This is a genomic window from Flavobacterium erigeronis (assembly GCF_054075165.1).
The window spans coordinates 1-57,671 of record NZ_JBSKGP010000012.1 but is presented as its reverse complement, the minus strand read 5'-3'; the positions used below and the strand labels follow the sequence as shown (position 1 = coordinate 57,671).

46 protein-coding genes are annotated in these 57,671 nt (G+C 35.0%); 27 read left to right on the top strand and 19 right to left on the bottom strand.

Going from position 1 to position 57,671, the window contains the following annotated elements; translation table 11 throughout:
- Window positions 1–75 precede the first annotated feature (75 nt).
- From ACWA1F_RS21165 to ACWA1F_RS21145, 5 genes are all read left to right on the top strand, one after another.
- Entirely contained in the window at window positions 76–219 is a 144-nt protein-coding gene (locus tag ACWA1F_RS21165) for a hypothetical protein (RefSeq protein WP_456896678.1), read from the top strand.
- A gap of 29 nt (window positions 220–248) precedes the next feature.
- Window positions 249–416: a hypothetical protein gene (locus ACWA1F_RS21160; RefSeq protein ID WP_306156340.1), complete on the top strand. Its 168-nt coding sequence runs from the start codon at window positions 249–251 to the stop codon at window positions 414–416.
- A 44-nt stretch (window positions 417–460) separates the two neighbouring features.
- Complete coding sequence (locus ACWA1F_RS21155) at window positions 461–2,257, top strand: T9SS type A sorting domain-containing protein (RefSeq protein ID WP_456896676.1); 1,797 nt, start codon at window positions 461–463, stop codon at window positions 2,255–2,257.
- A gap of 37 nt (window positions 2,258–2,294) precedes the next feature.
- Window positions 2,295–3,791, top strand: a complete 1,497-nt coding sequence (locus ACWA1F_RS21150) for an autotransporter outer membrane beta-barrel domain-containing protein (protein WP_456896674.1) — start codon at window positions 2,295–2,297, stop codon at window positions 3,789–3,791.
- 212 nt (window positions 3,792–4,003) lie between these two features.
- Window positions 4,004–4,231: a hypothetical protein gene (locus ACWA1F_RS21145; protein ID WP_306156337.1), complete on the top strand. Its 228-nt coding sequence runs from the start codon at window positions 4,004–4,006 to the stop codon at window positions 4,229–4,231.
- A gap of 17 nt (window positions 4,232–4,248) precedes the next feature.
- Here ACWA1F_RS21145 and ACWA1F_RS21140 read toward each other — a convergent pair whose 3' ends face one another.
- Window positions 4,249–4,872 (bottom strand): hypothetical protein, encoded by a 624-nt coding sequence (locus ACWA1F_RS21140; protein WP_456896671.1) that lies wholly within the window; start codon window positions 4,870–4,872, stop codon window positions 4,249–4,251.
- Window positions 4,873–5,078: 206 nt separating this feature from the next.
- Window positions 5,079–5,450 carry a nuclear transport factor 2 family protein gene (locus tag ACWA1F_RS21135; RefSeq protein ID WP_456896669.1) on the bottom strand — a complete coding sequence of 124 codons (372 nt, stop codon included), beginning with the start codon at window positions 5,448–5,450 and terminating at the stop codon, window positions 5,079–5,081.
- A 434-nt stretch (window positions 5,451–5,884) separates the two neighbouring features.
- Between ACWA1F_RS21135 and ACWA1F_RS21130 the strand changes: the two genes are divergently transcribed.
- Window positions 5,885–6,868: an SDR family NAD(P)-dependent oxidoreductase gene (locus ACWA1F_RS21130; RefSeq protein ID WP_456896667.1), complete on the top strand. Its 984-nt coding sequence runs from the start codon at window positions 5,885–5,887 to the stop codon at window positions 6,866–6,868.
- A gap of 105 nt (window positions 6,869–6,973) precedes the next feature.
- Here the strand turns inward: ACWA1F_RS21130 and ACWA1F_RS21125 are convergent, their stop codons facing one another.
- The 5 genes from ACWA1F_RS21125 to ACWA1F_RS21105 all read right to left on the bottom strand — a co-directional run bounded on the left by ACWA1F_RS21125 (window position 6,974) and on the right by ACWA1F_RS21105 (window position 9,794).
- Complete coding sequence (locus ACWA1F_RS21125; protein WP_306156333.1) at window positions 6,974–7,471, bottom strand: PRC-barrel domain-containing protein; 498 nt, start codon at window positions 7,469–7,471, stop codon at window positions 6,974–6,976.
- Between the two features lie 77 nt (window positions 7,472–7,548).
- The gene (locus tag ACWA1F_RS21120) at window positions 7,549–7,719 is read right to left on the bottom strand and encodes a hypothetical protein (protein ID WP_456896665.1); all 171 of its coding nucleotides are present in this window, start codon (window positions 7,717–7,719) and stop codon (window positions 7,549–7,551) included.
- Between the two features lie 182 nt (window positions 7,720–7,901).
- Window positions 7,902–8,630 (bottom strand): hypothetical protein, encoded by a 729-nt coding sequence (locus ACWA1F_RS21115; RefSeq protein ID WP_456896664.1) that lies wholly within the window; start codon window positions 8,628–8,630, stop codon window positions 7,902–7,904.
- A gap of 27 nt (window positions 8,631–8,657) precedes the next feature.
- Window positions 8,658–9,143 carry a hypothetical protein gene (locus ACWA1F_RS21110; RefSeq protein WP_456896662.1) on the bottom strand — a complete coding sequence of 162 codons (486 nt, stop codon included), beginning with the start codon at window positions 9,141–9,143 and terminating at the stop codon, window positions 8,658–8,660.
- Between the two features lie 39 nt (window positions 9,144–9,182).
- The gene (locus tag ACWA1F_RS21105) at window positions 9,183–9,794 is read right to left on the bottom strand and encodes a hypothetical protein (protein ID WP_456896660.1); all 612 of its coding nucleotides are present in this window, start codon (window positions 9,792–9,794) and stop codon (window positions 9,183–9,185) included.
- Between the two features lie 214 nt (window positions 9,795–10,008).
- Here ACWA1F_RS21105 and ACWA1F_RS21100 point away from each other — a divergent pair, with 214 nt between their 5' ends.
- Window positions 10,009–12,006 (top strand): GAF domain-containing hybrid sensor histidine kinase/response regulator, encoded by a 1,998-nt coding sequence (locus ACWA1F_RS21100; RefSeq protein WP_456896658.1) that lies wholly within the window; start codon window positions 10,009–10,011, stop codon window positions 12,004–12,006.
- A gap of 16 nt (window positions 12,007–12,022) precedes the next feature.
- Here the strand turns inward: ACWA1F_RS21100 and ACWA1F_RS21095 are convergent, their stop codons facing one another.
- The 3 genes from ACWA1F_RS21095 to ACWA1F_RS21085 all read right to left on the bottom strand — a co-directional run bounded on the left by ACWA1F_RS21095 (window position 12,023) and on the right by ACWA1F_RS21085 (window position 16,898).
- Window positions 12,023–13,132, bottom strand: a complete 1,110-nt coding sequence (locus ACWA1F_RS21095) for a PepSY-associated TM helix domain-containing protein (protein ID WP_456896656.1) — start codon at window positions 13,130–13,132, stop codon at window positions 12,023–12,025.
- Window positions 13,133–13,188: 56 nt separating this feature from the next.
- The gene (locus ACWA1F_RS21090; RefSeq protein WP_456896654.1) at window positions 13,189–15,504 is read right to left on the bottom strand and encodes a TonB-dependent receptor; all 2,316 of its coding nucleotides are present in this window, start codon (window positions 15,502–15,504) and stop codon (window positions 13,189–13,191) included.
- A gap of 281 nt (window positions 15,505–15,785) precedes the next feature.
- Complete coding sequence (locus tag ACWA1F_RS21085) at window positions 15,786–16,898, bottom strand: Fe(II)-2OG oxygenase family protein (protein ID WP_456896652.1); 1,113 nt, start codon at window positions 16,896–16,898, stop codon at window positions 15,786–15,788.
- Window positions 16,899–17,170: 272 nt separating this feature from the next.
- Here ACWA1F_RS21085 and ACWA1F_RS21080 point away from each other — a divergent pair, with 272 nt between their 5' ends.
- The 11 genes from ACWA1F_RS21080 to ACWA1F_RS21030 all read left to right on the top strand — a co-directional run bounded on the left by ACWA1F_RS21080 (window position 17,171) and on the right by ACWA1F_RS21030 (window position 33,305).
- Window positions 17,171–17,806, top strand: a complete 636-nt coding sequence (locus ACWA1F_RS21080; RefSeq protein ID WP_456896650.1) for a nitroreductase family protein — start codon at window positions 17,171–17,173, stop codon at window positions 17,804–17,806.
- 24 nt (window positions 17,807–17,830) lie between these two features.
- Window positions 17,831–19,348 carry a pyridoxal phosphate-dependent decarboxylase family protein gene (locus ACWA1F_RS21075; protein ID WP_456896648.1) on the top strand — a complete coding sequence of 506 codons (1,518 nt, stop codon included), beginning with the start codon at window positions 17,831–17,833 and terminating at the stop codon, window positions 19,346–19,348.
- Window positions 19,329–21,785, top strand: a complete 2,457-nt coding sequence (locus ACWA1F_RS21070) for a GNAT family N-acetyltransferase (protein ID WP_456896646.1) — start codon at window positions 19,329–19,331, stop codon at window positions 21,783–21,785. Before ACWA1F_RS21075 ends, ACWA1F_RS21070 begins: the two co-directional genes overlap by 20 nt.
- A gap of 1 nt (window position 21,786) precedes the next feature.
- Complete coding sequence (locus ACWA1F_RS21065; RefSeq protein WP_456896644.1) at window positions 21,787–23,109, top strand: lysine N(6)-hydroxylase/L-ornithine N(5)-oxygenase family protein; 1,323 nt, start codon at window positions 21,787–21,789, stop codon at window positions 23,107–23,109.
- Window positions 23,110–23,119: 10 nt separating this feature from the next.
- The gene (locus ACWA1F_RS21060) at window positions 23,120–24,970 is read left to right on the top strand and encodes an IucA/IucC family protein (protein WP_456896642.1); all 1,851 of its coding nucleotides are present in this window, start codon (window positions 23,120–23,122) and stop codon (window positions 24,968–24,970) included.
- Entirely contained in the window at window positions 24,967–26,373 is a 1,407-nt protein-coding gene (locus ACWA1F_RS21055; RefSeq protein ID WP_456896640.1) for an MATE family efflux transporter, read from the top strand. The genes ACWA1F_RS21060 and ACWA1F_RS21055 overlap by 4 nt, the downstream gene beginning before the upstream one ends.
- A 413-nt stretch (window positions 26,374–26,786) precedes the next feature.
- Complete coding sequence (locus ACWA1F_RS21050; protein WP_306157419.1) at window positions 26,787–27,029, top strand: acyl carrier protein; 243 nt, start codon at window positions 26,787–26,789, stop codon at window positions 27,027–27,029.
- 17 nt (window positions 27,030–27,046) lie between these two features.
- Window positions 27,047–28,462 (top strand): AMP-binding protein, encoded by a 1,416-nt coding sequence (locus ACWA1F_RS21045; RefSeq protein ID WP_456896638.1) that lies wholly within the window; start codon window positions 27,047–27,049, stop codon window positions 28,460–28,462.
- 32 nt (window positions 28,463–28,494) lie between these two features.
- The gene (locus tag ACWA1F_RS21040) at window positions 28,495–29,586 is read left to right on the top strand and encodes a heparan-alpha-glucosaminide N-acetyltransferase domain-containing protein (protein ID WP_456896636.1); all 1,092 of its coding nucleotides are present in this window, start codon (window positions 28,495–28,497) and stop codon (window positions 29,584–29,586) included.
- 109 nt (window positions 29,587–29,695) lie between these two features.
- Window positions 29,696–32,062 (top strand): TonB-dependent receptor, encoded by a 2,367-nt coding sequence (locus tag ACWA1F_RS21035; protein ID WP_456896634.1) that lies wholly within the window; start codon window positions 29,696–29,698, stop codon window positions 32,060–32,062.
- Window positions 32,063–32,087: 25 nt separating this feature from the next.
- Complete coding sequence (locus ACWA1F_RS21030) at window positions 32,088–33,305, top strand: hypothetical protein (protein ID WP_456896632.1); 1,218 nt, start codon at window positions 32,088–32,090, stop codon at window positions 33,303–33,305.
- A 104-nt stretch (window positions 33,306–33,409) separates the two neighbouring features.
- On the opposite strand, the gene ACWA1F_RS21025 is transcribed toward ACWA1F_RS21030, so the two are convergent.
- Window positions 33,410–34,057, bottom strand: a complete 648-nt coding sequence (locus ACWA1F_RS21025) for an outer membrane beta-barrel protein (RefSeq protein WP_306156327.1) — start codon at window positions 34,055–34,057, stop codon at window positions 33,410–33,412.
- A 502-nt stretch (window positions 34,058–34,559) separates the two neighbouring features.
- On the opposite strand from ACWA1F_RS21025, the gene ACWA1F_RS21020 reads away from it, so the two are divergent.
- Complete coding sequence (locus tag ACWA1F_RS21020) at window positions 34,560–34,781, top strand: hypothetical protein (RefSeq protein ID WP_306156326.1); 222 nt, start codon at window positions 34,560–34,562, stop codon at window positions 34,779–34,781.
- Window positions 34,782–34,853: 72 nt separating this feature from the next.
- Complete coding sequence (locus tag ACWA1F_RS21015) at window positions 34,854–35,117, top strand: hypothetical protein (protein ID WP_456896629.1); 264 nt, start codon at window positions 34,854–34,856, stop codon at window positions 35,115–35,117.
- 117 nt (window positions 35,118–35,234) lie between these two features.
- Here the strand turns inward: ACWA1F_RS21015 and msrA are convergent, their stop codons facing one another.
- The 4 genes from msrA to mnmE form a co-directional block, all read right to left on the bottom strand.
- Window positions 35,235–35,726, bottom strand: a complete 492-nt coding sequence (gene msrA, locus ACWA1F_RS21010) for a peptide-methionine (S)-S-oxide reductase MsrA (RefSeq protein ID WP_306156324.1) — start codon at window positions 35,724–35,726, stop codon at window positions 35,235–35,237.
- A 152-nt stretch (window positions 35,727–35,878) separates the two neighbouring features.
- Window positions 35,879–36,565: a ribose-5-phosphate isomerase RpiA gene (gene rpiA, locus ACWA1F_RS21005; RefSeq protein WP_456896627.1), complete on the bottom strand. Its 687-nt coding sequence runs from the start codon at window positions 36,563–36,565 to the stop codon at window positions 35,879–35,881.
- Between the two features lie 159 nt (window positions 36,566–36,724).
- Entirely contained in the window at window positions 36,725–39,970 is a 3,246-nt protein-coding gene (locus ACWA1F_RS21000) for an AsmA family protein (protein ID WP_456896625.1), read from the bottom strand.
- Between the two features lie 204 nt (window positions 39,971–40,174).
- Window positions 40,175–41,575 carry a tRNA uridine-5-carboxymethylaminomethyl(34) synthesis GTPase MnmE gene (gene mnmE, locus ACWA1F_RS20995; protein WP_456896623.1) on the bottom strand — a complete coding sequence of 467 codons (1,401 nt, stop codon included), beginning with the start codon at window positions 41,573–41,575 and terminating at the stop codon, window positions 40,175–40,177.
- Window positions 41,576–41,755: 180 nt separating this feature from the next.
- Here mnmE and ACWA1F_RS20990 point away from each other — a divergent pair, with 180 nt between their 5' ends.
- Both ACWA1F_RS20990 and ACWA1F_RS20985 read left to right on the top strand, forming a co-directional pair.
- Entirely contained in the window at window positions 41,756–42,589 is an 834-nt protein-coding gene (locus tag ACWA1F_RS20990; RefSeq protein WP_306156320.1) for a universal stress protein, read from the top strand.
- 61 nt (window positions 42,590–42,650) lie between these two features.
- Window positions 42,651–44,423 carry a MutS-related protein gene (locus ACWA1F_RS20985; protein WP_456896621.1) on the top strand — a complete coding sequence of 591 codons (1,773 nt, stop codon included), beginning with the start codon at window positions 42,651–42,653 and terminating at the stop codon, window positions 44,421–44,423.
- 93 nt (window positions 44,424–44,516) lie between these two features.
- Here ACWA1F_RS20985 and ACWA1F_RS20980 read toward each other — a convergent pair whose 3' ends face one another.
- Window positions 44,517–46,121 carry a Na+/H+ antiporter gene (locus ACWA1F_RS20980; protein WP_456896619.1) on the bottom strand — a complete coding sequence of 535 codons (1,605 nt, stop codon included), beginning with the start codon at window positions 46,119–46,121 and terminating at the stop codon, window positions 44,517–44,519.
- Between the two features lie 137 nt (window positions 46,122–46,258).
- Window positions 46,259–48,076, bottom strand: coding sequence for a hypothetical protein (locus ACWA1F_RS20975; RefSeq protein WP_456896617.1), 1,818 nt, complete (start codon window positions 48,074–48,076; stop codon window positions 46,259–46,261).
- A gap of 338 nt (window positions 48,077–48,414) precedes the next feature.
- Here ACWA1F_RS20975 and ribB point away from each other — a divergent pair, with 338 nt between their 5' ends.
- Both ribB and ACWA1F_RS20965 read left to right on the top strand, forming a co-directional pair.
- Window positions 48,415–49,077 (top strand): 3,4-dihydroxy-2-butanone-4-phosphate synthase, encoded by a 663-nt coding sequence (gene ribB / locus ACWA1F_RS20970; RefSeq protein WP_456896615.1) that lies wholly within the window; start codon window positions 48,415–48,417, stop codon window positions 49,075–49,077.
- A 1-nt stretch (window position 49,078) separates the two neighbouring features.
- Window positions 49,079–49,651 carry a Crp/Fnr family transcriptional regulator gene (locus tag ACWA1F_RS20965; protein WP_456896613.1) on the top strand — a complete coding sequence of 191 codons (573 nt, stop codon included), beginning with the start codon at window positions 49,079–49,081 and terminating at the stop codon, window positions 49,649–49,651.
- A gap of 147 nt (window positions 49,652–49,798) precedes the next feature.
- Here ACWA1F_RS20965 and ACWA1F_RS20960 read toward each other — a convergent pair whose 3' ends face one another.
- Together ACWA1F_RS20960 and ACWA1F_RS20955 are read right to left on the bottom strand one after the other, a co-directional pair.
- On the bottom strand, window positions 49,799–51,496 hold the full coding sequence (locus tag ACWA1F_RS20960) for a ribonucleoside-diphosphate reductase subunit alpha (RefSeq protein WP_306156317.1): 1,698 nt from the start codon (window positions 51,494–51,496) through the stop codon (window positions 49,799–49,801).
- Between the two features lie 18 nt (window positions 51,497–51,514).
- On the bottom strand, window positions 51,515–52,489 hold the full coding sequence (locus ACWA1F_RS20955; RefSeq protein WP_456896611.1) for a ribonucleotide-diphosphate reductase subunit beta: 975 nt from the start codon (window positions 52,487–52,489) through the stop codon (window positions 51,515–51,517).
- 825 nt (window positions 52,490–53,314) lie between these two features.
- On the opposite strand from ACWA1F_RS20955, the gene ACWA1F_RS20950 reads away from it, so the two are divergent.
- The 3 genes from ACWA1F_RS20950 (at window position 53,315) to ACWA1F_RS20940 (ending at window position 57,608) form a co-directional block, all read left to right on the top strand.
- On the top strand, window positions 53,315–54,805 hold the full coding sequence (locus tag ACWA1F_RS20950; protein WP_456896609.1) for an ankyrin repeat domain-containing protein: 1,491 nt from the start codon (window positions 53,315–53,317) through the stop codon (window positions 54,803–54,805).
- 109 nt (window positions 54,806–54,914) lie between these two features.
- On the top strand, window positions 54,915–55,397 hold the full coding sequence (locus tag ACWA1F_RS20945) for a DUF2271 domain-containing protein (protein ID WP_456896607.1): 483 nt from the start codon (window positions 54,915–54,917) through the stop codon (window positions 55,395–55,397).
- A gap of 27 nt (window positions 55,398–55,424) precedes the next feature.
- Window positions 55,425–57,608, top strand: a complete 2,184-nt coding sequence (locus tag ACWA1F_RS20940; protein ID WP_456896605.1) for a PepSY domain-containing protein — start codon at window positions 55,425–55,427, stop codon at window positions 57,606–57,608.
- Window positions 57,609–57,671: the final 63 nt, after the last annotated feature.

The following is a 57,671-nucleotide window of genomic DNA, read 5'->3' as shown; positions in this document are numbered from 1 at the left end:
ACTCCAAGGAAGAATTATGTAAGTGAAATCTGATTCGATTTTTAACTTTGTCTTTTTCACTAAACCCCAAGACTTATGCTGAAAAATTCAATCTACCATCCTACTTTAATGGTTCTTCCATTTTCCGTTTTGAAAAGCTGTCCAGAATTCAGTAACAACCAGAAAAATAACGTCTTAATTATTGCTGGCGACATCAACGTAAATCCAGCAGCGTTATGAACATCAGAAAACTAACCTCCGTATTCTATTTGTTTTTCCTTTTTTCGACTGCGGTGTATGCACAGGGAGGAGGTCCGCCGCCGCCTGGTCTTCCTGATGATGATCCCGTTCTTCCGATTGATACACATTCTTCTAAGTTACTCGCTGCGGGTCTTATTCTCGGATTTGTTGTCGTGATTACGCGAAGAAAATTTTAATGCATCACATTACTTTAAAAACAGTTTAACTTATAGAAGATATTATGAAAAAACTATTTACGCTGTTTATTCTAACGCTCAGTATCAAAGGATTTCCTCAACTGCATCTGAGTACAAATTCCAGTATTTATGCTAAAAATCAAGTTCTATACGTCGGGCAAAACTTGAATTTAAATGCTAATTCCAATCTTTATTTAAGGAATGATGCCCAGCTGGTTCAGGGCGGAAACACTACTTCAGCCAACACTGGTCTTGGATCATTGTCCGTTTACCAAGAAGGAACATCTGACAATTTTGATTATAACTATTGGTGTTCTCCAGTCGGAACGCCTTCTAGCACTTCGGGAAATACCAGTTTTGGTATCGGTTTGCTCTCACGCCCAGACGGCCCAATCGCTTTTACTCCTGCTACGCTATTGCCTACGGGAAGTTATGACGGAACTGCTAGTCCGCTTGCTATAGCATCTCATTGGATTTATAAACTGATAAATGCCAATAATTATTCCCAATGGATTTCGGTTGGAACAGCTTCTACTATAGCTCCAGGCGAAGGTTTTACCATGAAGGGCACTTCAGGAACCGATATGCTCGATCCAGCTAGTATGGGAGTTCCTAATAATCCGGGCGGTGCTCAGCGTTACGATTTTAGGGGAAAACCAAACAACGGAAATATTACAGTCGCGCTCGGAGCTGGCAGTGCCACGCTGACTGGAAATCCTTATCCTTCGGTTCTGCATCTCAATGCCTTTTTGCGGGACCCTGACAATCTTGCCCTTACGGGAGGAACAGCTTATTTTTGGCAACAGGATCGTACCGTAAATTCGCATTACCTAAGCGCTTACCGCGGAGGTTATGGTTCTTATGCTGCTGTCAACACTACTGCTGAAGGGCTTTATGTTCCGCCAGCTTTTAATGCCTACAATCAGGATGGAACAGTCAATCCCGGTCCAGGAACTGGATCAGGAACAGTACAGCTTCGCCGATATGCTCAAATCGGACAAGGTTTCTTACTTAACGGAACTACTAATGGAAATGTCACTTTCAAAAATGCTCACCGCGTTTTTATCAGGGAAACAACAGGACTATCTCAGTTTGAAAAACAAGCACAGAAACAGCTTGAAACTGAAGAAACAGAAGAAGTTGAACCTCTTTCTTATTTTAGATTAAACACCATAATCAATAACCAGTTTACCAGACAACTTGCTCTTGCCTTTCTCGATGAGGCAACAGACGGACCTGATCTTGGAATAGACGCATTAAACATGACTTTAGACCTGCCCGATGACGTTAATTTCTGGATTGAAGACAAAGCTTATCTTATACAAGGTGTAAATTTTGATGCTTATAAAAAGATTCCTCTTTCTGTAAAAGCATCCAAAGCAAGCACTTTGAAATTTCACGTATCGGAAGCAGTTAATATTGATGCTTCACAATCTGTATATCTCTATGATAAATCTGATGATTCTTATCACGAAATCAGAAATGCATCTTATGAAATACTGGCTGCACCAGGCACTTACACAGACCGTTTTTTTATAGCGTTTACAGATCAGACTCTTGGAGTAGATGAAAATCTTGACGTGCAAAATTTTACAATCTATCAGGACAGCAAACGTAAGAATATCAAAGTTTCCAATCCGCAAACACTCACGGTGAAATCTTTCACTTTATTCGACATGTCAGGAAAAGCGGTGATTTCAAAAAAAGATTTAAATGTGGAGCCTTCTTATAATTTCCCAACTGATGGCTTGTCCGACGGAGTGTATATTGCCGAATTTCTGACAGATGAAAATCAGCGAATCACCAAAAAAGTAATAATCTCCAATAGCGGAAATAAATAAACTGCTGAAGCAAAATAATAAACTAAAAATAAAGCATATGTATACAAGATCTACTTTATCCTACCAGACGATTACCCTGCTGTTTTTTTTCTTACTATCGGCAGTATCACAAGCGCAAATCGGAATCGGAACTATTACTCCAGATGCTACTTCGATACTGGATATCACCTCAACAACACAAGGAATGCTGGCACCGCGAATGACTACAGCGCAACGCACGGCGATTACAACTCCTGCTGAAAGTCTGTTGGTTTTTGATACCACAGATAAGGCTTTTTATTTCTATAATACGCTTACGGCAACTTGGATAAAAATGGCTAACGAAAGTGCTCTTAAAAGAAATAATTACAAACTCGTAAAATCAGCAGCTGATCTGGCTCCTGAACTTGCAGCAGGTGGAGGAACTGCTTACCTTCTTACTAGTAACACTTTGTATGAAATCAACGGAACCATTACTCTTGCACGTCCAATTAATATAAACAATGCTTATGTCGCAGGTCTAGATGCTAACGAAGATATTTTATCCTATACAGGAGGAGCTGTTTTTCAGGGCAATACTGGAGGAAGTTTACGAAACGTTACTTTGAAAGGTGCAAGTGCCTTTGCCATTAATGGCCCTGGAGCCGCAACTGCGTCTTCATTTCTTGTGCAGAACGTTGTGGTTGACGGAATGACCACTAGTGTTGGCACAATATCAGGAATTGGGCTTTATTTTGGCAATATCATTCAGTTTGTCAATAATACAAATGGTATCACGTATTCCAATATCGGAAGCCTTTTGCTTAACAATCAAGCTTGGACGTCGAGCAATAATGGCACTTTTGAAACCTTCACGAACACTTTCGGATTAATTCAGAAAAACAGCGGTTTTAGCACTTTAAACGGTGCAGACGTCGCCATGGACGTAAGTAACGCTTCGCTAGTTGTTGGAACAGGAGTGCTTCTCGGTACAGTTTTCTCAGGCAGCACTACCAATGCGGGAGGATACATTAACCGTTACCCTGCAGCTTCCACATACACAGGATATAATTTTAGTACAGCGTGGACGGTTGATGCTCCAGGCATTCCAAGAGAAGGCGATGCTGATGCTACAGGTGATATTAATCTGGATGCTGCGGTGGGCGCTGGAGTGATCACAACATTCCCTACTGGTACTGGCACAGGAACTAGAATTAAATTAAACGGAACTACCACCTCAAATAATCTATTTCGTTTCTCTAAGGACGGTAATAACAGAATTACTTATAAAGGAAACAAGACTAGATACTTTCAAGTATCAGCTTCCGTTTCTTATCAAGGCTCTGGTACAGATATAACTTTGATTCTATATATCGCCAGAAACGGAGTAGTACTTACCGATACCAAAGTTTACGGAAAACCTTCTACTGGTTTCTTATCCACTGCTGGTATTCTCGCACTTCCAGTTGTAGGCACAGTCCAGCTAAAAACCAACGATTATATTGAAATCTGGGCAGAACGCTATGATGGATCAGGAAATATGTCAACGGTATCTTTAAACCTTAGCGCGAGATAAAATTTTAAAACAGTAAATTTACAAATGCAAAAAGCAGCTGATAAATCTATCAGCTGCTTTTACTTTTATTAATGGTTTTTAATCTGACAATATAATTTTATAACATCAGACTAAAGAACTGTAACATTTCAGCTTTATTTTAAAACTAAATTGTTGCACTATAACAAATTACAATTGAAACCATAAGATTGTCAACTTAAATTTATACTCCAATGAATGAAGCCATAGAACAATTTGAGTCGGAATTAAAAGCATTTTTGGAGTTCCGCTATAATTTATCGGCAGCGCAAGATAGTGCTGAAAGATTCAATGAAACCGAAAAGGCCGCTTTTGCTTTCGTCGATGATTATCTTTTGAAATCTTCTGAACTTATTGCAGGAGATGTGGAAGCTTCTGTTCAGCGTATCCTAAATGAGTTTATTGATTCAAGAATGGAATAAGCTTTTATAACTTTTTATTAGACATTCTCCACCAACTCTGCTAATTTAGCTTTTAAAACCTCTTGACTCTGATGACCGAAATAATGTCCTAAAATAGTAAAATTGTCATCAAAAATAATAAATGATGGCGTACCTCTAAGCTGATTAATCGTGAATGTTTCACCAATAAGAGGAATCTGAGCATAATGCGCTTTTATTTTTTGCTTTAAAATCTGCTGCTCTGTTTCAGAAAAAGAGGTAAAATCAGGAATCGAATTACACATTATATCATAAGATGGAGAATTGAAAAAATCTTCCGATTTGCTCATTCGATCAAAAGTTACTGGAAAATTTAAAGGCTCTGAATAATTGGAAACACCGTAATTTGAATTGTAATACTTTTTTGTCTCTCCCACCAGCGTACCATCAGCTAACAGTAATTTTAAGTTTTCTTCGTTATTAAACTGAAAATCTTCAAAAGCAGTAGCAACTCCAATAAAACCAGCTTTATCTGCAAACAAGCTGCTGATCTCATTCATTATGGGAATTCCGTATATAAAACAACCAGGGCAATTGACCTGAAAAACAAATGCTACATTAACTTTCTGCAATTTGAACTCTCCCTGAACTAAATCCTGAATATTAAGATGAAATTTTGACATCGCTATAATTATTTAGATATGATAAACATTCGATTAAATAAATCATTCATTGCATTTACACTGTAAAAGTATAAAGATATACGCTCTTCATAATGGTCCAGTTTTAACAATTAGATTTCTTTTCTGGCTTACAATCACATCATAATTTCCAATAAAAAAGCCTAAGAAATAGTTTTCTCAGGCTTCATTTTAGAATTTGATTTTCATTATTTCGACAGTTCCGTTTCTGTATGAAGTACACAGAGCCATTTGTTTTCTTTCTTAATCCACACCGAAGTGCAGGCACATTTTGAAGACTGTTCTCCTCCACCATCTTTTCCTAATTCTATTATATAAGCTGTTACGGCATTGTTTTCATCCAGTTGTTGCGAATGGAAATCAGAGAAATTTAAAACCTTTATTTTATCTCCTTCTCCCGACTCAAACATCTTTTTAAAATTGGCTTCATCAATGCTGTGCACGCCATTTTTTCCTGCTACAATGCAAGGAAAACTGGTGAGGTTTCTCACTGTTTCATACTCTTTATTTTCCATTCCTTGCCAATACTTTTTTTCTAATTCCATTATCTGCGTTTCCATATCATCATTTTTAAATTAAACAGTATAGTAAAGTTCAGATTTATATTACAATGCTCTTAGACTTTTAACACAGTTTTAAAATAGTTTAAAATTTAATAGATTCAGCATGAAAATTTAATAAGATTCCTAGTCGCTTGTGTAAGACAGAAACACCATAACAACTGTAATTTAGTTACTTACAAATAAAAGCCATGATAAAAAGAGAGAAAACAAATGACATTCTCTATTTTATTTTAATTTAAAAACATGCAACATGATTACACAGAATAATAAAAACATCGTTTCAAACACAAGGACATGTGATAAAAAATTCCAATCAAAAACTGTCTCATCGAGAACTAACGAAAAAATTGCATCTGAAGCAACTAAAGCTATACGGCTAAATCCATAGCTTTCTAAATTAAATCTTTAGTGCATATTAAAACAATAAAATTATGAAAGACTTTCAAACAAAGGACAATGGCCTTAAAGGAAAAAATGTTGTAATCACAGGAGCAAGCAGCGGTGTCGGTCTTGCAACTGCAGAAGCTTTTGCAAATGAAGGATGCAATGTTGTGCTCGTGGCTCGAGGTCAGAAAGGATTAGATGCTGCAACGGAAAACTGCCGAAGATATCCTATAAAAGCAATCAGCATTTCTGCAGATATGTCAAATGCTGAAGATGTTGAGAAGGTAGCTTTAGAAGCCCTTACTATAAATGGAAAAATTGATATTTGGGTCAATAATGCCGGAGTAATGGCCAGCGGAAAATTTGAAGAAATTCCGATGGAAATCCATCAGCAGGTTATTAAAACCAATCTTTTCGGATATATGCACGGTGCTTATAATGCAATCAAAATTTTCAAAAAACAAAATGAAGGCATTCTGATTAATAATGTATCGATTGGCGGATTTATGCCTGCCCCTTACAGTGCCGTTTATTCAGCAACGAAATACGGAATCAGAGGAATGATGGAATGCCTTCAGGGCGAAATATCCAATCATAAAAATATTCATATCAGCAATCTGTATCCGCAACTGCAGAATTCAACTGGCAATTTGCATTCCGCAAAGTATTCAGGTTTCGACATACAGATTCCTTTTATAGCTTCTGATCCGCGTGATACGGCTGCCGCAATCGTTAATCTGGCTAAAAATCCTAAAAAAGATCATTTTCCAGACCTAAAAGCAGCGACGCTTACCAAAACGTATAAAATGTTTCCTAAAACAGTAATGAATACAGCATCTGCGGCATTGAGGCTAAAAATGAAATTGAACCATAATAAAGAAGAGAATCCTGGAAATGTTCTGGAGAACTCGCAAGAACCGCTTCGCGTTTACGGAAATCCAAATTTAAATAAAACATCTCCTCTTGCTATAACTTTGTTTGCTGGAATAGCCGTCAGCACAGCATTACTTTTTCTAAATAAAAAGTTTTAACTAATTTCAATTACTTTTTTATAGAAACATAAAAAAATACCAGATGCTTCATTTCAAACATCTGGTATTTTTTTAAATATAACACTCTGAAAATTTCAAACCTTATTATCGGTTATCAAACTCTCTTCGGCTGTAAAAAGTATCGTCATTATCATAATTTTCATTAGGATAATAACTTCTTAATACTGCTCTTTCATAATCACGATCAAAACGCTGCTGTGTATTATAACGTCCTGTTCTTCTGAAAGTGTCGTATCCAATTCCGTTTGCCATCACGATTTTTGTATCCTTATTGATATTTACCGATCCGATTGGAATAATCAAATGACTGTCTCCGTCACGATACATAAACTCCCTACCGTTATCATTAGCTATAGTCTCATGAACCTCTTTACGGCTGTCATCCATTAGTGATTTATCTGCCTTTACATCAAGATACACGACACGCTGCATATCTTTATTCACCCAAAGGTTATCTATAGTCCCTATAGTTCGATTATCTGCGTCTACAATTTTCCAACCTCTCACATCTGGATAGTTCGAGGCAATCTTATAATCTGATAGTTCGTCCAGTCTGTATAAATTTCTGTCTTTATTTTCCATGTTAATTTCTTCTTTTATGAATTATATATTCTCACTGAGCGTTGACTGCAAAACATTATTTTGTTTGCGATACTAGTTTAATAGTTACTTGTACTGTCAACCGCTGTAGTGTTTTCGATCTCTGTTCTGTTCGGATCCTGTACATGATCTTCTCTTAAAAAGACATAATATACAAGCGCAGCAATTAGCAATACCGCAATAATCCAAGGCCATACTGGCTTCTTTTTCTCAATTTTAATTTCTGCCATAACTTAATTTTTATATGATTATTAAATTTCATATTAAAGTTACAAAGGCAGATGCAGGATAAAATATTAAATTTCAGGCAGATGTTATACAATTCCCAGTATGAAAAACTAGAAAAATTTTGTTCGAATGATCAAAAACAGAAAACTATTTTCAAAAAGAAGAAATCATTTTTTGAAGGCGGTTAATTGCAAAGCGCAAAATTTATCAGCAATCTATCTCCAGCTTTCCATTTTACTTTTCCTTTAAGAGATTCAAATGGCACATCTTCTCCCAAACAGTCTTTGTTTGATTTGATCTCTATTTCGTCTCCGTTTAGTTTCTCTACTGTAAAAACCTGACTGCTACTTTTAGGGTTTGCAATCAAGTTACAGCTTTTAAGTCGGATGTGTTGTTTTTTAATATAATCTTCCCAAGTCGAAAAATTATATTTAATGCCGTCTTTCTTTATTTTTCTTTTCTCTTTATTAATATAAATGATGAAATAATTGGGGTCTGCATTTATATCTTCGCAGTCAAAATCGAAAGCAGCAAAATCATAGATAGGAATAACTTTTCTGGCTATCACTTTTCCCGGCATTTTAAGCGTAAAGAAAGTCATATCTTCATTTAGTACAATTTCGCCAAAAGTGCTATCGTCTTCATTAAAAAAATCGAGCCTGTCGTTAATATCCATTGTAAAAGAAATTACACCTTTACCTCTCATAATATCTTCAGTATAAGATGCAAAGGTTTCTCCCTGCCAGACTAAAGATTCTTCTTTCGGGCAATCTTCAGCTCTTTGTGAATGTTTTAAAGTATCAGAAACACTCTCATTTATCGCGTCAGTTTCTTTCGTTTCTTCATTTGATTTTTCTTTACAGCTCACCATAAAAATTGCTAGTAAAGAGCAGATAAAATATATTTTTTTCATGTTTTAATTTCTAATTGGATTTGGTCATTACTTATAAAAATCAATAAATTTCTGTTTTTGTTCTTTCAAGTCATTAGAAGCAAAAAAAACTTCATCTACAAGAAGTTCCTTGTTTTCACTGCCACTGCTCTCTTCTATTCCTTTATAAGAAACCATAATTTTATTGTCTTTCTTCACAACAGTAATTTCATTTAATGGTTTTCCTTTAATTTTGTCATGCAGATTATCCATTTCAATGGTATTGAAATATTTATCCTGATACGACATATATATTTTATAACGCAATACATCATCATTGGCAACAGCATAAGAACTTCCATTATAAAAAGCCGTGGCTATTTTAGTCTCTTTGTCTCTAATCATTTCGATATTCACTTTGATATCTTTAAGTAAAGCGGAATCTCCTTTAACAATAAAATCTGGTTCTTGGTGTGAGCAGCTTGCAAACAAAATCAGCAACATTAAAGTACTGGCTTTTTTGATGACGGAGTTTAAATTGAATCGTATTTTCATATTTAAATCAATTGAGTTAACTTTAAATAGCTATAATTGCTACCATTGCGGCTGTTTTTCATTTTGCAGAGCCAATGGCTTAAATACATAATATTCTTTATAATAAGAAGGAAAATTGGAGTCAGCAAAAGTTCCTTTTCCGTGAGTTCCTGCTTTAACAATGATTAAACTGTCATTTTTAACATAGCCATATTTATAAGCAAACTGGCGCCGTTGAACTACTCTGCTCTCTATTACAATTCTGTCTCCACTAAACTTGTAATACGCTTGAAAAAGTGTTCTTTTCTGCTTAACGAAATCCTTACTTATTACATCAGTATAATCCTTTTCTGTTTTTATTTTAAAGGAAGAATCCAATGTCAGATTGCACTGTCCAGTCGGATAAAATTTATAGAAACGATGGTCTTCAGGCTGTTTGAGCTTGCCGCCATCTTCATCTGTCCAAATGGATTTCAACTCATAAACACCATCTGTTCTCAACGAAGTGGAGTTGTCAAGCTTAAAATTTTGATCGTAAAAAGTATAATCTGCTTTTTGATAAATCTCTTTTGCGCAAGAAGAAAATAAAATCAGAACAAATAGAACAACTCCGTAACAGCTGTCACAAAACAGCTTTTGGAATAAGCTAAAATTTATAATCTTGTTTTTCATTAAATCAGCTTTATTAATTAAATATATAAAAATGTTCATCCTTTTCCTATTTTTTTTCAATGAAATACCTCTTTACTAAATTTCAATAACTTATAATGTATTTTAAAATTCATAATTAGTATATAAGAAGCTGTAAATTATATAACAGCATCAAACAAGAATATAAAGAACTCATCGTCAACTATTTATATCTTTATGATTAATTTTCTATATTATGAATACTGCCCCACTACCAGTAATTCCTCATAATGAAGCTGAGCGTCTTGATGCCTTAAAGCGCTATAACATTCTGGACACACTTCCTGATAATGCCTTTGACGATGCTACAGCGCTTGTCTCGTATATTTGTGGAGTTCCTATTGCTTATATTTCTTTTATTGATGAGAGCCGCCAATGGTTCAAATCTGAAATTGGATTGGGCGTCTCTGAAGTCCCACGAGAGATTACTTTTTGCCGATATACGATCATGGATTCAGAACTGGTAGAAATTCCGGATACTCTGCTGAGTGAGCGTTTTAAAGATGATCCCAATGTAACAGGCGGCTTTAAGATTCGCTTTTATGCTGGAGTGCCTCTTACCACTCCTGATGGCTACCATATAGGAGTTTTGTGCGCGGCAGACCACATGCCCAAAAAACTAAATGAGAGCCAGCGAAATGCACTTAAAATCGTGGCTCGACATGTAATCAATACTTTGGAGCTCGGAACGAAGAATAATGAGCTTGCACGCCAGAAAAAAATAGCCGAGCAAGCAGTTGCTGCCAAAGAAAACTTTTTGGCCAACATGAGTCATGAAATCCGTACTCCGTTAAATGCCGTTATCGGTTTTACCGAACTGCTTTCTGGCACTAGACTGGACCAAGAACAGCGCAGCTTTGTGCAGGATGTACAAACCGCTGGAGAAAACCTGTTGCTAATTGTAAATGACATTTTGGATCTTTCTAAAATTGAATCTGGAGGTCTTACTTTAGAATTACAGCCATTTGATTTACCTAAAGCCCTAAGACATGTCTACGATTTGCTTAAAGTAAAGGTAACCGAAGGGGTCGAATTTAATCTGTACTTAGATGCAGATCTGCCAGTAATGATTGCTGGAGACCAAGGAAGGCTCAATCAGATACTCGTCAATTTAGCTGGGAACGCATTGAAATTTACAACTGAAGGCGAAGTGACCATTTCCGTAAAAAAAACGGGAGAAACCGCTGATAACTATCTGATTCGCTTCTCGGTGAAAGACACAGGAATTGGCATACCCGAAGAATATTTAGACACTATTTTTGAGCGTTTTACGCAAGCAGAAGAAAGTACGACCCGAAAATTTGGAGGTACAGGACTTGGACTCAGCATTGTAAAACAGCTTACAGAACTTCACGATTCGGAAATCGAGGTTAAAAGCCGCGAAGGCCGTGGATCGGAATTTTTCTTTACTATTGCCTATAAAAAAGCATCAAACGAGAACGTACAAGCAGAAATTAAACCTGTCAATGATCTTGGAAAACTTAGTATTCTGCTCTGCGAGGACAATCGTCTGAATCAAAAACTAGCTCAGAATGTAATTGAAGGTTTCGGATTTGAAATCGATACTGCCGAAAATGGCGATCAGGGTATTGAAATGCTTTCGAACAAAAAATATGATCTGGTGCTAATGGATTTACAGATGCCAGTACGCGACGGTTATCAGACAACAGAATTTATTCGTAGAGAAATGAACAATGCTATTCCGATCATCGCTATGACGGCACATTCTCTTGCTGGTGAACAAGATCGCTGTTTTAATGCGGGAATGGATGGTTATGTGCCGAAACCTTTTAAACAGTATGAACTTTTGGAGGCTATTAAAACGGTTATTAGAAAAGAACGCCGTCCGATGCGCCGCCCAAAAGCTGATTTATCACAAATAGAACAAACCGACCGCCAGAAACCAGGCTGGAAAAAAGAGGTTACTTCTCAATTCATAGAAAAAGCGCCTTCAGAACTCGAAGAACTCCAAAACGCTGTAAAGCGCGCTGACTATAATGCCGTACTCCAAACTGCAGAACAGCTACAGCTTTGGCTGCATCTTTTTCTTTTAGAAGGATTAAGCATGGATCTTAAAGCCATCGAAAGGGAAGCTATTGCCAGAAAGTTCACAGCTGCAACGGCAGATCATTTGGATATTATATACTGTAGCGTTCATGAAATAATTAAGGATCTTCAAAAAGAGAATTATTAATTGTAAACCAAACGATTTATTTACTCTTTTTCTTCCTCCCAAGCCAAATCAACAGCCCCGTAATGGGAAGTGTAAGAGCAAAAAGACAAACTAAGAATGCTAGAATTTTGGTTGGATAACCATAAATGCTTCCAGTATGAATTGGATAAATCAAACGTCTTACTTTATCTCCATTGCTAAAGGATTCATAAGGTCTCGTTTCTACAATTTCGCCTGTATATTTATCAAAATAAGCAAGACTGGAAATATTTGGTATTTCTTTTTCAAGATTCATTTTGATCACCAAAATACTATTTATAGTGTCCGATGGTATTCTGATTTGGGTGTCTCCTTTGTATTTAAAAACACTGTCTGTCTTAGAGAATATGCTTTGATAGAAAAATGTTTTATCACCTTCTGGATCAATTTTAGTTGGGTTTTCAACTTTCGCAGATTTTTTATTCGTTGTTCCGTCGGCCAATAAATAAACTCCGTCTTCAACCCAATCGTACGACCAGGTTAAACCCGTTAGCGAAATGATTAACAGAACCAAAAAAGTATAAAAACCAAAAGTGGAGTGAAAATCCCAGTTTACTCTTTTGAATGATGCTCCCCATTTTACCGTTAATCTTTGTTTTAGGTTTTTAATTTTCTTTGGCCACCATAAAAAAAGTCCCGACAAAAGCATAAAAACGAAAATAAGACAGCTAATTCCTGTGACAGCTTGTCCAAAATCGCCTAAAACCAAATGGCGGTGCAAATCAAGCACAATAGAAAAAAAACGTCTTTCTGCAGGAATAGAAGCTAGGACTTTACCAGTGTAGGGATCAATAGAAAAAAGCTGTTTTTTCTTGTCCAAATCAGTTGCGGAAATCAGTAAAGTTCTTTCTGGATCATAAAAAGAATGAACCCTATCAATTTTCTTAAGGTGAAAATCTTCTTTCACATCAGAAATAATTCCGTCTACTGGCATTTTTTCCTCGCCTATGCTAGCAACTTTATAAAATACGGGATTAAAAAACTCATCCAGTTCATCTTCAAAAACCAATATGCTTCCTGTAAGGGCAACTATAAAAACAATTAGCCCGGACGCAAGTCCGAGCCAAAGGTGCAATAAGCCAATATTCTTTTTAAGCGTTTTGTTCATTTATTATATTGTTTTCAAATAATACAAAGCTTCTAAAAATGATCTTTTTGAAATTCTTAAAATTTATAACGCAGGTTTAAACTTGTCGTCATACCGCTACCCATTACATAATCTGCATTTACAGCGCGATATTGACTTAAAGTTGAATAATAACTGTTGTTTAATAAGTTTTCAACTCCTAAGTTTACCGACCAGTTTTTATTAAATGCATAACTTCCGGCAAAATTAATCAAATTCACTGTCGAAATAGGCCCTTCACTATTATTGTATTTTCCATTCGCGTTTGGTTCAAAACGATCGCGACAGCCCGTATTTACCCAAGATAGTTGCAAAAACCAGTCAGAGCCAGGTTTGTAATTGATGAACGCCGTTGCTTTCGGAGGAGCAATACGAGATCCGTTTAAGTACACTTCGCTTCCGTCATCAAATTCTGCTTTTCCGTCTACATAAGAATAACTTCCTCCAACATTCAATTTATCAGAGAATCTGTAATCTAACGTTATTTCATATCCTTTAATTTCTTCAGGTTCGCGCTGTGCCACCAAACGGCCGTCAATTTCAATTAAATTAGCACCTAATTTTGAAGTGCTAATATAATAAGCTGCCGTTAAATTAAAATTGTAAAACTTACTAGAAAAACCAACTTCATAATTATTGGTAATAATTGGATCTGTAGCTAAACTTGCTATTGTGCTTTCTTCGGCACTTCTTAAAATCCTTCCCAATTCATTTATGGCAAATGCCTGAGAAAAACTTACGAATGGATTAAAAATTTCATACTTATTAAAACGAAGACCAGCATTAAACATCGTAGCATTATATGGAATTTTGCCTCCTTCTACAAAAATACTTCCTTGGTTTCCTGGTCCAGAAGCAATTGTATTATAATCATCAACACGAACTGTTGCATTTTCATAACGTAATCCTCCTTTAAAAATTAAGTTTTCTAAAACATCCACTTTTAATTGTGCATAAGGAGCAATGTTTAACATGTCCATTTTCGGGATATAAACACGTCCGTCTACTAAATCCTGAAAAGTAACATCATTTAAAACGTCAATACCATAAGTAATTTCAGTAGGCATTGAACCAATTTTAAAAGGCGTATTCAAGTTAATTCGCGTTCCATTTTTATTAGAATTAATCATGGTTTGGCCCGGACCGTACCAAGCTGTTCCAGACGGCACATAACGATTCATCGATTGAAAAGAATTCAAATAAGCAGACACATCCAATTGTGTGGTGTTAAATAAATTATTTTTCGAAAAAGTAAACATGAAGTTATGATTGAAAGGCGTTCCTGCACTTTTACCAGGCTCTGTACCTCTCACACCAATTGTCGGAGTCTGACCGTATACTCCCGTTTGGCTAATATATTTAGCATCTTGGGTACTGCTATAGAAATTGTAAACTACGTTAAAACTAGTATGCTCATCCATGTCATATCCTAATTTCACAAAAGCATTAGACTGGGATGAATTTGACAAACCATCTGTCTGTCCTAACGGTTTTCCGTCAGCATCTCTTTGAAGACCTGTGTAATCAAAAGCTCCTCCAATAACATAGCTAAACTTGTTTTTTCTACCATTAAAAAATTGCGATACACGGTAACCAAAAGTTTCTTTGCTATGAATCGGATTAAAAGTGGCTCCTACTGTAGTTATTCCTTGAAAACTGTCAACCAACGGACTTTTCTTGGTAATATAGTTGATGATACCTCCTCCAGAACCATTTCCGTAAATAGAAGTAGCTCCTTTAATAACCTCAATACGTTCGATTGCGTTGGCATCGACCACACGGATATCACGAGCTCCATTCATTAAAGGTGTCGATTGCGGAATTCCGTCAATTAAAACCAAAACTTGTCGCCCTCTTAAAGTTTGACCTGAGTTGGTTGCTTTATTTGTTGAAACACCAAGACCAGGAATAACATTTCCTAGAATAGACGATAAATTGGTATTAATACTGCTTTGAACCTGAATTTCTTTTTGGCTCATAATAGTGATCGAAGAAGGAACTGTAGCAATATTCTCTTGCTTTCTTCCCGCTGTAACCACCACTTCATGCAGTTCATTTTCGCTAACTAAAACAATAGAAATTTCATTTTTTTCATCCAGATTAGAAAAAACATAAGAAAGTGGCTGATATTCTGGAGAAGAAATTAAAACCGTTCTATCTTCTATATCTTGAACTGAGATCGAAACCTGACCAGCTTTATTGGTCGTTCCGATAATTTTATTGCCTGAAGAAACTGAGGCGTTTGAAATGAGACTTTTTGATTCGTTTTCAACCTTTAATCGAAGTGTTTGTGCTTGTAAATTGACGGCTAAAAAAAAGAAAATGATTAGGGTAATTGGGCGTTTAAAATTCATTTTTATGGTTTTGAAAAAAATATGCGGTATTTATTCTTATTTAGATTAATTCTTGACAAAAGTAAACATTCTAAATTGTTTCACAAATAATTAAGATTTTAAAGTGAATATCTTTCCTTTTGTTATAGCAAGTATGAAATTTTATTCGCTAGCGCGAGCGTCCCGCTCGTGACACGCAACGATGCACGAGCGCGACGCTCGCGCCAGCGGAGGAGTTTATACAAACAAAAAAAGAGACATCAAATATTATCTGATGCCTCTCTACAATTCGGTCTCCAAAATTAATCTTGACCAAAAACTTTTCCTAAATGTTCTTCCATAACAAAATATGGATCATCGGTATGCGTCATTGATCTTATATGAATTAAACTGGTTTTACTCATCATTCTGAGCATCTGCCTTCTTTCACACGGCACAATTTTACCATTTTCCTCTCTCTGTCCCGCTATAAAAGCACTTCTTCCGTGAGCACATAAATGATTATTGACAAATATCACATCACCTGAATCTGGTATATAATCGCTGTTTATGAGTTCTTTAGCTTCATTCCAGAATTCAGTTAAATTATAAAGCGCTTCTGGGGTTTGCCCTGCTTTTTCATTAAATATCTGCTCAGCCGCATCAAATCTGATAAAAGGAAGATCTTTATTTCCATATAAAACAGAAGCCAGCGGACCATTATTAGTTTCTTCATCATAATTGGCATCCTTCGGACATTGATAAATCGGATCAAAAAGTTTTTCCATTATCGAATTAACTTTTCCGTGTGAACGTACAGAGTAAAGTGTTGAAGGAACACGCTCTTCATTTCGCAGATAAAGAAAACTTAAAAAGTCGGCCTGATGAAGTAGAAACGCATCTTCGGTATGCACATACAAATTGGTTTTAGAACCTGATCCTGTTTGCGTTGCCGCCATTTTTTCGTCAGGAATAACCGCGTGAAGAATCCCTCCTCCTTTTCGCTGCGCATAATATTGAACAGGTTTTGAAGGAACTGCTCCGTGCAGCAAGGAACAAATAAAACCGTATTTATTGAGTTTAGAATAATCTGCACTCTGCCAGTTAGCTGGGGTAGGTCCCAGATGATCTTGGTCTACTTCTAGAAGACCTCTAAAAACAATAGCACCATATTGATCTGCTGAAAAATCTGTTCCAAAACGGCTTAAGATTCTGGCTATTCGTTCTGGCAAAAGCTGGAAAGAATGAAGATGAAGCGCCTCTATATAATCTGGATTTTCGTAGCTCTTAAATGCCTTCTCAAGCAAAGCGCCGACATTGGATAAAATATTTCTTTCCTGGGGCGTAACCTCCACTATTAGCGGGCTTGTAGGAATTTGATAAACATAATTTTCTTTTACTGGTATTTCATCTTCAATTAATGACTGTGATTTCATTTTATTAGTTTATTTAATAGTTAATAAAAATTGAGGCAAGCATAAAACACAAACTACTGAAATCAAACATTATACAAATAAAGCATCGTTCAAATACACTTTGAAAATGTACAGAATTTCGTATTTATTTTTTACTGTTTTATTTTTTTTATAAAGATTAATTTCTACATTTGCTTCTACTGTTTTTATTCATTCTAAATAAAATCTACTTACAAATATATTTGTTTTAAAATTTAAAAAAAGAATTTTCTTAAAAAATTTATTAAAAAAATATGAATAATACCACGAAACCCAATGAAATCAGTACCTCAGATTTTGTGCCCCGGAAAAAAAAGATTTCAAAGATCATTCGGACCAGACGAAGTATTTATGCAGATGAATTTGTAAAGCGAAATATACCGGAAGAACTATTAAATGAAATTTTGACAAACGCAACCTACGCTCCTACGCATAAAATGACGGAGCCATGGAGGTTTATTGTTTTTAAAGATCATTATTTGGAACAACTCGGATCTTTTCTGGCTGAATATTACAAAGATTTTTATTTTGAAAAGTTTTCTGCGGAAGAAGCTATTGAAAAGTACAATCTGCTAAAAAAATATCCTCTTAACTCGGCCTGTGTTATTGGAATCGTGATGGTTCTCAATCGCAAAATTAACCTTCCAGAATGGGAAGAAGTTGCCGCCGTATCCTCTGCTGTTCAAAACATGGCACTCACCTGCACTGCCCATAATATCGGGAGCTACTGGAGTACTTCTGCCGGTGCAATTGATTATGTAAATCAATTTGGTCTGGCTGAAAATGAAAAATCTCTGGGTTTAATGTATGTCGGGTATTATCCAGATGATCTTGAACCGTCCAAAAAAAAGAGAACGCCTATTTCTAGTAAAGTAACTTATTTCCAATAAACTCAATTCTAAAAATTAATCATTATGCAAAACCTATTAGACAATGCCCCAGATGTCTTAGTGAAAAATTCTATAGACCCATTTTATCAGGATATTTTTCATGAAAATTCAGGCGAAGAATATAACAATGCAATAGCCTTAGTGCAAAAACGTGTAGGCAGTTTTCTTGAAAATACTAAAATTCCGTTTAGCGGCATTAAACCTGAGGAAATTAAAAGCAAAGTAGAAGCTGTAAACTTAGATCAGCCTGTCACAGATTATGAAACACTTTGGGATGAGATCGATGAAATTTACGTAAATCATGCTACTGCTTATCATTTACCAGAATATATCGCCCACTTAAATTGCCCTGTTGTAATTCCTGCTTTAGCTGCCGATGTGTTGATTAGTGCAATCAATTCCTCGCAGGATACTTACGATCAAAGTGCTGGAGGAACATTTATAGAAAGAAAATTGATTGCGTGGACGGGTGAACAAATTGGATACACTGCAGATTGCGACGGAATTTTTACGGGCGGAGGCTCACAAAGTAACCTTATGGGATTGCTTCTAGCAAGAGATTATTTTGCTTTGAAATACCTAAACTGGAATATCAAATTAAATGGCTGTCCAACAGACTCTAGCAAATTCAGAATTTTTGTTTCAGAGAAATCACATTTCAGCAACCAGAAAAACGCTTCTATTTTGGGGCTTGGCGAACAGTCAATTGTTCAGGTTATTACAGACAGCCGTTATAGAATGAATGCCGAAAAATTAAAACAAGCCATTATTGAAGAAAAACAAAAAGGCAACATTCCGATTGCAATTGTGGCTACAGCGGGTACAACAGATTTCGGTAATATCGACCCATTAGCTGAAATTTCAGTTCTGGCAAAAGAACACGAATTATGGATGCATGTTGACGCTGCTTATGGCTGTGGTTTATTGCTAACAGATAAACACAAATATCTGCTAAACGGTATCGAACAAGCTGATTCTGTTACGATAGATTACCATAAATCGTTTTTTCAGCCTATTTGCAGCAGCGCTTTTATGGTAAGAAACAAACAGCATCTTCACATTATAAAACATCACGCCGATTATTTAAATCCTAAAGAACAGGATTATGATGAACTTCCAGCTCAAATCAACAAATCGCTGGTACAAAGTACACGCCGTTTTGATGCTTTAAAACTATGGTGCACACTGCGTTATATGGGCAGAACCAAACTTGGCGATTATACAAACACTATAATTGAAACTACGAAACAAACAGCTGAAATCTTAGAAAACGACAACGATTTTGAACTTCTAACCGATTCAGATTTAAGCGTTTTGGTTTTTAGATATAAACTAGACGGCTGGCCTGGAGATACTTGCAAAATGAACTTACACATCAAAAAGAAAATGTTTTTTAATGGTGAAGTTTTAGTCGCAAGCACAAAAGTAGACGGCATTTTTTACTTGAAGTTTACCATTTTGAATCCATTAACTACAGTAGATCATATTAATAATATCCTTTCAATCATCAAAAAACACGGAAATGAATACATCTTCTCCTAAAGAAATCGCTCAAGAAGCAGTCGATATTACGTTTACTATTTTATTGAATTGTTGCGTGCGCGAATTGGGCAACAGCAGTTTTTATGAAGGGGTTCCTAAATATGATCCTGTACTAAGATCTTATATGTCAAAATATAATCATGAACTTCATCTAAAACTGGATTTTCCTGTAGATAAAGTCGAAGTCTACGCTCCTATTCGCTACAGATCTGAAACCTTCAGACATATGTACGATTTTCCAGTAATGGAACGTGATCTTACTACTGAAACTATAAAAGAAATAGATGCAGACCGTCTTTTAGAATTAATTACTAATCAGGTAAGACTTCAGTACCCGCTGGCAGATTCTAAAAATGTAAAAAAGAGAATGCAACTGAGCACCGAAAAAATAGCGCAGTTTTTAGAGCATTTTCAAACTTCGGGTCAAGATTTTAATAAAGCTAAAATGACTTTCATTGAAGCGGAACAATTGTTTCCTGCAGGACATTTATTGCATCCGCTTACCAAAGGACGCGAAGGTTTTACAGAAGAAGAAGTTTTACAATATGCTCCCGAAACAGGCGGCCGTTTTCAGTTGTATTATTTTTTAGTGCATCCTGATTTGGTTACCGAAAAATCTGTAGATAACGTTTTGCCTTCAGATTTTGCTAAAGACGAGGTTTTGAAAGCAAGCAAAAGAGATCAGAAAACACAGGATTTACTAAAGAAATATCCAGATTGGAAAATGATTCCGGTTCATCCGTGGGAAGCTGCGTATTTTAAAAAACAAACCCAATTTGATACGCTGGTAAAAGAAAATTTATTGATCGATATGGGTGAATTCGGAAAAGAATTTACAGCAACATCATCGGTAAGAACGGTATTCAATAAAGAAAGCGATTATATGTATAAATTTTCGCTTCATGTAAAAATTACGGGAGCAGAACGCATTAATCATTTTCATGAATTGTACAGAGGTTATGAAGTTTCAAGGCTGATGCAAACCGCTTGGGGAGCTAATGTAAAGAAAACCTATCCTGATATTGAATTGATCTGCGATCCTGGCTTTATAGCAGTTTCTTATAACGGAAATGTACTGGACAGTTTTTCTACAAGCGTAAGATACAATCCGTTTAAAGTTACTGCAAGCGAAAAAGAAAATAACGTTTGTTTATTGGCTTCTTTATGCCAGGACAGCATTTTGGGAAATCCTTCAAGAATGCAGAATGTAATCGAAAAAGCGTCACAGCAAACGGGATTATCTCTGGAAAAAATCAGTGAACTTTGGTTCAAAAAGTATATTGATATCATCCTTACAGGTGTAGTAAAAATGTTTAACGAGCAGGGAATGTTCTGCGAATGGCATCAGCAAAACACATTGGTACAATTAGATGCAGCGTTTATGCCAGAAAAACTGTTTTTCCGTGATAATCAAAGCTTTTTATTTAGAAAATCCTTTGAAGATCAGTTAGACAAAATTGTACCCGGCTTATCTGAAAACGGAAAAATGTTTATTCCAGACGATCGCTTGTATAATCTAATACTTCACTATTTCTGGGTAGGAAATATTTTGGCAGTTGTCAATACTTTTGGCGCTAGCGGACTTGCTGACGAAAAAAATCTTTTAAATATACTTTACGACAAATTAGAAGATTTACAAAAAGAAGACGAAAGTGATTTAGTAACGTTTATTCTCGAAAGCCGTCATTGGAAAGTAAAAGGTAATTTGCTTACGGCTCTAAATGATATTGACTGCGGTGGAAATCCTGCTGGCGTGACCCGCATCAATTTCCCGAATGTTTTGCACAAACGCTTTTTCTCCGAACAATTAATTAATCCAAAAGGAAAAGAATTGGTGTACAACCGCTATTTCCCAAAAGAAGACGTGACGATCAGTTTGCGTCCTGTTGATTTGGAAAATGATTTGGAAATGATGCACGAATGGTTTCATCGCGATCACGCCAAAGCCAACTGGAAAATGGACTGGCCGTTACGCGAACTGGAAACGTATTATAGAACCCTGCTTCCGAGTGACGGTTTGTACAGTTATATCGGAATGGCAAACGGAGAACCGACTTTTAATATCGAAGTATACTGGCCAACCCGTGATGTATTGGGCGATTATTATGAGGTACTGCCGACTGATTATGGAACACATCAATTTATTGCGCCGACAGATCCAAAACAAAAATTTGTTTCACCATCGACACAATGCATGATCGATTATGTATTTGCACAACAAGAAGTGGGCAGAATGGTTGGCGAAGGTTCTGTAGATTCGAGAGCTTCAATGATGAACAAAGCTTTTCATGGCTTTAAAATCGATAAAGTCATCGAAATGCCACACAAAACATCCAATCTTAATTTTTGCTACCGCGAATGGTATTGGGAAAAATTCCCTCAAAACAAAGACATTGTAATCAACTCTGAAGCAGAGCATAATCTTATAAACCAATAATATGGAAGATCGTAAAATATATTCATTAATCGGAATCGGAATCGGGCCTTTTAATTTGGGTTTAGCCGCTTTGTTAGAACCTGTAGAAGACGTTTCATCACTTTTCTTTGACCAAAAAGAACAATTCAACTGGCATCCAGGTTTGCTTTTTGACCATGTTACACTGCAGACTCCTTTTTTATGCGACTGCGTTTCAATGGCTGATCCAACAAGCAAGTTTAGTTTTTTAAATTTTCTTAAAAAGACAGATCGTTTGTATAAATTCTTTATCCGAGAAAACTTCTTTGTCCTTCGTAAAGAATATAATATGTACTGTCAATGGGTAATTAAACAATTGAATAATTGCCGTTTTTCATCGAGCGTAAAAGAGATTTATTATAAAGACGGACTTTATGAACTGCATGTTTTTCATAAAGATGAAAATCAGACCAAAGTTTATTATTGTGAAAAACTAGTATTAGGAACGGGCACTGTACCGATACTTCCAGATTTTGTCGATTTGCAAGAAATGGAAAAAGTCTGCCATACATCTAGCTATCTTTTTAATAAAGAAGAAATTCTGGAACAAGATACTGTTACCGTAATTGGTTCGGGCCAGAGTGCTGCCGAAGTATTTTTTGATCTGCTTCAAAACAGACGTAAAAACCTAAAACTGAATTGGTATTCGCGCCCCGACCGCTTTTTTGCAATGGAATATTCTAAGCTTGTTTTAGAACATACCTCGCCAGATTACATCGATTATTTTCATCAAATGCCGGCTTCGACTCGTAAGGTTATGCTCGATCGTCAGAAATCACAATTTAAAGGAGTCAACTTTGATTTGCTCAACGAGATTTACGATCACATGTATGCGCTTAGCGTAGACAACGACGACATTGGCGTAAAAATCAGGCCTAATATTCAATTGGATGATATAACCGTAGGGCTTCATGGCAATTATGAATTGCATCTGGAGCAGATCGAACAGCAGAAAAAATTTACTGATTCTACCGACTATGTAATCTTAGGAACTGGATATCATTATCAAGAACCTCAATTTCTGAAAGATATCCAACACCGAATTAGCAGAACTTCGACTGGCAGTTATGATGTTAAGAGAAACTACACTATCGATAACAATGGCAGCGAAATTTTTGTACAAAACGCAGAAATTCATACGCACAGCTACATTTCATCAGATCTAGGAATGGGTGCTTATCGCAATTCTTATATCATTAACGAAGTCGCTAAACGTGAGGTCTATAAATTAGAAAAGAGAATTGCTTTTCAGGATTTTGACCTCTCGCATATTGCCACAGAAAAAGCAGCCGAAATTAGTATTTAATCCCTCAAAAATGAATCTAGAAATAATACCACACTTCGAAGTTTTTACCGCTCCCGTTTGGGAAAAGGTAAATCTTAATTTGCTAGCCAAAAGTTTAGCAGAATTAATGCATGAAGATGTTGCCAAACCTACTATCACTGGCAGTGAAAAAGATGGTCTTAAACATTTTAAACTGGCTACAGATCGTCCAGAGGTTTACTACACTTTTTCTGCTTATCCTAGACTTTTGGAATATTGGCATATTGAAAAAGAAAGTATCCAGAGATGGGAAAATAATATAGCCGCTTCCGCGAAAGATGTTCTTTTGTTTTTTATGGAATTGCAGCAAACCTTTGGCATCGACTCTTTTACATCGGCAAAATACACCGAAGAACTTCTCAATACCTTATATGCAGATGCGCATTTGTACACAAGAGAAAAACTGAGCGCGGCTGAGTTGACAAAAGCCGATTACCAGACTATCGAACATCAAATGGAAGGTCATCCGTGGGTTATTGCCAATAAAGGACGCGTTGGTTTCAATAATAGCGAATATCACAATTATGCTCCCGAAGCCAATAAGAATACGACTTTGTACTGGCTTGCTGCTCATAAAAAAAGAGCTTTATTTAATTCTTTGGAAACTATCCATTTTGATGATTTTTATGCAGCAGAATTAGGCGCGGAAGTTTATAAAGGATTTCAGGAAAAGCTTCGTAGTCTGAAACTTACGACTGAAGATTACGTTTTTATTCCCGTGCATCCGTGGCAGTTAAACAATAAAATTTTACTGCAGTTTCATCAGGATTTGGCCAATCAATTTTTAGTGATTTTGGGCAAAAGCGACGATGTATATTCGCCACAGCAAAGTATTCGAACTTTCTTTAATTTAAGTCATCCGTCGAAACATTATGTAAAAACGGCGATCTCTATTTTGAGCACCGGAAACATCCGCGGACTTTCTCCAAAACAAATGGATATTGCGCCAAGAGTTACCAAATGGGTAAAAGATATGCTCGAAAAAGATCCTTATTTTGAGGAAAAAGAAGTAGTTCTTTTAGGCGAAGTGGCTACAGTTTCGTATCGTCATCCGCAGTACAATGCCATAGCTGACAGTCCGTATCATTATCGTGAAATGCTGGGTGCCTTATGGAGAGAAAGTGCCGAGAAATACCGCAAACCTGAAGAAAATTTAATGACAATGGCCTCTTTATTATATATCGATAATAACGATCGTCCTTTTCTGCAGGAATTGATAAATGTTTCCGGTCTGAGCACTCAAAACTGGCTGGAGCAATATTTAGAAGCCTATTTAAAACCTTTGCTACACATTTATTATCAGCATTCTTTATGTGTAACACCTCATGGCGAGAATATTATTTTAGTTATGAAAAATGGAATTCCGCAACGTATCATTATAAAAGATTTTGTTGATGATATTGTTTTGACAGAAGAAGCCAAATCAAAATTACCAGACGATCTTAAAGACGGTCTGATTCAATCTTCTAATAAAGAAAATACACCTTTGTTTATTTTGATTGGAGTTTTTGATGCCTTTTTTAGATACTTGTCTGACATTCTGCATACTTATATGGATTATGACGAACATTTGTTTTGGAAAACCGTAATCGGATCAATTGAAGAATATCAGCAGGACAATCCACATTTGATAGATCGTTTTGAAAAGTACAATCTTTTTGAGCCTGAATTTAAGCGCTTTTATATCAATAGTTTAAAACTTCTTAATAATGGTTATGCGGAACAAACTGGTTTTGCTGTGCCAAAAAAAGGAAGCAAACTTCCTAATCCGCTCTACGTCATCAGGCAATACGAAATGAACGAGTTTACAGAGATCAGTGAAACAATACAACACCAATCATGAAGGCAGCTGTATTGAGACTTCAATCTTATACCGATTTGTTTGTTACAGCGGTATTAGGCAGAGAAAAAAAATTCACTTCGGGAAGTATTAATCGGGCAATTGTTTTGCTGGCTGTTCCTATGGTTTTGGAGCTGGTTATGGAATCTGTATTTGTTTGTGCCAGTTTGTTTTTTGTAAGCAAATTGGGCGCTGCAGCGGTTTCTATTGTGGGTTCTACAGAATCTGTTATCAGTTTTTCGTATTCGGTTTCCATTGGTTTGAGCATTGCTGCCTCTACTTTAATTGCAAGACGCGTTGGCGAACAGAATTTTAAGGAGGCAAGTATTACTGCGGGACAAGTCATAAACATCAGTGTAATCTGCGGTATTCTAATCAGCATCATCTGTTTTATATGGAGCGATGAAATATTGGGGCTAATGGGACTTTCTCCAGCGAGTATAATACAAGGAAGCTTGTACGCAAAAGTAATGTTTGCCAGCTGCGGTTTTATCATTATCCGCATTGCCTTAAACGGAATTCTGCGCGGCGCGGGTTATGCTTCTATGGCGATGCGAACGCTTTGGCTTTCGAATATATTAAATATTCTCTTGTGTCCGCTCCTTATATTTGGATGGGGACCAATACCCGTCTACGGATTATTGGGAGTTGGTATCGCTACAGCCGTAACCCGTTTTGTCGGGGTTGGCTATCAGGCGTTTCATTTGATTAAAGGTTCTACCATTCTTCAAATTGGGAAACAGCAACTGGCGCTTCACCGCGAAACGTTTCAAAAAGTAGTTAGACTTGCTTTTGGCGGTATGCTACAGTATTTGATTCCCGCATCGAGCTGGCTGTTTATGATTAAAATTGTTTCTCATTTTGGAGGCAATGCACTTGCAGGTTATATCATAGCACAGCGCGTGGCATCGATCGTCACTACACCTGCTTGGGGAATAGGAAATGCGGCAGGAATTTTAACTGGACAAAATCTAGGTGCACAACAGCCTGAAAGAGCCGAAAAATCGGTTTGGAGAGCCGGAATGATTAATATGTGCTTTTTGATTTCGGTAGCTATCCTATGGATTTTTATGGCAGATCCGGTTGTCAGAATCTTTTCAGACGTACCGGAAGTGATTGATCACAGCACGACTTACATTCACATTATTTCTCTCGCTTATGTATTGCTTGGCTACACCATGGTTATTTCCAGAGCGCTTAATGCGGCGGGAAAAGTTATGATTGTGACACTGCTTTACATTCTCATGTTTTACGTGATCCAAATACCGCTTTCGTTTGTGTTTGGAGTCGCATTGGGATTTGGTCCAAAAGGCATTTTTGCTGCGATATTAATTTCTGAACTGGTTTTGGCTTTTGGCTGTATTACCATATTTAGAACAGGAAAATGGAAGCTGGCTAAAGTTTAAGAATGAATAGTATATTTTTTTAAACACATAGTCCCGATAGCTATCGGGAATAGGTTTTTGAGTTTGAAAGATGAGTTAGTAACCACAAAGTTTGTCATCTCGACGAAGGAGAGATCACTCTAGTATTTCCACTCAGATATTCGCCAATCTTTGTCGAGTTCCTTGCGGAGATTTGCTTCGCCTGTTCGCTATCGCTCGGGTCTCGTGCCTCGAAATGACAAACTGAACGAAAACGTTCTTATGAAACGGAATGTCCTAGCCCCGATAGGAGTGGAAATCCTTTTGTGGTCTCGTAAAAAAACGAGACCACAAAAGATTGTAACGTATAGCGGGATTAGCTCCAAAAAAAATATTTGGTTACATCAAACAGATTAAAATTAAATAATATAAACAAATTAAAAAATAACATCATTATGAGTACCACACAAGAATTACATCAAGTATTTGCAACTGCATTTGAAATACCAGTAGAATCAATCACGCCTGATTTAGAATATCAAGGAATTGTCGAGTGGGATTCTATGAGCCATTTGCTTTTGGTTGAAGAACTAGAGCGTTTTTATGACATAGCCATTCCGATGGAAGATATTCTGGAAATGGGAAACATCGATAAAATAAAAGCAATACTGAAGAAAAACGGTGTAGAAATCCAATAATTTCAAAAGAAAAAAGTATGGAACTTTATGATTTAATTCAAAAGAATAAAAAATTAAATTTTATAGATGCAAAGACCAAAGTTGTCAAAACGTTTAAGCAAATACACGAATCGTTAGATATTGAAGATCTGCGTGCGGTTGTTTTTATTTATAATGACAATCAGCTGCCGGCAATTGAAACATTTTTGAATTTTTATCAAAAAAAATATACCGTGGCTTTGCTTAATGCGGGTTTGCACCCTGAGTTTAAACAAAACCTGGAAGATGAATATAGGCCCGCTTATATCTTCGATCCGTCAAGAACGGAAGTTGAAAGTTATGATTTAAAGCAGGTTTCTGCAGACATTTCTCTATTTAAAAGAAAAGAAATTCGCCTCTACCCTATTCATGGCGATGTGAAACTTTTAATGAGTACGTCTGGGACTACGGGTTCGCCCAAATTTGTTAAGATTTCAGATCATAACTTGGTTCAGAATGCTTTATCTATTATGGAGTACATGCCAATAACGGAACACGATGTTGTTCCGTTAAATGTGCCCATTAATTTTGTGTACGGCTTTTCGATTTTTACAACCAATTGCATCAAAGCCAAAACCATTGTGTGTACCGACAGAGATGTGCTTCAAAAAGAATTTTGGTCAGATCTCGCAGAATATGGCTATTCTACATTGAGCGGCGTTCCTTATTTTTATGAGTTGCTGCAACGCTTTGGCTTCTTTAAAAAAGATACTCCAACATTACGTTATCTGACTCATACGGGCGGAATGCTCAATCAAGAACTGGCAAATGTGATTTCAAATTATACTGATAAATACAACAAACAGTTTTTTGCACAATACGGACAAACCGAAGCCAGCGGCAGAATGGCTGTTTTGCCGCCAAACGATTTTAAGGATAAAGGAACTTCTATAGGATTTCCAGTAAAAAACGGAAGGTTTGAAATTGATGAAAACACTGGAGAATTGATTTATTACGGTCCAAATGTTTCTGGCGGTTATGCCAACAACATCTTTGATTTACAGCATTATGATGAAACTGATAAACTATATACTGGCGATTTAGCAGAAAAAGATGAATTGGGCTATTACCATATTAAGGGACGTATCAAACGCATTATGAAATTGTTTGGAATGCGCTTAAACCTCGACGAAGTTGAAGTTTTATTGAAAAATGAGTTGGGCGGGCAAACCTTTATCTGTATAAGTGTTCAGGATAAATATCTGGGCGTAATACATCAGGATGAAACTTTATCGCGCGAAACCATAACTCAAGTAACAAAGGAAAAATTGGGATTGCATGCCAGTTCGATAAAAAACTATTATTTCGACCAAGTGCCTCTTACAGTTAACGGTAAAGTCAATTATCCTGCAATTCATAAAAATATTAACGAAAACGAAAATTCATTTGCAGCAGCAAAAACAGCTGTTGGATAATTTCAATTATTGAATAACTAAAATACAAAACCATGGAACAGCAAAGCAAAAGAATTCCAGCACTTGATCTGATAAAAGGAATGAGTGTCATTGGAATGATTATTATACATACACTCTTGACATTTGCAGATGTAAAATCGCAATCAGAAAGTGCTATTGGGGTTTTTATTGTCTTTTTAGGCAGAGGAACTTCTATATTTCTAATCTGTATGGGAATAACGTTTATGACCTCGCGCCATCAAAGTCTGAAAAGTTCTATAACGCGCGGCGTACTGCTTTTGGGCGCGGCACTTTTAATGAATTTTTTAAAGTTCATTTTTCCTGTGCTTTTTGGTTTTGCACCCGATAATTTCATTCAGAGATACGGCTGGCACGGACCAATAGAACAGCAATATGTGTATCTGATGTTATTGGGCGATATTTTGCAATTGGCAGGAATGTCTTTGCTGTTCGTTGGTTTTATTAGAAAATATGTTACCAACAAATATGGAATCTTAGCTATAGGAATGTTGATAGCATTAGTTTCCAGAGAAGTCAGCGGTATCAATATTGATATTCCAGTGGTTAATTATGTGTTAGATCTTCTTTTCAATAATGATTTTCCAGCATACGTTTATTTTCCAGTTTTTCCTTGGATGTCTTTTATTATCATCGGAATGTTCTTTGGAAAATGGTATCAGGAACTGGATTATAACAGACCGCAGTTGTTTAAAAAGATGCTGTATATCGGCTTTGTGTTTGTTGCTCTTGGCGCTCCTTTAGTTTTTATTTATGGAGATTACAATTACAATGGATTTTACCACATGGGTCCGGGCGGGGTTATTTATTTCGCGGGCTGGACCTTGATTTTCCTTTGGATTCTTTTTAAAATATCCGTAAACATCAAAGAAAATAAATTTACAAGGCTTTTAAAATATTGCAGCAAGAACCTGACGACCATGTATATGACGCAATGGATATTAATTTCTTGGGGAAAAGGCATTTTCGGTTTCAGATCGAACGGAATAACCACAGTACTGACGCTAATTGTTATGTATATCGTTCTGACTTTTTCCGTTCAGATACTTATAGATTTCCTGAGAAAAAAGAAACAGAAAACAAAAGTTATAGAAGCTCTAAATTAAATTTTTAATATATTTTATTTAACCTTTGGATATTATTAATAGATAATTTCATACTTTTGAAGCTTTATTTATTCTAAATAAGAATAGTTTTTAATTCTAAGTATATTTCATGAAGCTCAAAATAGCATTGCTCTTTTTATTGTCGACGACATTTTTAATGGCTCAAAACACGATCTCTGGTAAAGTGAATGATGAATTTGGAAACCCGTTAGCGGGAGTTAACATTCAGCTTTTAGGCACCGAAATAAATGTTAAAACAAATGCCAGCGGATTCTATAAAATTGAAAATGCAGCTATGGGGCGTTATACAATTGAAGCTAGTTTGGAGAGCTATATTTCGAAAAAAGAAACCGTTCTTTTAGAAGGTTCAAATGCTACTATCAATATAGCGTTAGAAAAAGCTGAAAAATCATCAAAAGATGCAGAGAAATTAAATGATGTCTTTGTAAAAGGTGTATCTGAAAAACAGAAAAAAGAGGAAACAGCACAAGCTGTTTCTGTAATAGAAATGAAGGAAGCGAAGTTTAAAACTACCGATTTAGGAGAAGTTCTTGCCCAGACACAGGGTATTAATATTCGACGCACGGGTGGTTTGGGCTCCAGAACCAATTTTTCGATGAATGGCCTGACAGGAAATCAAATCCGTTTTTTCTTAGACGGAATTCCTTTGGATTATCACGGATATACTTTCGGAATTTCGACAGTTCCAGTTAATTTAATTGATCGCGCCGAAGTTTACAAAGGTGTCGTTCCTATCGAATTTGGAGCAGATGCACTTGGCGGTGCTGTCAATTTAATTACTCCGAAAATTAAATCTGGTTTCAGCGGATCTTTTGCAGCGCAGGCGGGATCTTTTGGAACTTACAGAACCTCTTTAGTACTTAGCAATTATGATAAAAATACTGGCTTTTTTATAAAAGGAAGCGGATTTTATGATACCTCACAAAACAACTATAAAGTAGATGTTGATGTTGCCGATAATGCCGGAAAGCTTAAAAAAGTCACGGTACCTCGATTTCATGATGCCTACGAAGGTTATGGAATACAGCTGATAACTGGTGTAAAAGACAGAACTTGGGCAAAAGAACTGAGCATAGAAGGATTTTATACGGATTACAGCAAAGAAATTCAGCACAACCAATTAATGGTTGGAGTTCCTTATGGAGAAGTTATGACCTATCGAAAAGCAGCTGGAACTGTACTTACTTATCGCAATGACTTTGGCGAAAATTTTAATTTAGACATTATCTCAGGATACAATTACAGAGAACGCCAATTTACAGATGTATCTGATTATGTTTACAATTGGTATGGCGAACGTATTGAAGGTTCTGCTGGAAATGTCAGCGGTGAAATTTCTGAATCTACTGGACCAAGCGATACTTATACTTGGAATAATGATATTTTCTCACGCCTGAAAGCTTCATGGAAAATTAGCGATAAATACGCCGTAAGTTTTACTTCAGCCCCTACCTATTCCAAACAAACTGGAGACGACAGACTTATTACAGGTTATGATCCGGCAAGTGCTATACGAGATTTGTTTACTTGGGTAAATGGAGCTGATTTTAAAATAGATGCCTTTAATGAAAAATTAGAAAATATTCTTTTTGTTAAAAATTATCTGCAAAAAGTCAATTCTGAAGAAAAAATACCTTCTAATAATACCGTGATAAAAGAAAACAGAAGTGTGAATTATTTTGGTTTTGGAAATGGATTCCGCTACAAATTTAGTGAACAGTTTTCTACAAGATTAACGTATGAATATGCTACACGCCTGCCTCAGACAGACGAATTGTTCGGAGACGGCCAATTTATTCAAGGCAATTTAAATTTAAAACCAGAACGCAGCCATAACTTCAATTTTGAGCTTTTTTTCAAGTCTAAAACAAATGCCGAAAGAAGCAGCTGGCAGGCTCAAACGAATGTATTTTTAAGAAAAATAGACAACCAGATTTTATTTGTTCCTGCTTTGGATCGTAATAATATCTATCAAAATGTATTTGCGGCGACTTCTAAAGGAATTGAAGTTTCTGGAAGCTGGACTTCTAAAAATGACAGACTTTCATTTCACGCCAACAGCACCTATCAAGATTTTTACAATGATTCAGACGAAGGAATATTTGCTGCTTACAAAGGTGACAGAGTACCCAACCAGCCTTATTTTTTTGCTAACGGAGGCGCTAATTATTCTTTTCATAACCTAATTGGCAAAGAAGACAAATTGGCTCTTTTTCTGGATGCAAGATATGTCTATGAATTTTTCAGAAGCTGGGAAAGCGCTTCTGTAAATCCATTTGTTATCCCGAGCCAGTATAACATTGATTTAGGTGCGACTTACCATAACAGCCTACGCGGTTTTAAATATGCCTTAACAGCAGAAATACAAAACATAACCAACGAAAAAAATTATGACTTTTTTGGCGTGCAAAAGCCAGGAAGAGCATTTAATATCAAATTAGTAACTCAATTTTAATTATAATTATTTAACCAACAAGTTTATGAAAACAAATAGATTTTTTATAAAAAATGCCGCATTAGCCATAATGTGTTCGGTACTCTCATTAACATCATGTAGTTCTGATGATAATAAAACTGATGATGGAGAACAAGGTCAAAATCCTACGGTAATTGCATCTGTTCGTGTAAATACGCCTTCTGGAAGAGTATTTTATTTAGGAGCATACGACAAATTTCCTTCAACACTGGATTATAAAACAATGACAGAGATTGGTCCAGGGGCTACAATATATTCTTATGGAGAGCATCCTTATGTTTGGAATGGTACAGCTTCAACGTTAACGAAATATAATGTAAGCAACGACATGAAAATTTCGTCTGCAGATGCTTTAAGCTTAGCAGGAACTGGTGTTAGCGGTACTTTTGGACCTCCTGCTTTTGTATCTGAAACAGAAGCTTATTTTTTCGCTTTAAATGACGGAAAAATTATTAAGTTCAATCCAACAACAATGTCTATTACAGAAACTATAGCGGTTACTCCACTGCCGTTAAGCAATGACGCTGCTGTTAAGACATCTACTTATATGAGTTATGTAACTTCTGCTAAAAAAATCATTTTGCCAGTAGCTGCAACTCCGACAGATTTTAATAAGTTTCCGCAATATGCTCAAATCGCCGTTTTTGATATTGCATCAAAAGCTGTTACTTATGTGAAAGATACTCGTATGTCAATGGGTTATGATACGTTTGCTAAAGGAAATGACGGTACTTTGTACTACAGACCTTCAAGAGCTACATCGCTTTCATTAGATTACAGCACAGTTACTGGAGCTCCACCAGCTGGCGGACTTTTAAAAGTAAATCCAAACGGAACATTTGATCCTAACTTTTTTGTGGATTTAAAAGGACCTTTAAATGCGCATTCAGTAAACGTAGTGGCTTATGTTCACGGAGACAAAGCGCTTGCTCAATATTTAGACAATACTTTTACTCCACCTGCAAAACCTGCTGACTGGTACAATGCTCCAACAAAATTTGCTCTTGTAGATTTAAAAACTTTAAAAGTTGAGCCTTTTACTTCTTTTGAAAAGTATGGAACAGTATATACTGTAGGTACAATTGATGGTGTAGAATATTATGGAAATATCACAGCTCCTGATGGTAAATTTAGTTTATTAAAGCAAAAAGGTGCTGCTGATTTTGAAGCAGTTTCTGAAGCTCTTGGCGGTAGTTTAATCTTTGTTGGGAAATTGAGATAGGACTAGTTCAAATTTTAAACAACATAAAAAAGCAGGGATTGAATCCCTGCTTTTTTATTTCTTATTCTAATATTTAATGGTACTCTATTGCAGTTTTGATTTTATCACTTACTAAAATCATAACTAATCGCCGCTCCTAGTCCAAATTGAAAGGTTGAGGCATAATCAGCAACTTCTACTGGTCCCCAATAGTAGTCCCAATAGTAATCATATCCAACAGCAGCAGACATAGATTGCAGATACGCATGAAGATTAATTGAAAGAGGCGAATTGGTTTTTACTTTTACACCAGCCTTAACTTCCCATGCAAAATAAGTCCCATTACCACTATTTGGCGATTCAAGAATTGCAACTCCTAAACCTGCACCTAGAAACGGAAGCGCCTTTTGAGAACTGGCTCCGAAATAGTATGTATAATCGGCTAATATGTAATTAATAGCCCCTTTATCATCTCCAGCGTTCACCTGAGTTCCAGGTGCAATTCCACCATCTAAAGCAATCTTTGTATACAATGGCATTTTGGTATCAAGCCTATTATATTTTAATTCTACAGAAGCGTTATCCATTATAAAATATTCCAAACCTATACCATACTCAAAGCCATCTTCTACTCGTGCGTATGAGCGATCAAAATCTACTTTATCAGAAAAGGTATAACCTCCGTAAAGATTAAGCAAAAACGACTGGGCACTTTGCGCCGACAGCGTCAATGAAAAGGAAAAAACAACAGTTAATAAAAGATACTTTTTCATAATTTCTAATTTTAATTTACAATAAATGATTTGTTTTACTTTGGGTTTCTAGTCTAATTAGATAGAATCAATCCTATTTGATATTCACTTTTTCTAGAAGCTTTAAAAGTCAGATTTGATAAAAATCTAAAACTACTTTCATGGCATGGGATTTTAAGGATTATACTAAATCTATCTGACCCAAAGTTATCCTACAAAAACATTTTGCGCTAAAGAAACGGGTTCAATGATGTTGCAAATTATAAAATGAAACCATTTTTTGACCGTACAGTTTTAGTACAACCATAAATAATTTGCTGAATACTTGCGGTATAGCACTCTATAAAAAGGTAGAAATACTTAATTTATAACAACTTCAAAATCAGGAATAGAAATATGTCCGCTCATTGCTTGTCATTTAAAATTATATAAAAACCCCACATAATTCTGTAATTTAAAACGTTCTTGGTCTATCTATTTTTGGATTACAATAAATCATTATAAACCAGTAACGAAATAAAATATGAAGCCATCACAATTATCACACAATATAACTTCCTTATATAACAGACCTAACGACGAACCAGACTTTGACTGCGAATTTTTATCAGGCGACAGCATTGACGCACGCGGAAACGAGAGCATTCTTGATCCCGATCCAGATGAAGAATTTGCCGATGACTTTAATGACAGAGAGTGGGATACTGACATCTACGATCCGTATTTGGAGCAGAGTTACTATTAGACGGAATCTGAAGACTAAAGATAGTTTAAAACCAATTTTGGGCAGTTCTCGTATATAAAATAAAAGCTTGTTATGACTGTCAATTCCTACCGTCTGCCTGCCCAAATCTATAAATACATTTGTTTGAACCAAGGCCGCTTAGTGCCTTTTGAAGAATTATGCATCATTCTTTTCCTATCTGGAGGCGGAGAGCCTTTTTCAGCCGAAAATCCTGTGGCAGAAAAAGTGCAGCACACCCGCATAATGAACGCATTACTCTTCCTATCTGATATTAATCTGATCATACTGGATCAAGCAACAGATTCAAGTACTCTAAATTTGACGATCAGAAATTAGTTGCTTTTCACTAATCACAATTCAGATCAACTTTAATCATAAACGTAAAAAAAGCTGTGCAGATCTTTAATCCGCACAGCTTTGATTATTTTGATTATGTAATGAATGTTATTCCGTTTATAAAAACGTCCCGAATCTCTCAAAATGACACGTATAGCCGTCTGGTTTTTTAACCAAATAGTCTTGATGATAGTCTTCGGCAGGCCAAAACTTCGCAATAGGCTCCAGCTGAGTTACAACAGGCCCATTCCATCTTCCAGAATCGTCTACTATTTTGATCACTTCTTCTGCAGTTTGTTTCTCTTCTTCGTTCTGAATAAATAGAGCCGATCTGTAGCTTGATCCTCTGTCATTTCCTTGTCTGTCTACTGTTGTTGGATCATGCACACGGAAAAAGTAATCTAGCAGCTCCTTAAAAGAAGTTTCGCGTGTATCGTATGTAATTTCAATTCCTTCGGCATGACCTGGGTGATTTTCGTAGGTCGGATTTTCATTATTCCCTCCTATGTAACCCACTTCAGTATCTACCACTCCTGGACGCACCCTAAATAAGTCTTCCATGCCCCAGAAACATCCTCCAGCTATATAGGCTTTCTTCAAATTTTCCATAGTATTTGTTTTCGAAATTTTAATAATCTGTCTATTTTTAAATGCATATAAAATTAGCATAATAATGCGTAATACAGAAATGGAAATGATTTCAAAATCTTATGCTGTCATAGATAAAAGTAAAAGAATTTATCCATTTAGAAATGTCAGCTTCATTTCTTAAAAACCATTACAGTATCACCGTCACCCATAATTATTTGGTCGGCCAATCCTATAAAAAGTCCGTGGGCAAGTACTCCCTCAATGCCATTTAGTAATGTCGACAAAGTCTTGGGATCATCTATCAGTCCGAAGTCCGCATCAATAATGTAATTCCTTTGATCGGTTAGAAATTCTCTGCCGTCTTTCATCCTTAACTCACCGCTTCCACCTTCAGATGCAATCTGCTTCAGCACATAATTTGCAGCAAATGGCACTACTTCAACAGGCACTTTAAACTTCCCTAGCATTCCCACTTTTTTAGAAGAATCAGAAATAATAATTTTCTTTTTGGTAAGACAAAGCACTATTTTCTCTCGAAAAAGTGCCCCGCCCCCGCCTTTAATCATCATTAATTCAGAGGTAAATTCATCAGCACCGTCAATTGTCAAGTCAATTGCATCGACAGTTTTTATATCAATCAATTCTATATTTAGAGAAGCTGCCAATTTTTCTGTTTCCTTTGAAGTCGAAATCGCTTTAATTTTTAGTCCTTCTTTAACTCTCTGTCCTATTTCCATTATAGCATAATATGCGGTCGAACCTGTTCCCAGACCAACGATCATATTATCTCCGATAAATTTTACCGCTTCTTTGGCGGCAAGCTCCTTTTCTCTTTCAAAATCTGATTTTGTTTTCATAAAAAAATAATGGATTTCAGATAAACTTTTACTTGAAGCATGATCGCTTTAGTCGTTGTTTAAAGTAATTTCGACTTTTGATATTTCGTCTACTTTATTAAATATAAACAATTATCAAAGTAAGACCAAACAAAATTTATAGTGCTTTAAAGTCCTTCATTATTTTGTTCCAGATAAACTTAAAGTGTCTTTCACTCTGTTTCTGCGATATTCTGGCTTCAGATTTTTAAGTTCGCTTTCTTCTGCAAAGGTTTCATCTTCTTTAAATTTACCTGTCGAAATTTCAAAATCATCTGCGGTACCCGTAATTTTCATCGGAACATTTATAAGCCCCATTGGCGGCAATCCTAAACGAAACCCGACGTTTATTTTACCATCCATAGTAACCTGCCCCTCGAGTTTGCCTCTAAATCCCGCCATTTTCATAGTTGTAGGAGTAATTGTCATCACATTATTCTTTATAGCAGAATGAATTGCAATTTTATTAAATGAAGCTTTTTCCAAGTCGGCAGCAGCGGCTTTCTTCGCTACATGGTTTAAAATTTTAAAATTTTTAAACTTAATATCTTCCAAAGTCAGCGTTCCTTCGCCATCAATAGATTTAAAATCAATATCCATATTCTGATCGATATTGCCTCCAAGCTGGTAATCAACCGAAACCAAACCGTAAGCATCTTTAGCCATACTAACCAATTCAGCAAAGATCGGAATCTCTGCATAAGCACGCTGGATATCAAAATTGCTAGCTTTAAAATTCGCATTGTATTTAGCCAAACGTCTATGCAGAGCTTTATACTCTCCTGACATTTCAATTTTGGTGCCTGCCATACTAAAAGCAGCTTCTGTTATCTTTATTTTTCGGTCATTAACCGCCAGAGTTCCTGTAAAATCTTTAATCTTATAGGTATCAAACTGAAGGTTATTTACTTTCGCTGCAATTTTCAGATCGGCTGTGCTTGGAATCCTGATAACGTAATTTTTGTTTTTAGCTGTGGTGTTTTTAGAAATTGCCTTAACAGCAGCAGAATCTGTTTGCTGCAGGGCTTCTTCTTCCGCTTTCTGATCTGTATATTTGGCAATCATATCAAAAAACTCATTGGCGTCAATCTGATTACTGAAAAGTTCAATATCTGCTTTAAGTTTTTCGTTGGACTCCCTTAAATGCTTTCTATTAAATAGATAGCGCAATACGTTATGGATATAACCGTTTAGCACAACATCTGATTTGCCATAGGTAAGATTGAATTCTTCAAAACGCATTTTGTCTTTAAAGAACTTAAATATTCCTTTAGAAACCTCAAATGGTTCTGGAAACATGGCGCTTTTGATCACTACATTTTTAGCTTCTAGTTTTCCTCCATTTTTAATATTCCCGTAGTTTTTAGCTTCTATATCTTTTTTAGAGCCTTTTGCGATCAGATTGGTCTGAATAACTCCCGAAATGCTCATATCTTTTAATGGAAATATCTGGGTTAATTTGCCAACATCCAAAGTGCCTTGAGTTTTGATATTATACACTAAATCATAAAGATTGCTGACTTCTCCCTGAACTTTAAACGGTGATCCCGCCAGAACAAACTCCGCAGGCACTATTTTTACATTCAAATCTTCTCCAGTGCCATTGTGGCTTATGGCAGTTGCATTTATGTTTATATTTTCAACCGGTATTTTAGGGTATTTAAGCATTTTTAAATACCCATTTTTAATATTTACGATTGCTTTTGATGACGGGTATTTTTTCTGCTTACGGTTTAAAATGCCATGCATACTCAATTTTAAATTAAGATCTCCTTTAATCTCCAAACTGTCTAATGGATAAAATTTATGCACTTCTGCCAGATTAATTTTAGACTCCAATTCTGTGTCTACAGTAAAAGGATATAATTTATGAAGCTCAAAGCGTCCGTGGACAAAATTATTCAGAGCCTCTGCATTCAAGTTGGTTACTTTACCCGAAACGTTGCGTAAAATACTGTCTTTAGCTGTTAAGCTCAAATTGAAATTTACGTTTTTTACTGCCTCTGTTTTCTTTATGTTTTTAAGATATCCATTTTTCAAGCTTGCGTTTAATTGAAACTTAGGAATACTTTTAATTATGGTATCTATTTTATTTAAACGCGGACTGAAACCTAAGTCTCTCAAAAAAACACCATCGGCTTTTAAATCTAAAGCAACTTCTCCACGAATCTCATGGTCGTTCAGATGTAAAGCATCTTTTAATTTTGCTAAATCTATAGCTGCTTTTACAGCGGTTTTGATTTTCAGTTTTTTGAAACCTTCTGAATGAAAATTAATTACTGTCTGCTTTTTATCCAAATTAAAAGACAGATTATCCAAATCAAATTTTAATTTATTGATATCTAAATCTCTGACCTGCGCTTTAGCCGATATATTGATGTCTTTTACTGGATCTTTAATTCTTTTATAAACAATTGCACCATTATTAATCTGCAAATCTCCAGAAACAACCGGTTTCTCTGACTGATCCTGCATGTATTTGCCTCGTGCCAATATTCTAAAATCAATATTTCCCGTAATCGTCATTTGTTCACGCCATTTGTCATAAGCTGGAGGCACAAGCGAAAGCATTTCTTCTAAAGTAGAATTTTTAGACTGCATGCGTAAATCAAAATCATAACCTCCTTTTATAAATGCAAAAGATCCATTAAATGAAAATGGAAAATTTCTAATACGAATGACATTTCGCTCAAACTTAAATTTAAGCGCTTTGGCATCTATATAAGTGGTAATTTCGGCATTGATCGGTTTACTACGAACGTAATCAACACCGTTTAAACTGAAATCGAATGATTTTATTTTTACTTTAGAATCAAGATCAAAATGTGCTGCACTCAAATCTCCTATTCCTTTATAGTTAAGATCCTGAACCTTGAATTTTAAAAGGGCACTTTTGTCATTGTATGAAATGTTTGTTTGTTTTATAACAATCCTTTTAATATTAAATTCTGTCTCAGAAGTATCTGTAGAAGTGCTGGGTTTTAAAATATTAAAATTGGCATTCCCTTTAGTATCAATTTCAAGATTTAAATCTGCTTGATCCAAATATACAGCGTCCAGAACAATCCTGCCTTTTATTAAGCTGTAAAAATTTACACCAGCTGACACTCTATCTGCTTTTACAACATTTCTTGCTGTAAAATGGTTCTTTTTATTGGCTATACTAACATTTTTTGCATAGACCGTTAAAGCTGGAAAATGTTTAAAAACAGAAAGTCCAATTTCATCAAAACGCACGTCTGCGTCTAGTTTTTCATTAGCTAAACTTTCCAATTTAGCCGTTATTTCATCTTTGAATATATAAGGTACAACTGTTAGAACAATTATTAAAAGCAAAAATAAAGTTGAAATAATTATGGCAGTTTTCTTTAATAACTTTAGGGTCATTTTTAAAAAGTATATTTTTAGATTTTAAAAATATCAATTTAACTTCCATGAAAAAATCTTCAAATCGATATTAACTCAAAAATAACATAATGCATCAACTTTTGTATTATGACATGACAAAGTATATCATTAAAGCCTTCTTAATGAAAGTGGTCAAAAAATAGGTTAACAGTGAAAAGATTAACGTTGAAAATTTTATAAATCTTATTTCCCGATGCAAAAATTAGCAAAAATATTTCCCAGCAATTCGTCGTTTGACACCTGCCCGGTAATCAACCCAAATTGGTATAAAGCTTCGCGAATATCAAGCGCCATTAAATCGCTTGAAAGACCCGATTCTAAACCAAATTTTACTTTCTGGATTTCGTCTAAAGCTTTTAATAATGAATCGTAATGTCTGGTATTGGTTACAATGGTTTCATTATTGCGAAGTGCTCCAGTATTTACAAAAGACAATAATTCATTTTTTAAATCCTCCACTCCTATTTTTTCTTTCGCAGAAATTAATAGCAGTTTTGCATTTAGATTTTCAAGTTTGCTTGTAATATTTAAAACTTCTTCAGTCGACAAAATGTCTTTTTTATTTACAACAATAACTAAAGGTTTTAGCGGATATTTATTCTTTATTTGCTCAATCTCTGAAACAAACTCGGAACTTGAAACCTGAAACTTTAAACCATCAAACAAATAAATCACCACTTGAGCCTGATCGATTTTTTCAAAAGTTTTCTTGATTCCGATGCTTTCTACAACATCTTTTGTATCACGAATTCCGGCAGTATCAATAAATCTAAAGCCTATTCCGCCAATAACCAATTCGTCTTCGATTGTATCACGTGTTGTTCCTGCAATGTCCGAAACAATTGCGCGTTCTTCGTTCAACAAAGCATTTAAAAGAGTCGATTTCCCAACATTTGGCTCACCAACAATAGCAACTGGAATTCCGTTTTTGATTACATTTCCAACAGCAAATGAATCAATTAAACGTTTTAAAACAAATTCGATTCTATTTAATAATTCATTAAATTGGGTTCTATCAGCAAATTCCACATCTTCTTCCGCAAAATCCAATTCCAATTCAATCAAAGAAGCAAAATTTAAAAGTTCTTCTCTAAGTTTGGCAATTTCATTACTGAATCCGCCACGCATTTGCTGCATTGCAATTTGATGAGAAGCTTCATTATCTGACGAAATCAAATCGGCAACTGCTTCTGCTTGTGATAAATCTAATTTCCCATTAAGAAAAGCTCTCAAGGTAAATTCGCCCGCATCGGCCATTCTACAGCCATTTCGAAGCAATAACTGAATAATTTGCTGCTGGATATAAGTCGATCCGTGGCATGAAATTTCAATAGTATTTTCGCCCGTATAAGAGTTCGGACCTTTAAATACCGAAACCAAAACTTCGTCTAACGTTTTGCTCCCGTCTACAATATGTCCTAAGTGCAACGTATGCGTTTTCTGCTTGGTTAAATCTTTGTTTTTAATAGATTTAAAAACCGAATTGCCAATTGCAATGGCATCAGCTCCAGAAATACGAATTATGGCAATGGCTCCAGCTCCAGAAGGCGTAGCTAAAGCAACTATAGAATCTTGATTTATCATGCTGCAAAGGTATAAAAAAACTGTAATTTATTTTCTATAGCAGCTTATCGTCCATTCGCTAAAGAAATCTTTAAAATAATTGATATTTTTAAATCATTAAGTGTTAAAATACTGATAAATATCAGGTTGATTTCTTCGCAGAATGTGTAAATTTGAGAGACAAACCTTAATCTTAATACTATGAAAAAGATATTATTTCCAACCGATTTCTCTGATGCTGCTACCAATGCATTTGTTCATGCTTTAGAATTTGCTAAAGTCGTAAAAGCCGAACTAATCTTACTTCATACATTCGAGATTCCTGTTTACGACAGCCAATTCTTTCCAGAGAATTATGCTTCCATTTACAGCTCAATTGAATTGGCAAAATTTGAAATGTTTAAAGATGAAATCCCTAAACTTCGAGAAATTGCTGCTGAGCGCAAATTAGATGATATTGTAATCAAACACCGTTTAATGGATGGCGATCTGATTTACAACCTGAAAAATGCCGTAGAAGAAGACCAAATCGATTTTGTAATTATGGGTACCAACAGCGTTTCTGACTGGACAAAATTCTTTACGGGATCAAATACCGAATCTGTAATTTCTGGAGTTGAAGTTCCGGTTTTATGTGTTCCTATTGATGCTAAATTTAAAAAAGTAAAAACGATTGGTTTTACTACGCGCTATCGCGAAAAAGATAAAAAAGAACTGAAAAAGATTCTGAAAATCGCTAAAAAAACGGACGCTAAAGTCAAAAGTTTATATGTCAAAACATCGAATTCTGATGTGACAGATCAAGTACGAAAAGAATTTGAAAGCGAGTTTGCAGCAGAAAATGTCGAATTTCTTGTATTGCCAAGTGATGATGTAAAAGAAACTATTCTTGATTTTGTGTTATACAAAGACATTGATATTCTGACTACAATAACACATAAGCGCTCTTTCTTTGAAAGTCTTTTCGATTCAAGTTTTACAAAAAAAATCACCAAAGAAGTTCAGATTCCGATTTTGGTTATGCATGAAGATTAATGTAATAAATGATGATTTTGTAACTTAAAAGCTATATTTGTATTTCAAGCAAAATATTAGAATGAAAGCATATCCAGACAACGTTACAAAATACTCAGAAATCTATAATAAAACCAACAAAAAATACAACAGCATAAGTCTTTTGAGGCTATTAAGTATTTGTCTTTTCTTGTTTTTTATGTTTTATTACATCAAAACAGATCAAAAACTTTATGTCATTCTAGCTGTTTTATCTTTTGCTGGTTTTCTTTTTTTAATGCGAATACATTCTAGGCTTTCTTTCAAAAAATTACTAGCCGAAACGCTTTTGAAAATTAACCAAAATGAAATTGCTTTCTTAAAAAGAGAAAAAACGCCTTTTGAAAATGGCGTCGAGTTCATCGATTTTCATCATCCTTATGCGTACGATTTGGATATTTTTGGAGAGCATTCTTTGTTTCAAAATCTCAACAGAACAGCTTCTTTTATCGGAAAAAAAACACTCGCAGAACTATTGCTTCATACGCTGCCTGAAACTGAAATTTTAGAAAATCAGGAAGCGGTTAACGAATTGAAAAGAAAAATAGACTGGAGACAAGAATTTCAAGCGCTTGCCATTATTGGCAATGATTCCAAAGCTTCTTATGAAGCCATAAAACATTGGACTTCTTTTCAAAACAATTCATTACCTAAAGTTCTAGTTGCACTTTCAATTATTCTTCCTGTAACCTTTTTTGGATTTTTAGCGGCTTATTTTATCACTTCTAAAACCATTATACTTTCTTATCTGACATACATTTTTATTGCTAATCTGATTGTTTTAGGAAGATGTGTAAAAAGGATCCAGTCGGAAATAGCAAAAGCAGACAATGTTGATAAAATCATAAAACAATACAGTTTATTGATTGAAAAAATTGAAAAAGAATCATTCCAATCCAAAAAGTTAATTCATTTACAGCAGCAGCTTAATTTTAAAAATGCGAAAGCAAGCCACCACTTAAAACAGCTTTCTGAGCTGTTTTCGAGAATGGACACCATCAATAATTTTGTTACAGCGACTTTATTCAACGGAACATTTTTATTCAATCTTCATGTTTTAAAAGCATTATTAAAATGGAAAGAAGATTATGCTTCTGAAATGAACCATTGGATTTCTATTATTGGCGAAATTGAAGCGCTAAACAGTTTAGCCAATTTAGCGTATAACAACGATGGTTTTGTTTTCCCAGAAATCAATTCTGAATATAAAATTGAGTTTGAAAACTTGAGCCATCCGTTGCTTAATCCTGCAACAAGAATTGGAAATGATACGCAATTTTACCCGCAATCTTTTGTAATTTTAACTGGATCGAACATGTCTGGAAAAAGCACCTTTTTGAGAAGCTTAGGAATCAATATGGTACTTAGCGGAATTGGTTCAGTTATTTGTGCTTCAGAAGCTAAAGTTCATCCACTTCCAGTATTAGTTTCAATGCGATTATCTGATTCTTTATCGGATAGCGAATCTTATTTCTTTGCTGAAATTAAACGTTTAAAACAGATCATGGATGCTCTTGAAAATCAGCCTGCTTTTGTTTTATTAGATGAGATTTTAAGAGGTACAAATTCTGATGACAAAAGAAACGGAACAATTGAAGTGGTTAAGAAAATAATTTCGAAAAAAGCTATTGGCGCCATCGCAACTCACGACATAGAAGTTTGCCTAACAACAAACGAATTTCCTGAAATTTTAACCAATCAATGTTTTGAAGTTGAAATTCAAAATAACGATTTGCACTTCGATTACAAACTCCGAAACGGAATCTGCAAAAACAAAAGCGCGACTTTCTTAATGCAGAAGATGGGAGTTATTTAATGAGTTATGAATTATGAGTTATGAATTGTGGATTATGACTTTGATCGTATTTACGCAAAGAATAAATTTATAATTCATAATTCATAAATAATATTAGTTTTCCTCATACATTTCCATCCACAGTCGTGTTTCCTCCAAATCTAATTCTTTTTCAATTTTACGGAAGATTTCTTCGTTAACCGAACCTGATTTATGCATCGATTCTAATTTTGAACGTTCTACATTCAGCAGATCGATTTGAATCTTCGTAAAATCATTGAAAATTTCTCCGCCAAGAAGCTTCCCGTTTCCGAAGAAATTTGCTGGAAGTTCTGTCTTTTGCAGACGGTTAAATTTTACTTCGTATTTGCTTTTAATGTTGTGAAGCAATTCGCCATTCAGCAATGAAAAATTATCTTCAATATGTGCAATGGTTTCAGAGACAATGACATTTCGAATATTATATTCTTCTGCCAATATAGAATAACGCTCAATTTTAAGCTTTTTAATCAGCCACGGAAGCGTAAGACCTTGTATAACCAAAGTGGACAATATAACGCAGAAAACTAAGTATATAATTAAATTTCGCAACGGAAATTCTTCTGTTTTATTCAGCATTAACGGAAGCGCCAAAGCAGCGGCCATAGAAACAACGCCACGCATTCCTGACCATCCAAAAATGATCATATTTCGATAATCAAATTCTTCTTTTTCGCGAATTCTTTTGCTCAAAAATCTCGGAAGCATGGTAGCTGGAATTACCCATAAAAAGCGAACTACGATAACTACAATACTTATAACCGCGCCCCAAATAAATAGGGAATTTCCAGAGTAATTACTGATTCCGTCTATAATTTGCCTCAATTGAAGTCCAATTAAAATAAAAATCAGTCCGTTCAGAATATTGTTTAATACATCCCAAATTGTATTGGTCATAATTCGGCTTTCGTGAGAAAAAATCGTTCCCGATCTTGCTGCAAGAAAAAGACCTGTAGTTACGACAGCCAAAACTCCAGAACCTTCAAAGTGCTCTGCAAGCAAATACGATGCAAATGGCGTCAATAAAGTAAGCGTAACCTCGATAATATCGTCGCAAACAAATCTTTTATGAATATAATACATGACATAACCGACAGCCAAACCTATTGCGATACCCAAAGCGGACATTAGTACAAAATTTAATCCTGCCTGCCATAAAACAAAATTTCCAGCAGTAATCGCTGTAAGAGCATATTTGTACGCTACAAGTCCACTAGCATCGTTTACTAGACTTTCTCCTTCCAAAATAGCAATTAACCTCGGGTTAAGTCCTAAACCTTTTGTAATTGCTGTTGCTGAAACGGCATCGGGAGGCGAAACAATTGCACCAAGCAAAAACGCTAACGGCCAAGAGATATCATCAATAAGCCAATGTGCGACCACAGCAACCAATCCTGTTGTAAAAAATACCAAACCAACAGCAGCAAAAGTGATCGGACGAATGGATTGTTTAAAGTCAGACCAGCTGGTGTGCCATGCGGCATGATATAAAAGTGGCGGAAGAAATACGATAAAAACGATTTCTGGGCTTAGCGCAATTACCGGAAGTCCAGGAACCACACTAATAACAACACCACATAACACCAAAACAATTGGAATTGGAAAATTGTATCTTTTACTAACAAGGCTAAGAAAAGCAACGCCAAAAAGCAGCATTATAATAACGGTAATATTCTCCATTTGAGATGGTTTTGAGTTTTGGAAATTTGAATAAACAAACCGCTAAATTACTATTTTCTATTAATTAGAAAAATCATCTTTTCTCAAATAAAGGCATAAAAAAACTCCAAGAGTAATTTCTTGGAGTTTCTGTTTTTTTATTGTGCTTTAGTTTTTACTTCTGAAATCCCTATTGAGAACCTATATCCGAATTGCAATTGATAAAAGGCATCATGATTAGTAGTATTATTGAAAGTTTTTAATCTTAAAAATATAGCCTGTTTTTTATCTGAATCTGGATGATAAAAAATCTCGGCTTCATTTCGAAATACTGAATATGCTCGAGGAAGCTCTAATTCTGGAATATTGTTATAATCTATATAACTGTATTTAGAAAACTCAAGAGAGTAATTGAACCCAAAATTATTGAAACGTTTAAATTCAAAAGTACAACCAAGACCTAAGCCTAAACCTTGAACATTCTTAAGCTGATCTGCAATTTTTACATCTGCAATTTGATAGCGAAAAGGAAAATATCCAATAAGTCTAAAAGGAACAGACTTTGCAAATCTAAAGTTGATAAGATTAAGTTTAGCCCCCATTTCTAAATATGCTTTTTGCAATAAATCAGTACTATTCTTAATTTTAAATTTATTCAAACTATCATTAAATACAGTCTCAACACCCCTTACATCAGCATCTAAACGAGAAAAATTAACATACGGAGAAATCTTATCTAATAATCTTAAATCAGTATTGAAAATTTTAAATGGAAGAACATAAAAATCTCCTTTTCCTTGTAATTGCACTAAGCCATTTGCTGAATCTGTAAAAAGTGCTAAGAAATCGGTATACGCTCTCAACTCTATAACATTTTGCAAGGTAGTAGTTTCCTTTATTTCATATTTAACCGGTTTCTCTTTATTCAAAAACTCTCCATCTTTATCTTTTGTAGGAAAAGTAAAATTCACATCATTTGGTATATAATTATAACCAGGCTTAGGAACATATACTAAAACATCAGACAATCTAATACGAAAGTCTTTAAATTCATCGAAATTAACGATACTATACTTTTTCGGACTAATCGGATATTTATATGAAATAAAATTTTTAGATGCTACATTTGAAAAATTCAAAAAACTTATTGAAGATTGATTTTCAAATAAATGCTCATTTCCCTTTTCATCAAATACCACAATTTTAACATCAACTATAAAACCGTCACAAATTTCAAAAGCTATACTTTTAAATCTAAACTTTTTTTCTACTTGAATAAATGTTTCATTTTTTTGTTGGTTAGCCTTCTCAGCAGAGAAGTTTGTTTTATATTTATTCCTTTTGATATAAAACTTAAATTCTTGATTTTCCCTAGGAATTATAATATCTCCTAAATATGATTCGCTTTTAGTCTCTAAGACCTTTTGAATAATATCATCAATATTTTTGTCATCCGTTTTTGGGAACTCTTTTATTATGAGATTATCTCCATAATATAGATAAGTTTCATAGTTCTTTTCCGTTTTAGATGATTCATCAGAAACTTCTGCATTTATCTCCTTTTCTTCTTTACTTGATTCTTTTACTTCTTTAACATTAGTTTCTGAAGAATCAATAATTGTATGCTTATGCTTAAACCAAGAGTCGATTTCTTTCTTAGAAATTCCTTTATCAAGATAAAAGTCTTTGTAATTTCTATACTTATTGTAAATAATATCAAGTTCAGTTTTCTTCTTTTTTACATCAGCAAACATTTTCGAAATTTCTTCAGAATATTTTAGATCAGGATTTTTGCTTACAGTTGTTAAAAGTTTTTTTAACTCTGTTTCTTCGTCTTTAATTTCTTTGCTTTTTTTCTCAAAATCAATAGATAATTTATCAAAATCAGCTTTTGCATTTTTCAGGTTTGGATTTTCATCTTGTCCAAAACTTTTAATTGTAAATAATAAAATTGTGAGCAGTAAAATTCTTTTCATACGCTTGGGTTTTTAGTTAATTTATTTTTGGATTTTGTCATTTTTATCTTCTCTGTATAAAAAGCATGCTAATTGAACTTCAAACACAGAAATGCAAAAACTAAACAATTGTTAACAAATAAACTTAAAAAAAGGTTAAAAAATAAGTTTTAAACTCAAAATTTCCTACAAAAAAATTAAAACAGGTATAAATACCTGTTCAATATTTTATAAAAATGCCGTTTCATGTTTATTTTTGTTTATCATATGAAAAACTTATTATTTTATTGACCTACATCAAACTTTTTGGCTTCAAACAACTTTAGATTTGCTTCTTATTATTTCTAAAAAATGTTTTTATGATAAGTGTAGAATTAAGTCCGTTGCTGCAATTTGGGATTTCAAGTAAAGAGCGCGTTGAAAATGCTTTGAAACAGCTTAAAAACGGAAAAGGCGTTTTAGTAACCGATGATGAAAATCGTGAAAATGAAGGTGATCTTATATATTCTGCTCAGCATATCAATGTTCAAGATATGGCTTTAATGATTCGAGAATGCAGTGGTATTGTATGTCTTTGCTTAACCAATGAAAAAGCAGATCAATTAGAACTTCCGTATATGGTAACAGAAAATACAAGCAGTTTCCAGACGCCTTTTACCATTACCATTGAAGCGAAGAACGGAGTAACAACAGGCGTTTCTGCACAGGATCGAATTACTACTATAAAAACAGCTATCGCAGCAAATGCAAAACCAGAAGATTTAGCAAAGCCAGGTCATATTTTTCCGCTAAGAGCAAACGATAATGGCGTTTTAGGCAGAAATGGCCATACTGAAGGAAGTGTCGATTTAATGAAATTGGCTGGTCTGCAGACCGAAGCGGTTCTGTGTGAATTGATGAACGTAGACGGAAGCATGGCTAAACTAGACAAAATCGTTAGTTTTGCACAACAACGCGATTTAGTGGTTTTATCGATTGAAGATATTATTTATTACCGCAAATTTGTGAGAGATTATAAATAAAATGATATACGAACAGCTTGGCAATTCTATTCGAAAAAGCATTACTATTTCTGATGAAGATTTAGAAATCGTTCTTTCTTATTTTAAATTGGTGAAAAAAGGAAAAAATGAGGTTTTATTGGCTCAGGGGCAAATCAGTCAGGAGACTTTTTTTGTTGCAAAAGGTTGTCTGAGAATCTTTTTTATTAATGAAGAAGGAAAAGACGTTACTCGATATATTGCTTTTGAAAATCAGTTTGCTACGGCTTTGGTTAGCTTTATTACTAAAATGCCAGCCGCAGAAAACATTCAGGTTGTAGAGAAATCGGAATTGCTGACTATTTCTCATGAAGATTTTAATCATTTAATGAAAATTATTCCGCAGTGGCGAGAGTTTTACAGTAATTATCTGGAAAAAGCCTATGTGAATAATGCTAATCGTCTAGTGTCTTTTACGACTATGGATGCTTTGGAAAGATACACTCAGCTTTTGAAAATAAATCCTGCAATCGTAAAACGGCTTCCTAATAAAATTGTGGCTTCGTATATAAATATTTCTCAAGAAACTTTGAGCAGGCTGAAGTCTAAGGTTTGATTTTTTTTGCTGCTAGGCGCTAAGTTTTTTTTTCGCCACGAATTCACGAATATCTTTTTTTATTAATCTGTGGTAAATATAATTCGTGAATTCGTGGCGAAAAAAAAAAAAAAAAAAACGAATCTAAGAAGATCCGGTTTTTGATATTTACGATTCGCAGCTGCTGCACGAAACAAGACTTGTAACCAATTCTTTAGAAACACTTTGGCTTCTTTGGTAGTACAAACTTTTTACTCCTTGCTGCCAAGCTTCGATCATTAAACGGTTTACATCTTTAATTGCCAATTCGGCTGGAATATTAAGATTTAAACTTTGTCCTTGATCTACAAATTTCTGACGAATTCCTGCTTGCTGTACAATTTCTAACTGGCTGATTTCTTTAAATGTTTTAAAAACATCTTTTTCAGCTTGTGTCAGTTGTTCCATATGCTGGACACTTCCTCCGTTTAGCATAATTCCTCTCCAAACTTCTTCGTTGTCTAAACCTTTTTCTTCCAACAGTTTTTTAAGGTATTTATTTTTACGCATAAAATTACCTTTGCTTAATCCAGCTTTATAATAATTACTGCTGAAAGGCTCAATTCCAGGCGAAGTTTGTCCTAAAATTGCCGAAGAAGATGTTGTTGGAGCAATTGCCATTGTTGTCGTATTACGTCTTCCGTAGCCTTTTAATAATTCCGGTTCGCCGTAAATTCTAGCTAATTCCTGACTTGCTTTGTCGGCCTTATCGCTAATATGTTTGAAAATCTCTGTCGTTTTCATTTTTGCTTCCATTCCTTCAAACGGAATCATGTTTTTCTGCAAATAAGAATGCCATCCTAAAACTCCTAAGCCAAGTGCACGGTGTCTTTTAGCAAATTTATTCGCTGCCGAAAGATAATAGTTACCTTCTGTTTTTTCGATGAATTCTTGTAAAACGGCATCCAAGAAAAAGATCGCTAGTTTTACTGCTTCAGTATCTTTCCACTCTTCATATAATTCTAAATTCATAGAAGACAAACAGCAGATAAATGATTCATCATGCGTTGACGGAAGCATAATCTCGCTGCATAAGTTACTGGCATTGATTCTAAGATTCTGGTCTTTGTAAACTTGCGGTTTATTTTTATTTACATTGTCACTAAAGAAAATATAAGGCAACCCTTTTTGCTGACGGCTTTCTAGTACTTTAGCCCAAATTTGTCTTTTTTCTGCATCACCGTCAATCATTTCCTGCATCCAGTAATCTGGCACGCAGATTCCAGTAAACAAGTTCTGAATTGGGTTTCCGATACTTTTAATTTTCAAAAACTCTTCAATATCTGGGTGATCCACATCCAAATAAGCTGCAAACGCACCGCGACGAACTCCACCTTGAGAAATCGTGTCCATTGCCGTGTCAAAAAGCTTCATAAAACTTACTGCTCCACTACTCTTTCCGTTATCTGTTACAGCACTTCCGCGTTCGCGTAATTCACCAAAATAACCAGAAGTTCCGCCTCCAATTTTCGTCTGCATAATTACTTCTCCAAGCTTATGTGTAATTCCTTCGATTTTATCTGGAACATGCACATTAAAACAAGAAATTGGCAATCCTCTTTCTGTTCCCATATTGGCCCAAACAGGCGAACTGATACTCATCCAGCCTCTTTCGATCATTTCCATGAAAGATTCTTTCAATTCTGGTTTGTACAGTCTTCTAGCTGCGGCAGTACAAATTCTATCGATTGCTCCTTCTACGGTTTCTCCTTTTAGAAGATAACCGCGGTTTAAAATCTGTTCACTTTCAGAATTTTTCCACCACATTTTGCTGTCATTTTGTGGCTCAAAATTAGTATTTGCTGGGTTTGTGTCTATCGTATTCATGTGTATTATGGGCTTGTATTAAAAAAGATCGTTTGCTGTGATACTCTTATCGTGTTTTGTATATTCGACAGGACGTTTCGCAAAGAAATCGTCTAGACTGTTGGCAAAAACCTCTTCTTCAAACCAAGTCATTTTTGAATATTCATCTGGAGAAACGTTAAAAATAGTTTCGATGTTAATTTGTTTCAAACTTTCATCAATTCTAAATTTCATGAAGTTTACCAAATCTTCTTTATTTATAGTTTCAACTGCTCCATCTTCAAAAATCCAATCCAAAATATCGGCTTCAACAGTAATTGATTCTTTAACCGTTTCTCTGATTAATTCTAACGTTTCAGCATCAAAATATTCTGGAAATTCTTCACGAATTTTATTGATGATGTAAATTCCACCATTCGCATGAATCTGCTCGTCGATTGAAGTCCAAGCGATAATATTGCTCACATTCTTCATATATCCTTTGAATCTTGTAAATGACAATAAAATGGCAAACTGACTAAATAAAGACACGTTTTCGATCAAGATACTGAACAAAATCAGCGAAACCATGTATTTTCTGTTGTCTTGAGATTTGGTGTCTTTTAATACATTCGAAAGATAATCTACACGTCTGCGAATCACAGGAACATCCAATAATTTTTCGAATTCGTCATTATAACCTAAAACTTCTAATAAACGAGAATACGCTTCTGAATGTCTAAATTCACATTCTGCAAAAGTGGTTCCCAATCCGTTGAATTCTGGTTTTGGAAAATGCTCGTATATATTACCCCAAAAACTTTTTACAGCTACCTCAATCTGCGCAATTGCCAATAAGCTATTTTTGATTGCCGTTTTTTCTGCCAGATTTAAATGCGCATGAAAGTCTTGCGTATCGGCAGTAAAATCTACTTCAGTGTGTACCCAGTAAGCTTTATTAATAGCTTCGGTAAATTGCAGAACCTCAGGATATTCAAAAGGTTTATAATTGATTCTTTTATCAAAAATTGACATATATATAGAGTTTTAAGTGACTTTTTTTAGATAGAAAAACAGAACACTGTATTTGGGGAAGTGGCAGCGTGTATTTCTATTTATACAAATTTAAGTCGCATATATTCTCTTGTCTAGTTTTTGTTGTTAAAAATCAGCTCAATTATCAACAGTTTAAAAACTTCAAAAAAGAGCTGTAAAAGAATTTTTATCAACAGCTCGCGAGCATTTTGTAATTTGCATGGAGCTAGCAGTTTCTATATAAACTTCGGGAAGTTATCAACATCAAAAAAGCATCGATTTTGGAACAAATCAGAAAACAAGTTATCAACAATACTTTTTTTAAAATCGAATTTTCATCCTTTTTTGGAGTGGAAAAAAACGTCTAATTATTAATAACGATTCTAAATAGAATTTTAAAGCGTTTCTAAAACTCAACATAATCCACTTTATAACAATCACTTAAATAAAAATGAATAAAATCTAAAATAATTGATTTTAATAAACTAATGATTTAAATCAACTTTAACAGTTAAAATTCTACTGTTCCAATTTTAGGTTTAGAAACGTCTTAAAAATTAATTTCCAGTTAAAATTATTTTCCTTGAACATTTCAAAAAAGCCTCATTTCAAAAATTACTTTTTCATCTTAAATTAAAGAAAGATTAAAATTCGCTTAAGCGATTCTTAAAATTTAGTAAATATCAATGAGAAAAGGCTTTTTACTTCAAATTGTTGTTGGTTTAAAAATATTAATCTTTACATTTGCCTTTATTTTTATTTATTCTAAATAGATAAAGAAAATCCAAAACAGATTATTCTAACAAACATAAATTACATTTCGATATGAAAAAGAATCTACTTGTTTCTTTTGCCTTCGCAACAACATTATTTGTAAGTGCACAGCAAAAAAATACACTTTTAGATGCCAATTTCTGGAAAACTTCTCCGAATACGGAAATTGTGAAAGCTGAAATCGCAAAAGGAAATAATCCGGCAGAAGCCAATGTAAATGCTTTTGACGTTACGACTTTAGCCATCAATAATGAAGCTCCAGTAGAAACCATCAAATTTTTAATCGATCAGCCAGGAAATTCAATTACAAAATTAACTCACGATAACCGTATTTACTTGCACTGGGCTGCTTACAAAGGCAATACAGAATTAGTGCAATATTTAATTGCTAAAGGTTCTGATGTAAACTTTGAAGACAGCCACGGAACTGCTCCAGCAGATTTTGCAGCTTCAAACGGACAAGCAAATCCAGAAATGTATGAGGCTTTTTTTAAGGCAGGAGTTAATCCGACCAAAAAATATGCAAACGGTGCCAATCTTTTGCTTTTAGCTATTGCATCTGACAAAGATTTAAAAGCTGCTGACTATTTTTCTACAAAAGGAATGTCTCTAAAAGATGTTGATGCTAACGGAAATACTGCTTTTACTTATGCAGCAAGGTCTGGAAATATTGCTCTTTTGAAAAAACTTCTTGAAAAAGGAATCAAACCAACAGATGAAGCGCTTTTGGTTGCTGCACAAGGAAGCCGAAGAGAAACAAATACACTTGAAACGTATAAATATTTGGTTGAAGAAGTAAAAATTAAAGCAACTGCGCAAAATAAATCAGGTCAAAATGTATTGCACATTTTAGCTGGAAAACCAAACCAGACGGAAATTATTAAATATTTCTTAGATAAAGGTGTTGATGTAAACAAAGCCGATAAAGAAGGAAATACGCCAGTTATGGCTGCAGCTTCGGCAAGAGAAATTGCTGTTTTAGAACTTTTTCTTCCGAAAGCAAAAAACATAAATGCTCAAAATTTAAAAGGAGAATCGGCTTTAACAAAAGCGGTACAATACGGAACTCCAGAAGCGGTAAGTTTACTTCTGGCTAAAGGTGCCGATGTTAATGTTAAAGATAAAGACGGAAATAATTTAGGTGTTTATTTAGTACAATCTTATCGTCCTGCAGGAAGAGAAAAAGCAACAGTAGATCCTTTTGATGCAAAAGCAAAACTGCTTCAAGACAAAGGACTAAACCTGGCTGCTCCTCAAAAAGACGGAAATACTTTGTATCATGTAGCGATTACTAAAAACGATGTCGAACTTCTTAAAAAAATCACTGATTTAAAAGTTGACATTAATGCTAAAAATAAAGATGGCTTAACAGCTTTGCACAGAGCGGCAATGACTTCTAAAGATGATGCTATCTTAAAATATCTGGTTTCTGCTGGGGCGAAAAAAGACATCAGCACAGAATTTGACGAAACGGCTTACGCTTTAGCTAAAGAAAATGAACTGCTTACTAAAAACAACGTTTCTGTTGAATTTTTAAAATAAAACAATTAGATAATAATCAATATTTGAAATTCCAAATTCCAAACTCTATTTTTGGGATTTGGAATTTGAATTTTAGAATTTAAATTACCAATCAATACATACAATTTTTATGAAATCAATATTAAAAATGGCTCTTGCGGGCGCTTTTATTTTTTTAGCTTCTTTTCAATCTCAAGCACAATCAAACAAATACAAGATTATGTTGCAGATGAATAATTATATGGGAGAAGGCGCTTATATCGTTGTTTCTCTGATTAATGCAAGCGGTGAATACGAAAAAACGCTTTATGTAATGGGAGACGACAAGAAATGGTACAAATCATTGAAAGAATGGAATAAATTCCACACGCTAAAAAATGATGACATTAGCGCCAAAACAGGTGCTTCTGTAACAGGCGGTGACCGTAGCGTGACAACCATCGAAATCGAAAATTCTAAAATTAATAAAGGATACAAATTACGTTTTGAAACTGCTGTTGAAGATCAGAAATACTATGTCAGCGATCTTGAAATTCCGCTTTCAACTGAAGGTGTTGTTGATAAAACAGATGGCAAAGGCTACATCAAATACGTAAGATTAAGTAAAATATAATACGATTACATTTCTAGAATACAATCAATGACTCTTTCTTTTTGGCGTTACGCACACTTGGCTTTGGCCTTATTTTCTTCTCTTTTTTTGCTTTTGGCTTCGGTAACAGGAATCATTCTGGCCGTCGATGCGGTTCAGGAAAAAACACTCCCGTACAAAGCTGAAAATTTCAATAAAATAACTCTGGGTGAAACGCTACCCATTTTAAAGAAAGAATATTCAGAAATTACAGAATTGAGTGTAGATTACAATCAGTTTGTAACGCTTCAAGCCATTGATGCAGACGGAAATGACATTAAGGCATACATTGATCCAAAAACTGGAAAAGCATTAGGAACTCCTGTAAAGAAAACCGAATTCATAAATTGGATTACGAGTCTACACCGTTCGCTGTTTCTTCATGAAGCTGGACGTTTTTTTGTAGGTGTAATTTCTTTTTGCTTATTATTAATAGCAATTTCGGGTTTCGTTCTGGTTTTAAAAAGACAGCGCGGCATCCGAAATTTCTTTTCTAAAGTAATCAAAGAATACTTTGCACAATATTATCATGTGCTTTTAGGAAGACTGGCTTTAATTCCGATTTTGATTATTGCACTTACCGGAACTTATTTATCGCTAGAAAGGTTCAATTTTTTTATGGGCGAAGAAAAAGCAAAACCTGTAAAAACTGAACTTTCAGATAAGGCCAAAACAACTTCAATTTTCAATACTACTTTATTATCGGATGTAAAAAAGATCGAATTTCCCTTTACGGATGATCCCGAAGAATATTATATTATCGAATTGAAAGACCGAGAAGTTGAAGTGAATCAGGTTACAGGAGCTGTGATTTCTGAAAAACTTTCTCCAATGACGGCACAATTTGCTGCATTAAGTTTAGATCTTCATACGGGAAGAATTAACGGAATCTGGGCTGTAATTTTAGCTATTGCTTGCCTTAATATTCTATTCTTTATCTATTCTGGTTTTGCTATTACTCTGAAAAGAAGATCAAGCCGAATTAAGAATAAATTTAAAGCGAACGAAAGTACGTTTATTCTTTTAGTCGGTTCAGAAAACGGAAGCACATTCCGATTTGCAAATTCCATTCAGAAACAATTAATTAATCACGGACAAAAAGTTTTTGTGAGCGAATTGAATAAATTTTCTGTTTATCCGAAAGCAGAACATATTATTGTTTTTACGTCGACTCATGGTTTGGGAGATGCGCCTTCTAACGGAACGCAATTCAAAGCTTTGCTAGAAAAACAGAATCAAGAGCAAAATATTAATTTTTCTGTAGTAGGTTTTGGTTCTAAATCATATCCCGATTTTTGCCAATTTGCTATTGAAATTGATCAGCTTTTAGAAAAACAAAAATGGGCAGACCGTTATTTGAAATTACAGACTGTAAATGATAAATCGGCTGTGGAATTTGTAAAATGGGTAAGATTATGGAGCGAAAAAACGGGAATTCCACTCGCAACTACACCTTCTTTATACAATCATGTTCCGAAAGGTTTGCAGAAATTAATGGTTCTAGATAAAACACCTATTTCTGAAACCGAACATACATTTATTCTGACGCTGAGAGCGAGTGCAAGAGCTAAGTTTAGTTCTGGCGATTTATTGGCCATTTATCCTGCCAACGATTCTAGAGAGCGCCTCTACTCTATCGGTAATCATTCTGGAAATATTCAATTGGTTGTAAAACTGCATCCAAACGGATTGGGTTCTGGTTTCTTGAATGCTTTAGAACCTGGAAATGTAATAAAAGCTCAAATCGTTAAAAATCCTGCTTTTCACCTTCCAAAGAAAGCTCCTAGAGTGGCTTTCATTTCAAACGGAACAGGAATTGCTCCGTTCTTAGGAATGATTGAACAGAATAAGGCAAAGCAAGAACTTCATTTGTACAGCGGTTTTAGAATGGAAACGCCAACTTTAATGGCTTATAAAAAGTTCGCTGGAATCATGATTCAGAAAGAACATCTGGACAATTTTCATGTGGCGCTATCTCGTGAAGCGGAACATATTTATGTGATGGATTTAATTAAAAGAGATTCCTCTTTCTTCGTGACTTTATTGAAAAAGGGCGGTGCCGTTATGATCTGCGGTTCGCTTGCCATGCAGAAAGATGTTGAAGCTATTTTAAGTGAATTGTGTTTAACAAAAGGATTAAAAACACTCGAAGAATATAAAGCTAATAAGCAATTCTTGACAGATTGTTATTAAGGATTTTAGATTTTAGATTTTAGATTTTAGATTTTAGATTTTAGATTTTAGATTTTAGATTTT

What these genes read in the sequence shown, in the direction of transcription:
- ACWA1F_RS21130 (WP_456896667.1), top strand. Translation starts at nt 5,885, where the DNA reads ATGAAAGACTTTCAAACAAAGGACAATGGCCTTAAAGGAAAAAATGTT.
- ACWA1F_RS21140 (WP_456896671.1), bottom strand. Translation starts at nt 4,872, where the DNA reads ATGTCAAAATTTCATCTTAATATTCAGGATTTAGTTCAGGGAGAGTTC.
- msrA (WP_306156324.1), bottom strand. Translation starts at nt 35,726, where the DNA reads ATGGAAAATTTGAAGAAAGCCTATATAGCTGGAGGATGTTTCTGGGGC.
- ACWA1F_RS20975 (WP_456896617.1), bottom strand. Translation starts at nt 48,076, where the DNA reads ATGAAAAGAATTTTACTGCTCACAATTTTATTATTTACAATTAAAAGT.
- mnmE (WP_456896623.1), bottom strand. Translation starts at nt 41,575, where the DNA reads ATGATAAATCAAGATTCTATAGTTGCTTTAGCTACGCCTTCTGGAGCT.
- ACWA1F_RS21110 (WP_456896662.1), bottom strand. Translation starts at nt 9,143, where the DNA reads ATGAAAATACGATTCAATTTAAACTCCGTCATCAAAAAAGCCAGTACT.
- ACWA1F_RS21135 (WP_456896669.1), bottom strand. Translation starts at nt 5,450, where the DNA reads ATGGAAACGCAGATAATGGAATTAGAAAAAAAGTATTGGCAAGGAATG.
- ACWA1F_RS21150 (WP_456896674.1), top strand. Translation starts at nt 2,295, where the DNA reads ATGTATACAAGATCTACTTTATCCTACCAGACGATTACCCTGCTGTTT.
- ACWA1F_RS21095 (WP_456896656.1), bottom strand. Translation starts at nt 13,132, where the DNA reads ATGAACAAAACGCTTAAAAAGAATATTGGCTTATTGCACCTTTGGCTC.
- ACWA1F_RS21105 (WP_456896660.1), bottom strand. Translation starts at nt 9,794, where the DNA reads ATGAAAAACAAGATTATAAATTTTAGCTTATTCCAAAAGCTGTTTTGT.
- ACWA1F_RS21030 (WP_456896632.1), top strand. Translation starts at nt 32,088, where the DNA reads ATGAAAACAAATAGATTTTTTATAAAAAATGCCGCATTAGCCATAATG.
- ACWA1F_RS21070 (WP_456896646.1), top strand. Translation starts at nt 19,329, where the DNA reads ATGAATACATCTTCTCCTAAAGAAATCGCTCAAGAAGCAGTCGATATT.
- ACWA1F_RS21085 (WP_456896652.1), bottom strand. Translation starts at nt 16,898, where the DNA reads ATGAAATCACAGTCATTAATTGAAGATGAAATACCAGTAAAAGAAAAT.
- ACWA1F_RS20955 (WP_456896611.1), bottom strand. Translation starts at nt 52,489, where the DNA reads ATGTCAATTTTTGATAAAAGAATCAATTATAAACCTTTTGAATATCCT.
- ACWA1F_RS21125 (WP_306156333.1), bottom strand. Translation starts at nt 7,471, where the DNA reads ATGGAAAATAAAGACAGAAATTTATACAGACTGGACGAACTATCAGAT.
- ACWA1F_RS20990 (WP_306156320.1), top strand. Translation starts at nt 41,756, where the DNA reads ATGAAAAAGATATTATTTCCAACCGATTTCTCTGATGCTGCTACCAAT.
- ACWA1F_RS20960 (WP_306156317.1), bottom strand. Translation starts at nt 51,496, where the DNA reads ATGAATACGATAGACACAAACCCAGCAAATACTAATTTTGAGCCACAA.
- ACWA1F_RS21045 (WP_456896638.1), top strand. Translation starts at nt 27,047, where the DNA reads ATGGAACTTTATGATTTAATTCAAAAGAATAAAAAATTAAATTTTATA.
- ACWA1F_RS20965 (WP_456896613.1), top strand. Translation starts at nt 49,079, where the DNA reads ATGATATACGAACAGCTTGGCAATTCTATTCGAAAAAGCATTACTATT.
- ACWA1F_RS21040 (WP_456896636.1), top strand. Translation starts at nt 28,495, where the DNA reads ATGGAACAGCAAAGCAAAAGAATTCCAGCACTTGATCTGATAAAAGGA.
- ACWA1F_RS21015 (WP_456896629.1), top strand. Translation starts at nt 34,854, where the DNA reads ATGACTGTCAATTCCTACCGTCTGCCTGCCCAAATCTATAAATACATT.
- ACWA1F_RS21055 (WP_456896640.1), top strand. Translation starts at nt 24,967, where the DNA reads ATGAAGGCAGCTGTATTGAGACTTCAATCTTATACCGATTTGTTTGTT.
- ACWA1F_RS21020 (WP_306156326.1), top strand. Translation starts at nt 34,560, where the DNA reads ATGAAGCCATCACAATTATCACACAATATAACTTCCTTATATAACAGA.
- ACWA1F_RS21080 (WP_456896650.1), top strand. Translation starts at nt 17,171, where the DNA reads ATGAATAATACCACGAAACCCAATGAAATCAGTACCTCAGATTTTGTG.
- ACWA1F_RS20950 (WP_456896609.1), top strand. Translation starts at nt 53,315, where the DNA reads ATGAAAAAGAATCTACTTGTTTCTTTTGCCTTCGCAACAACATTATTT.
- ACWA1F_RS20985 (WP_456896621.1), top strand. Translation starts at nt 42,651, where the DNA reads ATGAAAGCATATCCAGACAACGTTACAAAATACTCAGAAATCTATAAT.
- ACWA1F_RS20940 (WP_456896605.1), top strand. Translation starts at nt 55,425, where the DNA reads ATGACTCTTTCTTTTTGGCGTTACGCACACTTGGCTTTGGCCTTATTT.
- rpiA (WP_456896627.1), bottom strand. Translation starts at nt 36,565, where the DNA reads ATGAAAACAAAATCAGATTTTGAAAGAGAAAAGGAGCTTGCCGCCAAA.
- ACWA1F_RS21115 (WP_456896664.1), bottom strand. Translation starts at nt 8,630, where the DNA reads ATGAAAAAAATATATTTTATCTGCTCTTTACTAGCAATTTTTATGGTG.
- ACWA1F_RS21120 (WP_456896665.1), bottom strand. Translation starts at nt 7,719, where the DNA reads ATGGCAGAAATTAAAATTGAGAAAAAGAAGCCAGTATGGCCTTGGATT.
- ACWA1F_RS21000 (WP_456896625.1), bottom strand. Translation starts at nt 39,970, where the DNA reads ATGACCCTAAAGTTATTAAAGAAAACTGCCATAATTATTTCAACTTTA.
- ACWA1F_RS21075 (WP_456896648.1), top strand. Translation starts at nt 17,831, where the DNA reads ATGCAAAACCTATTAGACAATGCCCCAGATGTCTTAGTGAAAAATTCT.
- ACWA1F_RS21090 (WP_456896654.1), bottom strand. Translation starts at nt 15,504, where the DNA reads ATGAATTTTAAACGCCCAATTACCCTAATCATTTTCTTTTTTTTAGCC.
- ribB (WP_456896615.1), top strand. Translation starts at nt 48,415, where the DNA reads ATGATAAGTGTAGAATTAAGTCCGTTGCTGCAATTTGGGATTTCAAGT.
- ACWA1F_RS21100 (WP_456896658.1), top strand. Translation starts at nt 10,009, where the DNA reads ATGAATACTGCCCCACTACCAGTAATTCCTCATAATGAAGCTGAGCGT.
- ACWA1F_RS21050 (WP_306157419.1), top strand. Translation starts at nt 26,787, where the DNA reads ATGAGTACCACACAAGAATTACATCAAGTATTTGCAACTGCATTTGAA.
- ACWA1F_RS20945 (WP_456896607.1), top strand. Translation starts at nt 54,915, where the DNA reads ATGAAATCAATATTAAAAATGGCTCTTGCGGGCGCTTTTATTTTTTTA.
- ACWA1F_RS21165 (WP_456896678.1), top strand. Translation starts at nt 76, where the DNA reads ATGCTGAAAAATTCAATCTACCATCCTACTTTAATGGTTCTTCCATTT.
- ACWA1F_RS21065 (WP_456896644.1), top strand. Translation starts at nt 21,787, where the DNA reads ATGGAAGATCGTAAAATATATTCATTAATCGGAATCGGAATCGGGCCT.
- ACWA1F_RS21025 (WP_306156327.1), bottom strand. Translation starts at nt 34,057, where the DNA reads ATGAAAAAGTATCTTTTATTAACTGTTGTTTTTTCCTTTTCATTGACG.
- ACWA1F_RS21145 (WP_306156337.1), top strand. Translation starts at nt 4,004, where the DNA reads ATGAATGAAGCCATAGAACAATTTGAGTCGGAATTAAAAGCATTTTTG.
- ACWA1F_RS21155 (WP_456896676.1), top strand. Translation starts at nt 461, where the DNA reads ATGAAAAAACTATTTACGCTGTTTATTCTAACGCTCAGTATCAAAGGA.
- ACWA1F_RS21035 (WP_456896634.1), top strand. Translation starts at nt 29,696, where the DNA reads ATGAAGCTCAAAATAGCATTGCTCTTTTTATTGTCGACGACATTTTTA.
- ACWA1F_RS21060 (WP_456896642.1), top strand. Translation starts at nt 23,120, where the DNA reads ATGAATCTAGAAATAATACCACACTTCGAAGTTTTTACCGCTCCCGTT.
- ACWA1F_RS20980 (WP_456896619.1), bottom strand. Translation starts at nt 46,121, where the DNA reads ATGGAGAATATTACCGTTATTATAATGCTGCTTTTTGGCGTTGCTTTT.